The organism is Streptomyces krungchingensis (assembly GCF_054729265.1).
This window is the reverse complement of record NZ_JBPUKY010000001.1, coordinates 8455699-8513369: the sequence shown is the minus strand read 5'-3', so window position 1 is coordinate 8513369 and position 57671 is coordinate 8455699. Positions and strand designations below refer to the sequence as shown.

Here is a 57671-nt window from a genome sequence, read left to right as displayed (position 1 = left end):
GAAGTCGTTGTCGCGTCCCGCTTCCAGTGAGGCGGACGCGGCGAGCACCCGGAACTTGTCCGGGGCCTCGTCCAGGCCCAGGCGGTGGCGCAGGTTGCGCAGCATGTACGCCACCTCGGTGCCTGCGGTGCCGCGGTACATATGCAGCTCGTCGAGCACCAGGGTGAAGCGTGCCCCCGGCGTGCTGTGCAGCCAGCGGCGCGTCGACTCGAACATGGGGGCTTCCTGCGGGCGCAGGAGCATGATGTTGAGCATCGAGTAGTTGGTGACCAGGATGTCCGGCGCGGCCGCCTGCATGTCCCAGCGCGCATGCATCTCGGCCCCGCCGAGACGGGGGATGAAGTCGTGGATGTCGCTGCCCGCCCGCTGCTGGCGGCCGTCGAGTTCCTGCATGTACTCACGCAGCCGTGTCCTGGCCGGCATCGAACTGGAGTCCCCTGCGACGGGGGTGGCCCCTGTGTAGCGGCCGAAGTAGAACCGGTGGCCCTTGCGGTGCTGGTCCAGCCAGGCCCGTGCCGGGTTGCTGTCGAGGGCGCGTCGCAGGCGTACGAGCTGGTCGTCGGCGAGCGCGTTGGTCGGATACAGGATGAGCGCTCGCACGGCGGCCGGATGACCGTGTTCGTCCTTGCGGCTCGGCTCGAAGTCCGCACCCCGGCGCCACCAGGCCGGTTGTGGAGCACCGTTTCCGCTCCAGCCCACTGACTCCCCGACGAGATCGGCGATGACGGGCAGCATGAATGCCTCGGTCTTGCCAGAACCGGTTCCCGCAGTCACCACGAAGTCACGGCCTTCACCGCTGGCGGCGACGAGTGCCTCATGCTGATGCTGGTAAAGGCTGTCGACGCCTTGGGGCATCGCGAACTGGGCGAAGTCGGCTGCCTGCGGATGTGCTCCGGCCTCACGGAAGGACTCAGAGAGCGGCATACCGCTTGACACGTACTGCGGCCGGAGCTCCAGCAGGGGCTCGCGCCAGGCTCCGCCGTCCTTGTCCAGCAAGTCACGCCGCTCCTGCATGATGGAGCGGTCTTCGACCCCGAAGGGTGTGTCGTAGTAGCGCATCAGAGCTGTCCTGAGCGCCTTGAACGTGCTGGGAATGTCGGTGCCAGAGACGTTCGTTGCCCCGGCCGTGTTGTCCGCCATCAGTTCGCCTTCCCGGTGGCCGTGAGCGGGTGGTGGATTTCCAGCTCCTGCCGCAGGGAGCGGGTGAGACGTTCAGCGGCCGCGCGCGGAACGTTGTCATAGCGGACCGTCCGGGCAACGCTGCTGAAGCGGGGCTGGAGCCCGGTGCACAGCACCGCGGCCCGCGCGTGCAGCGGCGGAAGCGGTGCACCCCAGTCCACGAAGAGCGTGCCGACGCGTTCACGTCCGGCCCCCGTTTCCGGCTGCCACCGGACCGCGTTCACCCCCGTGCGCTCCAGCTCCAGGTACACGCCGACCTCGTGCTCGGTGCTGTGGAACTCGGCGCCGCGCCGGACCTGCACGAGTTTGGACCAGTCGGCCCCGCGCCACCGGTAGAGACCCTCTTCGTTGTAGGACTCCGCGGGTTCATAGGAACGCTTGACCGGGTCGTACTTCTCGACGGTCTGCGCGTTGCCCGGTGCGGGTGAGGCGGCAAGAGGCCCGGCATCGAGGTCCGGCAGCAGCGAAAAGGTCTGCAACGCCGCGCAAGGGGTGTAGGCGCAGCCGAGAGCCGCCGCCCTCTCGGGCAGCTCGTCCGGGGTGTCGTACTGGATGAGCAGTGACGTCGGCACGGGGATGTCCCCTTCTGCGGTCTCGTTAGCGACGCTCAGCACGACGGCCCACTCGTCGGCCGCAGCGGCGATCTCTCGCTCCAGCGCCGCGGTTCGCCGTCCCGCGATCAGTGCCAGCCCGTCCGAGAACGGCAGGCACGTCAGGACAGGCGGAGCTACCGACCACACCCCGCGCCTCCAGTCCACGTCGAGGTGGCCGAGCGCGGACATGTCCCGGATCCAGCGGCCTTCGGCACCCTGCCGGATGTCCAGTCCCCGACTGCGCGCGGTCCGCAGGACGCCCGCTCGCAGGTCTGCCACCTTGCCGCCGCCGAGCTCGCTGGCCCAGCGCATCAAGAGGTCCCCCATTGTCGTCACTTCCCAGCCTCCTCAGCGCGACGTACGAACGACTGCCACAGCGGATCCCTGCTGCCCTCAGCAGCGTCCAGCACCGCTGCCACCCACCCCCGGTGCTCCGGCCCCGGTATGAAGTCCGGCTCTTCCGGGTCCGCTGCTTCCGCGTGCCAGGCGCCGCGCCGGAACTGAAGGATCCAGCCTCCGCGACCCCGGAGCTCGATCTCGAAGTAGTAGTCGGAGGGGGCATCCGGCAGCCGGTCCCACCAGGCCGGCGTGACGGGTTCGGAGACCTCCCACGCCCGCCCGTCAGCCGCGACGAACACGGTCTTGTCCGCACCCCGGCGGCAGAACACGACGCGCGGCACGGCACCCTGCCCCGCGCCGTCCAGCTGAGCTCCGCGCACCAACCCCGCGTCCACGCGCCGAGCTACCGGGAAGGAGCCCGCTCGGTGGCCAGTCAGCGCGAACCCCGCGACGAGTTCAGGCTCTGCCGCCGCCGGCGCTTCCTCAGCCGTGAGGAAACTGATCTCGGTGTCTTCGACCTCTATCCGGTGCTTGCCAGGTGCAAGCCTTCTCTGCCACAGACTGACGGGCATTCCACGGGTCGGGAACGGCGGGTCAGGCAGCTCCCCATCGAGCAGGGCCTCGCCGATCGCACCGTCAGGGAGGACCAGCTCCGGCTCCGCGCCCGAGAGATACAAGTGCTTGTTGAACTTCGGGGCGAGGGGCAGGCCGCCCTGCAGATAAGCCTTGTACTGCGGTGACGGCTGCACCGCGAGCATGGCGCCCTTGACTTCGCGGATCGCCTGTCGCAACGTCACCGCGTCGTTGAAGATCACTCGGTGGTGCAGCGTCCAGCCTTGAGGCATCCACGGCAGTCGGCCAGGCTCCCGGCGGCGGCCGGGAGAGGCAGCCCGGGCCAGGACGGTCTCGACGTCACGCTCGGCCTCCTGGGCGGCTAGCAGCATGTGCTCTTCCCCGGGGACGAACCTGTCCACGCTGGTGAGGCAGTCCAGGTCGTTGTTCTGCCGCAGGAGCACCAGGGACGAGGCCGGTCGGCCAACAGCGATCCCCTGCCCTGACAGCTGGAGACCACCGCGCAGCGTGCGGTCATCGGGGAGTTTCAGGCCGTCGAGACTGTAGTACTCGGACTCGCCCAACCGTCTCATGCGGACACCGCCTGAGAGTTCGTACTCCTCCTCGCCCGACCGGGAAAGCCGGGCCAGCCAGCCCAGCTTGCGGTTCTCGTAGCGCACCAGCAGCTCTGCCCGCGGGACACCGTGCTGAACGAAGTGCGGTGAACCGTCCCAGATATTGGCGAAGTTCCCGAGGATCTTCTCGACGAGGGGACGGAAGTCCGCGTCCTCGGCCGCCCCCCTGAACCCCGGAGAGAAGTGGTAGACCTGACCCCACGTCTTCAGATAGTCCACCAGGACAGCTCCGGGCAGAGGCCAGGCCGAACCGTGGTGCCGCCGTACCGCTTCGAAGAACTTCGGAAGCTGCTGCCGGTCCGTCGCCCGAAGCATGGCCTGGGACAGCGCGTAACCGATGCGCGCCTGGTTGGGCGGAAGGTCTCCCGGCGAGGGGATGGTGCAGATTCCCCTGTAGGCGCCCCACTGGTGCTGCCAGGAGGCCAGCCGCTGCCACATGCCCGCCACAGCCCGGTACTTGGCCGAAGTGAGCGCACCGTCAGTTCCACCGAGCAGCTGGGCGAAGTGGCTGTGGTAGTTGGTAGCCCGCCTCACCCCGTCGTTGGCCATACGGGTGGCCGCGATCACCGAACACGCGAGGAGCGGGAGCACGGCGGGGGCATGGTCGTCGTGGCGCTTGGAGCTCTCGTACTTCTCAACCGCTTCATACGGCTTCGGGTCGTCGGGGCGTATGACGCGGCGCACCGCTTCCACGAGAGGCACTTCGAGACCGTTCTGGCCTTGTATGGCCGCGGCCTCGTCGTCATCTAGGTACATCACAACCGGATGACCGTCCCAAGCCGGGCTGAAGAATGCCTCTTCCAGCACCTTCTGCCACGACGCGTACGGATTGAAATCCACGTTCTGCCTCGGCTCCCCGTCCGATTCCTTCTGACATGACTGCACTCGCCACCACGGCGCACAGTCGCGAAGCGGAACCCCCCACCCACACAATCTGCACCCTATGGACCACCAGTGATAGCGCATGGTTGCGCTTATGTGGATGGCAGTTCCAACTAAAGATACGAACTCACCTGCCAGCAGCAGAAAAGAGAGCGCATATAGCTATATATCGACCCCAGGAACACGTCCAGAAGTGCTGCGTGCTGCCCTCCCGCCCCGGCGAGGACCCGTCAGGACACCCTTGGGTCAACCGACCTTCTTCCACTCCTGGCACCGGTTGGTCTTTAAGTACTCGCCGCTGTTGAGCGTCACGCGGCCGGGACCCTCCAGGTTGTTGTTCGCGATGATCGAGCCGAACTCTCCGCTGGCGTCCTTCGCTCGCTCCCAGTAGCAGCCGAACTCGTCCCCCGGACCAGCCGTCTTGTAGGTGCCGGCCTTGATGTCCTCGCCGACGAGGTACTCCCCCTCCCCGGAGAAGGTGGTCGCGAGGCCGGGCTCCTGCGTCTTCTTGGGCTTCGCGGCGACCGTCTTCGTGACGGTCGGCGCCGGCTCGGGGTCGGCCGCCGCGGCGGTCTCGGTGACGGTGACCGTCGGGCGAGGAGCAGACTTCGTCTCGGCCGTCCCCTTACCCGTCTCCGCCGAGCCGTTGCTCGTACCGATGCCGACTCCGATGAACAGGGACGCCAGGGCGACCGCTCCGTACTTCAGCCACGGTCTGCGGCGCTGCGCGGACTGTCCGGGACCGGCGGGCGTGCCGAGGCCGAAGGCGTTCTGGGGACCGTCGGACTGAGGGGTGGGTTGCTGGAAGGTCATGGCAGTGCTCCGTTTCTGTTGTAGGTGGCCGAGCGTTGGGCGGCCGTCCGATGTCGTTGGGTTCGGCGCGGGCGATGCCGCGTCGCTCCGCGTGGCGGGCGAGGCGTGGCTCAGAGGCCGCGGATCTTCCGCCCCGCCTCAGTGGCGGGGTAGATGATCGCGTCGGCGACACGGCCTCCGGAGCCCTTGACACCGCCGCTGAAGTTGAGGCGGCCGGAGGTGCCGGCCTTGGCGGCGACACCGTCCCAGTAGGTCGCCTCGCGCTCCCAACGGATGCCGTCGAGCAACCGGTCCAGTTCCTCGGCGCCGATGCGGGAGGCGGCTTCGCTCCACGGCATGGCGTGGTGGGCGGCGATGCCGACTCCCGCGAGTACGGCGGGCGCGGTGAGGGCGCTGCGGCCAGCGAAGGCGGGGAACCGCTCGGAGATCAGCCTCGCCAGCAGCGGCACGACGACGGCCTCGGCCTCCTCGGCCCTGGCACCGGCGGGCAGTTCGTCCTCGTGCACCGACTCGGCGGAGCGGGCGAGACCGCCATTGCCGTAGATGGCGGTGATGACGAGGGCGCGCAGCGCGGAGAGCGTGACGACCTCGCGGTCGCCAGCCGAGACCTGCCGCTTGCTGGAGTTGACCAGCCTGCCGAACGACACTCGCTGCCCGCCGACCTCGACCTTCACAGAGTCGGCGACGACATGTGCGAGCCGCGTGCCGAAGTCCCGCCGGTCCATGGACATGGCCAGATTTTTGGCGACGGCGACGCCCTGGACGTTGCGATCGTAGAAGATCTGCCGCGCGTCCGCAGGAGCGAGACCGACGTAAAGCTCGAACGGGAGGCGCACCCGGGCGAGTTCCGGGTACGTCAGGCCGTACGTCTCGGGGTCGTCGTACAGGTCGTGCCACGCGGCGGTCTGCGTCTCGCCGTCGATGGCGACGACCATCGTGCCTGGCGTGACGGTGAGCGTGCGCACGCCGCTGCCCGGTACGAGCTCGTCGCTGATCGCGGCGAGCGGTCCGGCGTGCCACAGGGTGATCGGCGGCGTGGACCAAGCAGCGCCCAGCTCGCCCTTCAGGCCGACGGCGATGTACTCGGCGTACGGCCCGACGTTCTTGCCCTTCTGCGAGGACTTCAGCGTCCGCTGCACGGTCGCCCGCAGCTCGGCGTGGCGGCGCACCAGGCCCGAGGCAGCCTTCAGCTTCCTCGGATCCTCCTCGGCTCGCGGCGACGGTACGAGCTGAACGAGCGTGGGCACGGACAGCGTTCCGACGACGGCGTCGTCGCGGAACGGCATCACGGTGAGCTGGGTTCCTTCGACGACGGCGGTCGGCATGGTGAGGCGCATGAGACTCCCCCGGCGTTCTCGGACAGACAGGCACGGACCGCGCCTGCGGTGGCTTCTCCCCGTGGTGCCGGATCGGCAGGACACGAGCCCGCGGCGTGAGGCCACGGCAGAGGACTGCCGAGCGACTCCCTCCACCGGAAGCATGACCAGGTAAGCATGGCAGTGAAAGCACTGTCAAATGCATTGACAGATTTGACGAGTGCTGTAGGTTGTTAACCGTGCGCTACCGAGAGGCCAGGACCCACGCCATGCCCCAGCCATCCGCCCAGGTGACCGCCGCCGAGATCTCCCGCATCGCGGGGGTCACGCGCGCCACCGTCAGCAACTGGCGCCGCCGGCACGACGACTTCCCGGCCCCGGCGGGCGGCACCGACAGCAGTCCGCTGTACGACCTGGAGGCCGTACGCACCTGGCTCGCCGCACGCGGCCACGTCTCGGCGGCGAGTCCATCGGAGGAACTCCGCACGACGCTGCGCCTGCACACGCAGAGCGGCAGTGGCGGTACGACGGACCTGCTGCCCCTGGTCCTCGCGGCGGCGGGTCACCCGACCGAGGAGCTGGCGGCCGCCGCCCAGCTCCCGGACGCGGAACTCACCGCTGCCGCCGAGCGCGACGCGGCGGCGGTCGCCGGCGCCGTGCCGGGCGCGGATGCCGTCCGCTTCACGACGGACGACGCCGCAGTGCTGCGCGCGTTGTACGCGTGTGTACGGGAGGAGGGCGGCCAGGCCGCGCTGGGTGTGCTCGCGGAGCGTGAACTGGAGGACAGTGCCGCGTCCGGGGCGTACCAGACACCCACGCCACTCGCGGATCTGGTCGCCCGCCTGATACCTGGCACCCCGGCCCGCGTCCTCGACCCGGCCTGCGGCAGCGGCACCCTGCTCGCGGCCGCGGCCCGCCGCGGCGCGCGCAAGCTGTACGGCCAGGACCTGCTTCCGGTGCAGGCCCAGCGCAGCTCGGTGAGCCTGATGCTTACGGCACCGGAGGCCTCGGTCACCGTGCGCGCCGGCGACAGTCTGCGAGCGGACGCGTTCCCCGACCTGGTCGCGGACGCGGTGCTGTGCAACCCGCCGTACGGCGACCGGGACTGGGGGCATGACGAGCTGGCGTACGACCCGCGCTGGGCGTACGGGGTACCGGCTCGCAGCGATTCGGAGCTGGCCTGGGTGCAGCACGCGCTGGCCCACCTGGCACCCGGCGGTTACGCGGCCCTGATCCTGCCGCCCGCCACGGCCGGCCGTGCCTCGGGGCGGCGCGTACGTGCGGAGCTTGTACGCAGCGGGGCGCTGCGCGCGGTGGTGGCGCTGCCGGTCGGCGCGTCCGTGCCGTTGCACATCGCGCTGCAGATCTGGGTTCTGCAGCGGCCTGAACCGGGCGGTGCGGAGCGCAAGTCGGTACTGTTCGTCGACACGGCGGAGGCGGCGACGGGGGCGGCCTCCGGACGCGGTGGAACATCGGGGCCCGGCGCCCGTACGCGAGGCGGGAGCCGGTCTGGCTCACTGGACTGGGCGAGGATCACGGCACAGGTCGTGGACGCATGGGAGGCGTTCACGAAGAACCCGGACGCGTTCGAGGGCGAACCCGGCGTAGCCAGTGCGGTAGGGGTTGTGGACCTCCTGGACGACCTGGTGGACCTAACACCGGCACGCCTCGTACGGACGTCACGGGCCGAGGTCGACCCCGCCGAGCTGTCGGCGGAGGTGGACGCGACGCGCCGGAACCTCGTACGGGCCGCCAGGTCCCTTGGGAGGGCGGCGGGCTACGACGACTGGAGCGCCGCGGGCGTCACGGCGCGCGAATGGCGAACGGCGACGGCCTCGGACCTCGCGCGCGGTGCTGCGCTGACACTGCTGCGGACCCTGCCGGAGGCCGCGCGGGGACGGGTGGAGAACGCCGGTGGCGAAGAGTACGCGGCCCGTCCGGTTCTCACCGGCGCGGACATCGCGAGTGGTTCGGGCCCGACCGGGGATCCGGCGGAGCTGCGGACCGATGCGACAACGCCCGTGATCGCTGCCGGGGATGTGCTGGTACGGGCGCTGGCGAGTGGGGGCGGACAGATGGCCCGGGTGGCGGGCGAGGAGGAAGCCGGCGCACTGCTCGGCCCTCACATCCACCTCTTCCGGCCGGACCCGGCCCGCCTTGACCCCTGGTTCCTCGCCGGGTTCCTGAGCACGGAGGAGAACATCGCGGGCGCGTCGACGGGTAGCACGGTCGTGACCGTGAGTCCGGGCCGGCTGCGGGTGCCGCTGCTGCCGCTGGAGGAGCAGCGGCGGTACGGAGAGGCGTTCCGGCGCGTACACGAACTCCGGGCGGAGGCGCAGCGGGCGACGCGGCTGGCGGAGGAGACTGCGCGGCTGCTGGCGGGCGGGCTGACCGGGGGGCAGTTGCTGCCGTCGCGGGAGACGGCTGAGGTGCGCGGCCGGGGTGGCGATTCGCCCCATTAGGCACGAGGGCCTTCACACATAGACCACAATTGTCGGACCGTCCCGGCCGACAGTCGGCCCGGACGGTGGGGTTGAGACATTTCGGAAGGAATCCGGGGATCCAGTTGAACAGCAGTAAGCACACGGAGTTGGCGAACCACGCGTGGTCCGTCGCCGACCTCCTGCGGGGGGACTACAAGCAGTCCGACTACGGCAAGGTCATCCTGCCGTTCACGGTGCTGCGGCGTCTGGAGTGCGTGCTGGAGCCGACGCGCGAGAAGGTCGCGGAGATCGCGGAGCAGCACAAGGACAGCGACATCGACCCGGACCGCTTCCTGCGCCGGGCCTCGGGCCACTCCTTCTACAACCGGTCGCGCCTGAACCTGAAGAAGATCGCGGCGGATCCGCAGAACGCGGCGCAGAACCTCACGGTGTACGTGGGTGCCTTCTCGGACAACGCGCGGGGCGTGCTGGAACGCTTCGAGTTCGCGCAGCAGATCAAGCGGCTGGACGACGCCGACCTGCTCTACAAGGTCATCGGCAAGTTCACGGACCTGGACCTGCACCCCGAGGTCGTGCCCAACCACAACATGGGCTACATCTTCGAGGAGCTGATCCGCCGCTTCTCCGAGCAGTCGAACGAAACGGCCGGTGAGCACTTCACCCCGCGTGAGGTCATCCAGCTGATGGTGCGGCTGCTCGTCGCCCCTGACGGCGACGCGCTCCAGCTCCCCGGCGCGGTCCGCACCGTCCTCGACCCGGCCTGCGGCACGGGCGGCATGCTCTCCGCGATGGACGACCTCATCACCGAGCTCAACCCGGACGCCACGGTGGAGGTGTACGGGCAGGAGCTCAACCCCGAGTCGTGGGCGATCTGCCGGTCCGACCTCATGATCAAGGGCCAGGACCCGGAAAACATCGCCTTCGGCAACTCCTTCTCCGACGACGGCCACGCCCGCAAGACCTTCGACTACATGCTGGCCAACCCGCCGTTCGGCGTGGAGTGGAAGAAGGTCAAGGAGGACGTCGAGGCCGAGAGCGAGAAGCTGGGCCACGCCGGCCGCTTCGGGGCGGGGCTGCCGCGCATCAACGACGGTTCGCTGCTCTTCATCCAGCACATGATCTCGAAGATGAAGCCGGTGGATGTAAACGGCGGGGGCGGCTCGCGTCTCGCGATCGTCTTCAACGGCTCACCCCTCTTCACGGGCGCGGCCGGCTCCGGTGAGTCCGAGATCCGCCGCTGGATCCTGGAGAACGACTGGCTGGAGGCGATCGTCGCCCTGCCGGACCAGCTCTTCTACAACACCGGTATCTCGACGTACTTCTGGATCCTCACCAACCGGAAGAACCCGGATCACAAGGGCAAGGTCGTACTGCTGGACGCGCGTGACCAGTGGCAGAAGATGCGCAAGTCGCTGGGCGACAAGCGCAAGGAGCTGGGCAAGGACCACATCGCGACGGTGGTCAAGCTGTACGGTGAGGCGCTGGCTGTCGCAGACGACCCGGAGCACTCGCTGCACGGCAAGGTGAAGGTCTTCCGCAACGAGGACTTCGGCTACCAGCGGATCACTGTCGAGCGTCCGCTGAAGCTGCGGTTCGAGGTGACGGAGGAGACGCTGACGGCGCTGGAGGCGTCCAAGGCCATCCAGAAGTTGCCGCAGGCCACGGTCATGTTCGACGCCTTCGAGTCGATGGAGGCCGCGAGCTGGGCCACCAAGCAGGAGGCCTGGCTCGCCCTCAAGGACGCGGTGGTCGCAGCCGGCTCGACATGGCCCACGGGCGCGCCCTTCAACAAGGCTCTGCGTGACGCGATCGGTGTTCGGGACCCGGAGGGCGAGGTTCAGCTCGTCAAGGGCCAACCCGAGCCGGACGCGGAGCTTCGGGACTACGAGAACGTGCCGTTGGGTGAGGATGTCGAGGAGTACCTGAAGCGGGAGGTTCACCCGCATGTGCCGGATGCGTGGATCGACCACGGCAAGACGAAGATCGGGTACGAGATTCCGTTCACGCGGCATTTCTACGTTTACGAGCCGCCTCGGCCGTTGACGGAGATCGACGCGGAGTTGAAGGCACTGGAGGCGGAGATTCAGGAGCTGCTGGGGGAGGTCACCGAATGACAGAGTCACGCCTGGCACCTTGGCTCTCTGCTTCACGATGGCCCACAGCACCAATTCGACTCGTGGCGCGTCTGGGGTCCGGACACACGCCCAGCCGCAGCAAGCCCGAGTACTGGGAGAACTGCACAGTTCCGTGGATCACGCTCGCCGACGTTTGGCAATTGCGTGACGGCCAGACCAATGTCATAGCAGAAACAAAGGAAATGGTCAGCCCTCTTGGGCTGGCGAACTCGGCGGCCGTCAAGCACCCAGCGGGAACCGTGATTCTCTCGCGTACCGCCTCAGTGGGATTCTCTGCGATCATGGGCCGAGACATGGCAACGAGTCAGGATTTCGCGACCTGGACCTGCGGGCCGAGGCTGGAACCTCGGTACCTTCTGCACGCGCTTCGAGGCATGGCCCCAGATCTCAAGCGGGTCGCCACGGGATCCACGCACAAGACCATTTACATGCCAGATATCGAGCAACTGCGAGTACCACTGCCTCCGCTGGAGGAGCAGCGCCGCATCGCCGACTTCCTCGATGACGAGACGGCGCGCATTGATGGACTGTTGCACTCTCGACGCACTCAAGTGGAATTGATCGGTGAGCGATTGGCCGCTCAAGCAGCACTGTCGACTGGACGAGTCCGACTCAGGGAACCAGGCGCAACCCATGACCCCGTCCCGTTGCGGCGTGCGCTTAAGTTCGTACAGACAGGCAGCACACCTGCCAACCTCACCCCGTCCAGCACCGATCGTACAGACCTGGATCGCCTTCCCTGGTACACCCCTGCCGCACTCGACGGCTGGTTCACTGTCGCCCCGGCCGAGAAAACCGCGAAGGTCGAATCCGGCGTGCCCATTTTCCCCGCAGACAGCATTCTGATCACCGGAATCGGGGAATCGCTCGGCAAAATTGGCCATCTGGATCATACGGCGACCGGAAATCAGCAACTGACTGCCCTAACCACTCACAGTAATGTAAATAGCAGATTCATTGCTTGGCAGCTCTGGTCAGCCGAACCAGAGGTCAGGGAATGGGCACAGTACTCCCGTATCCGCATCATCAACAACGACTCACTCAAGTCGTTCCCAATCCATCTCCCTCCCAGACGTGAGCAAAATGCGGCTGTTGCCGACCTCGATCTTCACCTGAGCGTGGTTCACAAGCTGAGGACTTCCATCCACAGCTTCGAGCTACGTGCTACAGAACGCCGCCAAGCCCTCATCACCGCCGCCGTAACCGGCCAGTTCGACGTATCCACCGCCAGCGGCCGCAACGTAACCGAAGGAGTAACCGTATGAGCCCCGTGCACGGCGAGTCCTCCTTCGGATCCGCCATCGTCGCCGCCCTCTGCGAGCGAGGCTGGCGGGAGGCGAGCCCCGAGGACTACCACCCCGACCTCGGCCTCGACACCAACGAGTTGCTCACCTTCATCGGCGCGACCCAGCCCGACGAGTGGGACAAACTCCTCACCGTCTACGGCGGAAACCCCAACGAGGCGCAGCGCGGTTTCGCCCAGCGCCTCGACCGGGCCATCGCCGATGACGGCCTCCTCCACGTCCTCCGCAACGGGGTCAAGGACCGCGGTGTCCGCCTCCGCGTCGCGTACTTCAAGCCCAACCTCATCTCCGCCGACTCCGTCCTCGACGGCTACCGGGCCAACCGCCTCACCGTCGTCCGGGAACTCCCCTACGCCACCAAGCAGGCCGACTGGGGCCACCGCCTCGACCTGACCCTGTTCCTCAACGGCATCCCGGTCGCCACGGCCGAGTTGAAGAACCCGCTGACCGGGCAGGGCGTGGAGCAGGCCAAGGAGCAGTACCGGACCGACCGGGACCCGACCGAGCTGATCTTCACGCGGCGCGTGATCGCGAACTTTGCCGTCGACCCGGACCTAGTCTTCGTCACCACGCAACTGCGCGGCAAGAGCACCCGCTTCCTGCCGTTCAACACCGGCTCGAACGGCCCCGGCCAGCCCGGCGGGGCCGGGAACCCGGAGCCCACAGCCCACGGCACGTACGCCAGCTCGTACCTCTGGGAACAAGTCTGGCAACGGGACAACTGGCTGGACCTCCTCCAGCGTTTCGTGCACCAGCAGAAGCACAAGACGCCCGGCGGCGGGACCACCAAGTCGACGATCTTCCCCCGCTTCCACCAGTGGGACGTGGTCCGCAAGCTCACCGCCCACGCGTCCGTCCACGGCGCCGGCCAGAACTACCTGGTCATGGCCTCCGCCGGCTCCGGCAAGTCGAACACCATCGGCTGGCTGGCCCACCGCCTCAGCGACCTGCACGCCCGGACCGATCCGCACGTTCTCAGGCCTGATGCCCTGGCCGACGGCCGCATCAAGCCCGGCGAGCCCGTCTTCGACAAGGTCATCGTCATCACCGACCGCCGCGCCCTGGACGCCCAGCTCTCGGCGACGGTCGGCAGCTTCTCGCAGACGGACGGCCTCGTCGTGAAGGTCGACGAGAAGCACGGCGCGAAGAGCGAGCAGCTCGCCCGCGCGCTCTCCCGGGACACCGGGAAGATCGTCACGGTCACCCTGCACTCGTTCCCGGCGCTGCTCGACTACATCAAGCGCAACCCCACCGAGATCAAGGGGACCCGCTTCGCGATCATTGTGGACGAGGCGCACTCCTCGCAGTCCGGCGATGCCGCCACCGCCGTGAAGTCCGCCCTGCGCGACCTCGGCCTGGACGCGGACTCGGACGACGAGGGCGCGTCCACGGTCACCGTGGACGACCAGCTGAAGGCGAAGGCCGTGGCGCGCTCCCGTGCCACGAACCTCTCCTACTTCGCCTTCACGGCCACGCCCAAGTCGAAGACGCTCGAACTCTTCGGCACGGATGGCGTGGACAACGGCAAGACCGTCTACCGCCCCTTCCACACCTACTCCATGCGGCAGGCCATCGAGGAAGGCTTCATCCTCGACCCGCTGCGCAACTACGTCACCTACAACACCTACTGGAAGCTCGCGAACCTCAACCGCGACGAGAAGGAGGTCGACCCCTCCAAGGCCAACAGCCTGCTCGCCCGGTTCGCGCTCATGCACGAGCACACGGTGTCGCAGCACGCCCAGGTGATCGTCGAGCACTTCGTCGCCCACAGCCGCGGCCGGCTCGGCGGACGCGCCAAGGCGATGGTGGTCACGGCCTCCCGGCACTCCGCCGTGCAGATGGCCCGCGCCATCCGCAGTTACATCGCCGACCGCGAGTACGACACCAAGTACCCGGACCTCGGTGTCCTGGTCGCCTTCTCCGGGTCCCTCACCATCGACGGCGAGGAGACCACCGAGAGCAAGGAGAACGGCGGCCTCTCGGAGAACGCGCTGCCGAAGGCCTTCGGCTACACCCGCGCAGACGACAAGGCCGCGAAGGCCGGCGGCAAGGGTCAGCAGGAGTACCGGATCCTCGTCGTCGCCGAGAAGTACCAGACCGGCTTCGACCAGCCGCTCCTGACGACGATGTACGTCAACAAGACGCTGACCGGCATCGCCGCCGTCCAGACCCTCTCCCGCCTCAACCGCACCGCCGAACGCAAGTCCCAGGCCGACCTCGCCGTCCTGGACTTCGTCAACGAGGCCGAGGACATCCAGGACGCCTTCCGCCCGTACTTCGAGGAGGCGCACACCCTCCCCTCCGACCCGAACCTCCTCTACACGGCCCAGAGCCGCGTCATGTCCGCCCCGGTCATCTCGGAGCAGGACATGGACGAGTTCGTCGCCGCGTACATCGAGGCGGAGCAGAAGGCGGGCGGTTCCCAGTCCAAGTGGGAGAAGCTGCACGCCGAGCTGTACCGGCTCCTGTCCCCCGCCGTCACCCGTTTCACCGCCCTCCTGGAGAGCAACGAGGAGGACGACGTCGAGACCGCCGAGGAGTTCCGCGCCAACCTCAACGACTACGTCCGCAAGTACGGCTTCCTCGCGCAGATCGTCCCCTACCAGGACGCCGAGCTGGAGCGGCTGTACCTCTACGGCCGCCACCTGCTTAACCGTCTCCCCCGCCTGGCCGACGGCGGAGTCGACATAGGTGAGGTGGACCTGAGTCACCTCCGCGTCGAGAAGACCGGCGAGCACGACGTGTCCCTCAACCCCGAGGGCGCGGCCGAACTCAAGGGTTTCGGCGACGGGGTCGGCGGCGGGCAAGATCCCGAGAAGTCACTGCTGTCGGAACTGATCGAGAAGTTCAACGCCAAGTTCGGCACGGACTTCACCAAGGAGGACGTCCTCCCGGCCTTCAACGCCACCAAGGAGGACCCGAAGGTCCGTGCCGCCGCGCTGGTCAACGACGAGGCCAACTTCGGCATCGTCTTCGACAAGAAGTTCGAGGAGAACATGATGGACCATGTCTCCACGATCGACACGCTCGGCAGGCGCTACTTCGGCGCGGACCGTGACTTCAAGTCCAACCTCGACCGTAGCGCCCGCAGGGCGGCGTGGCGGATGATCCGCCGGGAAGAGGGGCTGGACGACTTCTGACACGCTCGGGCCCGGTGCGGATGCGCGCACCGGGCCCAGACGTCGTACGTCCGCCTCTTCAGCGTCCGGCGGCCATCCTCACGAAGCCGGCCCATGCCTCCTCGCCGAAGGACAGCTTGGCCTCTTCGGGTCGCTTGGAATCACGCACCCATACGGCTCCACTCGTCTCGGCGACCTCGATGCACTCGCCGCCCTCCGCGCCGCTGTAGCTGCTCTTTCGCCACGACTCGCCCGTGTTCATAGCTCTCCCAGCACCTTCTCTACGAATCCCAGGGACTCTCGCGGAGTGAGAGCCTGACTTCGGATGATCCCATAGCGTGCCGAGATGGACCGTACCTCGTTCCGGTCGGTGACAAGGATGCTCCGCCCTTGTACTTCCAAATAGGCGATCTGGTCACCCCTCCGCGGGGTGATCAACGTGAACGGACCGTCTACACCAGCGTTGTCCTCACGGTCGTTCGGCATGACCTGGATCTCAACGTTCCGCTTGTGCCCGATCAACAGGATGTTTTCGAGAACCCCTTGCAGAACCTGCTTACCGCCGAACGGCTTGCGGAGTACCGCCTCCTCGATGACGAAGCTGACGAGCGGTGCCGGCCACCGGTTGAAGATCTCCTGACGCAACAACCTTGACGCCACGCGCTGTTCAATCGTGTCCTCATCCAGCAGCGGACGCCGCATGGCGAGCAGGGCACGCGTGTACTCCTCAGTCTGGAGAAGTCCCGGAACCGCCTGCACCGCGTACAGGAAGAGCTCGTGTGCGTCTGTCTCCAGACGAGCCGCGTCCCGGAAGAACGCCGGATACTGAGCCCGCCCCACCTCTTCCTTCAGCGCCGCCAGCACACCCCCGGCCCCCAACACCTCATCCGCCCGCTCGATGAACCGCGCCTGCGGAATCCTCCGCCCTTGTTCGATCGACGCCACCGTGTCCGCCGCGTACCCGACCCGGCTGCCGAACTCCGCGCGCTCCAGCCCGGCCCGCACCCGCAGCAACTTCAACTGCCGCCCGAACGCGGTCACGATGCCCGTCCCCGGATCGTCCTCCGGCTGCTGCTCCCGCTGTCCCGCTTCCTCGTCCCGCATGGTCACCGTCCCGCCGCCTCTCCCCCGCGTACCGCCACGTACAGGCCACGCGCCCGCCCCGTACGACGGATCGGCGTCAGCGCGTCACCCCTGGTCACGCTACGCCACGGAACGCCACCGTGAGTGCATGACCGCGACACAACCACCCCTCACGGCACACCGGTTCGCGATGCGCTTCAGCTCCACGCCGCGCGGCGCCCGCCTCGCGCGGCGGCTGTGCGGCACCCGGCTCGACGCCTGGGGCGTCCCGTACGGCAGCGACGCGCACGACGCCGTCACCCTCATCGCGGCGGAACTGTGCGCGAACGCCGTACGGCACGGGCACGTGGCCGGCCGGGACTTCCACGTCCTCCTCACCGCGGACCCGGCCACCGGCACCGTACGGCTCGAAGTGAGCGACACCCGAGGAGAGCGCCTCCCCCACGTCCACACCGCCGCACCGGACGAGGGCGGGCGCGGGCTGCTGCTCGTCAAGGCGCTGGCCGACCGCTGGGGCTGCGCCGCACGCGCCGGCGGCGGTCCGGGCAAGACCGTCTGGGCCGAGTGCACCGCCACCCGGCTTGGCCTGATGCCGTAGGCAGGAAGCAAGCCAACTGGACGCACGAAACCGCCACCCGCGACACTGATCCCTCACACATCGAAGACCACTTCGGACACTCGACGGGGGCGGGGCCAGGTGCCGGACGGACGGCGGATCGCGGGACGTTACGAGCTGCTGGAGCAGTTCAGCCACGGCGGCATGGGGGATGTCTGGCGGGGCTACGACGCCGTCCTGGACCGCCCGGTCGCCGTGAAGCTCATCCGGCCGCAGGCCGTGACGTCCCCGCACCTGGCGGAGGAGTTCGAGAAGCGGTTCAAGCGCGAGGCGCGGATTACCGCACGGATCCAGCACCCGGGTGTCCCGCAGGTGTACGACGCGGTGCTCGACGAGTCGTACGAGCAGCTGTTCCTGGTGATGGAGCTGGTCGACGGCGTGCCGCTCACCGCGTACGTGGACCCTACGCGGCCGCTGCCCGTCAGCTGGGCGGTGTCCGTGGCGGCGCAGGTCGCGACCGTGCTGTCGTACGCGCACGACGTACCCGTGGTGCACCGCGACCTCAAGCCGGGCAACATCCTCGTCGCACGGGACGGCACCGTGAAGGTGCTCGACTTCGGCATCGCGGCCATCCTCCAGACGGACGTCACCAGGCTGACCGCGACCGGCAGTCCCATCGGGACGCACCAGTACATGGCACCGGAACAGGTGCGCGGCGGGCGGGTCACACCGCGCACCGACCTGTACGCGCTGGGGTGCGTGCTGCACGAACTGCTCAGCGGGCGGCCGCTGTTCAGCGGGGACGGCGAGTTCCACCTGATGATGCAGCACGTCAACGCGACGCCCACCCCGCTGCGGCAGCTGCGCGCCGACGTACCGGCCGAGCTGGAGGAACTCGTCCTGCACCTGCTCCGCAAGGCGCCTGAGGCGCGCCCGGCGGACGTGCAGGAGGTGTACGAGCGGCTGCGGCCCTTCCTTCCGGCGCCCGGTGAGGACGCCGTACCGGAGGAGTCGGGACCCGCCGGCACCCCCGATCCGACGGGCATCTTCCGACGCCCTTACGCGCCCCGCGCGCGTGCCGGTGCCACGAACGCGCGGTCCGCCACGCCCGCCGCCGGGGCAGCCGCTGTGCCGCCCGCCGTTCCCGCAGCCGAACGGGAGGCGCTGCGCGAGCAGCTCCGCGAGGTCAACGCGCACTACCTCGCCCTGATGGAGGAGGAACGGTACGCGCAGGCCGCCGAGGTGGTGGGCGAAGTGATCGAGCCGGCCGCGCGGGCCCTCGGCCCGGAAAGCAAAGCGGTCCTCGGGCTGCGTCGGCGGCGGGCGTTCAGCTGGCAGCTGGCGGGCGACCACCGGGCCGCGCTTCCCGAGTTCGAGGCGCTCGCCGACGCATACGGGCGTGTCAGCGGCCCCAGCAGCGAGGACGCCCGGGACAGCCGGGCTCAAGCGGCCCGCTGCCGCGGTGAACTCGGCCAGGTGACCGAGGCGCTCGCCGGGCTGCACGGCGTCCTCGACGTCGTTCGCTCCGTGGACGGCGACGTGAGCGAAGAGGCCGTCGAACTGCGTCGCGACATCGGCATGCTGCTGCTCGCCCAGGGCCGTACTGCCGAGGCTCTGGAGGTCTTCCAACCGCTCAATGACGACCTGTGTGTGGTCTACGGCCCCGACGACGAGCTGACGGTCGAGGTCGCAGAGACCCTCGCCGTGATCCGCCTGGACCTCGACGGGCCCGCCTCCTGACCGAACGGGCCGTCGCGCGGCCGAATCCAAGCGTAAAACACAGGGCGTTCGCGACATCATGGAACGATCAAGTTGGCGGGCGCAGCGTTGCCGCACATACGTGCTGCATTTCGTCGGTGGGAGGGGACATAGGCATGAGCGTGAAGAAGACCGCGGAGTCCACGCCGAGTGTGACCACGCAGGTACGCCAGGTCAGTGGGGCGCTGAAGACGGTGTACGGCAGTCTGCTGGACGTCGGCGACCTGGAGGGCATGCCTGCCAAGGAGCAAGAGCCGCGTCTGCTCTCGCGGGCATTGACCGCACAGGCCGTACGGATCGTCACTGGCTTCAGTCCGCAGGAGGCGGCCCGCACCGTCATCGACGGGCACGCGGACCAGGGCATCGACGCTATTGCAGTGGTGGACGGCCCCAACCCGCATGTGTACCTGGTCCAGGGCAAGTGGAGCCCTGAGGGGAGGGCAGCAGCCGACCGAAAGGCGGTACTGGAACTCTTCGCCGGCCTGCGCCTCATCGACGACGAGGACTTCGCCCCGTTCAACCCGCGAGGGCGTCAGCTGGCCGAGTACGCCAAGACCGTCATGGACCGCGGGCCCGTGCCAGTGACCCAGGTCGTCGTCCTCATGCGCCCCGACGACCCCGGTATCGGCTTCCAGGATGCCCTGGCCAACGGCGAGAAGGAGTTCAACCGCTACGGCGAGATCCTCGACCACCGGATCATCCTGGCGCCTGAGGTGTGGGCCTCCGTCCGGGAAGACCTCACCCCGGACCCGGTTCAGCTCACCGCCACACTTTTCCCGTGGTTCGGGATCAGCTCCCCATACGAGTCCTACCAGGGCGTCGTCGTGGCCGAAGAGGTGGCCGAATGGGCCACAAGCGGCTCGGACCTGTTCAACCTGAACATCCGCAACCCACTGGGCCGGACCCCGATCAACAACGCTCTGATCGAAACGCTTACCCAAGAACCGTCCTACTTCTGGTACTTCAACAACGGCATCACCGTGCTGTGCGACTCGGTCGAGAAGGCCCAGCAGAACAGGCGTGCCCCGCAGCACCACCCGCTCACGCTCACGCTGCATAACGCCAGCGTGGTCAACGGCGCCCAGACCGTCCGTTCCGTGGCCGAAGCGCTGGCCTCCGACGAGGCCGCGGCGCAGGCGCAAATCGGCGTACGCATCATCGTGACGGGCGCGGTCGAGGACTTCGCCAGGGAGACGACAAAGGCCACGAACCGGCAGAACAGCGTGGGAGCACGCGACTTCATCGCCCTCGACCCGGTCCAGGCGGCGATTCTTGAGGAGATGCGAGCCGAGCTCGGGCTGGAGTACAGCGTGCGGCGCAGCGAGCTGGAACCGCCGGAGGAGACCGGCTGCTCAGTGGTCGAGGCAGCCTGCGCGCTCGCCTGCGCCCACAACGACAGCCAGTACGCGGCCCGTATGGGGGTCTCGCTCGATGTGCTGTGGGAGCGGGGCTCGCAGGGCATCTACGACGTCCTCTTCCGGCCGCAGCCAGGCGCGTACCTGCTGTGGAACGCGGTTCAGGTCCTGCGGGAGGTCCGCCGCACCCTCTACGGGCTGCGTAGCCGCTACGAAGGGCGTGGTGCGGCCCTGACCGAGCACGGCGTCTACTTGATCGCTCACCTTGTCTTCCGGCTGCTGGACACCGAGACCATCGACGAACCGGATCCCAAACTGGAGTGGTCCAAGGACGCCACGGGGAAGACCGGGAACCTCGTCAAGCAGTTGCTGCCCATCGTGGCCGCGTCGATTGACGAGCTGTTCAAGGAGCGTTCGCAGATCCGTGCCGTGTGCTCGGACATCGAGCGATGCCGCGAACTCTCCGAGCATGTCCTTGACATCGTCGTGAACGGTGGGAGCGGCAAGACTCCGGACAAATACCGGCGGGTGCAGGCGCAGCGCAAGCGCCGCCGCCCCAACGCGGTCTCCGTACTCATCGACAAGCAGGTGCTCGTCAACGGGGAGCCGCTGACGCTCAAGTCCGGGTACCCGTTGGAGGAGGACGCGCTGCGGGACTGGCTCGCCGAGGACGAACGGCGTGCGCGGGCAACCTGGGTCAACCACCGGGCCAAGCCGCTCCTCTGGGCAGCCGATGGCAAGCAGTACTCGCCATCCGGCCTGATCACCCGTATGTGGGAGCTCGCGGAGTGGGAGAAGCGGCCCGTGGCCAACCAAGGAACGGCCCGGTGGGCGACCGCCACGGGCGAGACCCTCGCGGATCTGGCGTGGCGCGCTCTTGATGAACTTGAGGAATCAGCCGAGGACGAACCCAGCCGCGATTGACAGGGGAGCGGCACAGGGCGTGCCACTCAGCAATAGGAACGTGTCGACTCCGGCTTAGGAAGAGAACAAAGTCATGCCACAACTCGCCTTCGACATAGGCTTCTTCGCCGAACTCCACAAGCTTCAGCCCACGGTCCGGAAGAGCGTCATCGACGCCTGGGAGAAGTTCAACCGGCTGACTCTGGACCAGCTGTTCAAGGATCAGGGGCTGAAGCTGGAGAGCCTGACGAAGGCGAAGGACCAGCAGATCCGGACCATCCGCATCGACCAGTTCTGGCGCGGCGTCGTCCTCGCTCCGTCCTCCGGTGAAACGTTCGTCCTCCTGAGGGTCATGCAGCACGACAAGGCGATCGCTTGGGCGATGAAGCAGAAGTCCAGTATCAACGCTGTGACACGAGCCGTCGAGATCCGGGACGCGGCGACGCTCGACGAGATCACACCGGCGTACGAGCGGGTGGCGGAGGCCTCGCCGAAGGAGCGGCTGTTCGCGAAGTTCTCCGACGGGGATCTGACCGCCCTCGGTATCGACGCCGATACGCTGCGGCAGGCCAGGTCGCTGATGGACAAGGAGCAACTGGAGGTCTTCGCACCGCTGCTGCCGCAGGACCAGGGCGAGGTGCTGCAGTATCTCGCTGAGGGCTGCACGGTCGAGGAGGTGTGGCAGGACATCGTGGCTCCCGCTCTCCAGGCGGCAACGCAGCCGGTCGACACGGCGGACTACGAGACGGCGATCCAGCACACGCGTACGCGCTTCGCTCTGGTCACGGCGTCCGAGGAGCTGCGGGAGATCCTGGACAAGCCGTTCGCCGCCTGGCGGGTCTTTCTGCACCCGTCCCAGCACAAGGTGGCCTACCGGGCGTCCTTCTCGGGACCCGCCCAGGTGTCGGGCGGACCTGGTACGGGCAAGACGGTCGTGGCACTGCACAGGGTCAGGCATCTGCTGGGACATCTGCGCGACGGGGACCGGATCCTGCTCACGACATACACCAACGCCTTGGTGAACGCGCTGCGTTCGGGCCTGGAGTCCCTGGTCGACGACCCTCGGCTGCGGGAGCGGGTGGACGTCTCAACGGTGGATGCCTTCGCAAGCCGCGTCGTCGCGGAGGCGCCGGGCGCGGTGGCTCGTCGGCCGCTGATGTCCAACGAGGAGGAGAGCCGCTGGGCGAAGGCGGCCAAGGCCACGGGTTTCACCGGCACGGCGCCGTTTCTGGCACAGGAGTACCGGCACGTCGTCCTGGCGCAGGACATCAGGAGCCTCGCCGAGTACGAGGTGGCGGACCGGCGTGGCCGCGGCAGTCGGCTGACCGCAGCGGAGCGTCCTCTGGTGTGGGAGACGGTGGAGCGGTTCACGTCTGACCTGGCCGAGGACGGCGCGCGCACCTGGCTGCAGACGTGCGCGGAGGCGGCCCGGCTGCTGGAGAAGAGGGGCCCGCTGTATCGGCACGTCGTGGTGGACGAGGCACAGGACCTGCACCCGGCACAGTGGCGGTTGCTGCGGGCGGCGGTCCCGGCCCGACCGGACGACCTGTTCATCGCCGGTGACCCGCATCAGCGCATCTACGACTCGAAGGTGTCGCTGAAGTCGCTCGGCATCAAGGTGGCAGGGCGGTCTACGAAGCTGCGCAAGAACTACCGCAGCACGCAGGAGATCCTCCGCTGGTCCACGGCCTTGCTCGTCGGCCGCCCGATCGCCCAGCTGGAGGACGAGGGCCGCGGCGAGACGCTGCTCGGATACCGCTCGGCCCTCCACGGCAACGGGCCCGCAGTACACGCGGCGAAGACGGAGGATGCGGAACTGGACGCGCTCGTCGCCCAGGTGCGGTCCTGGATGGAGGCCGGCGTCGGCGCCGGGGAGATCGGCGTGAGCACCCGCTTCAACAAGACATGCGCGAAGGCGGTGGCACGTCTCAAGAACGCGGGGATCTCGGCCGCACCGCTGCGGGCCGCCGACGCAGGCTCGGACGCAGCGGAAACCGTACAGGTCGGAACGATGCACTCGTTCAAGGGCCTCGAGTTCCGCTGTGTCGCCGTGATCGGTGTCAACGACGGCGCGGTGCCGTTCGCGCGGGCAGTCACCCCAGCGGATGTGGACAGCATCCAACACGAGACGGACATGATGTCTGAGCGCTGTTTGCTGTTCGTGGCCTGCACGAGAGCGAGGGATAGCCTCTACGTCTCCTGGTCGGGAGAACCCAGTTTGTTTCTCACCGAGGCCGACATCCCGGGGTGAGTCAGCGGCGCGGCGTTCCCGTCTGTCGTACGGCCAGCAAGCGCCGAGATCCCTGCCACCGTGTGGGGTTGGCTTCCGGTTACTGCAGGATGATGACACTGCGTAGCGGACGCGATCACATATACGTCGCGCAACAGCAAGAGCAGAACGCAGATGGTGCCGACCGTATTCGGTCGGCACCATCTGTGCGGGTGGGACGTTCACGAGATCCGCTGACCAGCAACGACACAGCCAGTTGCTAATGCACTTCCCTGCGACATCAAGATCACTCCCCAGATAGTTGCGGACGCATGTAATCACGATGGGAGAACTCGGGGGAAAGCGTGCGAGGTCACCGCAAGCACTGGCAGAGATGCTGCCTGACCTCTCGACGCCTGGCACTGCGCCACATGTCCACCCGCCCAGATATAAGAATGTCGGCGGCCATGCATCTGTCGTCCCGTCGGCAGAGTTGGCTTTCTACGGCTTGGCTCCTGACCCAAGCCTTCCGGGAATCCTGACACCTGGTTGATGGAATCGCATGCTGGCCGTTATCCAGGCTGGGCAGACCCGGGCCGAGGCATCCGCCGTGGCCAGTGGACCCGGCGCCCACCGTCCTCGCACCGCTCGACCCGTACGCCGGGCACCCCGTCGAGGTCGAGCAGCAACGTCGTATCGTTGACGAAGCTCGTCATGGTGTTCCTGCAGGGGCTCCAGATCACCCCGGCGCTCGCCGTGAAGATCTACACCGCGTACGCCGACACCGACGACGACCCGATGCGCATCGTCCGCCGCGCCCCCTACCGGTTGTGCCGGGACGTACACGGCGTGGGCTTCCACAGCGCCGACAAGTTCGCCCTCACCATCGGCATCCCCAAACACAGTGACGCTCGGCTCCAGCCCGCCCTGCTGCACGAAATCGACCAGGCAGGAGCAAGCGGCTACTACCACCTGCCGGTGCGCGTACTGATCGCCCACACTCGTCAGCTGCTGAGCGATGACGACGCGGCGAGTGCGGAGATCCTCGACGACGCGGTGTTGCGCCACGCTCTGGAGGCTTTGCGTGGTCAGGGCAAGGTGGTTACCGAGACGCTGCCGATGCCCGTGCGGGACGGCACCGACACGGTCGCGGGCATGGAGATCGCCATGCTTCCGCATCGGCACCGTGACGAGTCTCAACTCGCCTGCCACGTACGGCGGCTGCTCTCATCCAGATCCCCGCTGGCCGGCCTCGCCCCGTGGACGGAGCACGTGGCCGCGCTGACCGGCCAGGAGACCGCCGGGCTGACCGACGAGCAGCACCAGGCGATCCTCACCACCCTGCCCCGCCCCCTGTCCGTTCTGACCGGCGGCCCCGGCTGCGGCAAGACCCATACCCTGCGCACCCTGGTGGAGATCGCCGACGAGGCCGGAGCGGTCGTCGCCCTGGCCGCCCCGACCGGGAAAGCTGCGGCGGCCTTCTTCGCGGCGCCACCCCGCCGGTGCACCGACCTCGTCGACACCCCGGGATCCCCGGAGGGTGAAGACACCGTCCGGCGCGGACTGCGAACGCGTCGTTGCCCGGCTCGTCCATGTCGCGGTGAACGGCGTGATGGTGCGCAGCAATAACGAGGTCATCCTCGCCGCCTCCTTGAACAAGTCGCCCCTGGATCCTGGGCCTACGAGCAGCCGTTCAAGGGAAGTGACGGCCGCACAGTCCTCCCGGACTTCACGATCAAGCCCCTGTCCGGGCCTGCCATCTACTGGGAACACCTCGGCATGTTCGACAACGCCGAGTACGCCACCAGATGGCAGCGTCGCCTGAAGTGGTACGCCGAACAGGATGTGCTGCCTCCTGCGGACGGCGGCGGCCGTAACGGCGTGTTGGTCTGGACGAGCGACGAGCACGGCGTGAACGAACCAGAGTGGCGAGCCCTCGCGCAGCTGATCCTCAGAGCAACGGCCATCCGTCGACCACGCCCCGTCCCCACGAAACAGACCGCCGCCACCCGTCCTCGTCCTCCCGAAAACTCTTGATCAGCCGGGCCGACTGGACTTCCGCGTCTCGGCCGACCGACCCACCGTCACACACCGCCCCGTGGAATAGATCACGCCACTTCGCGCCCTACTGCGTTGCGCCTGCAACGCGGGATGCGAGAATATGTTCGACACACTGTGAGGCCTGTGTGGCGCACGGACGCGCCAGGGCGGCCGAACAGCCGTGGTAAACAGCACACTTACGGGGGTGGGTGGATGAAGTTCGACATGGGGTCGTCGACCCTGGCGGATCTCGGCAAGAGCACGGTCGGTTCGACTGAGGACCTGGGCACGCTGATCCGGTGGCTGGTCCAGGCGGCGGAGCCGCTGGAGGGGAAGTTCAACGGGTCGGGCAAGGCCGCGTTCGACTCGTTCAAGGCGCACACGGACGAGATCACGAACGCGCTCAACGGGTCGCTGGGCGCGATCCTGGGCGGCCAGTCCGGCATGGACACCGCGTTCGGCTCCGGTGACCTGGAGCAGGAGGACAACGCCCACCAGAACATGGGCCAGTCCAACTTCGACGCCGCCCGCTTCGGCGCCCGATAAGCAAACACAGGGGGAGCTTGACCATGGGGCAGAACCAAGACCGCCGCTCGTACGACACCGGCGCCTCCACCGAGGTGCAGGGCAGCCTGCAGGGCATCATCGGCCAGTTGGAGCGCGTGCTCGGAGATCGCGATCGCGCGGTACAGGCCGCGATGGCCGACTTCACGGCCGACGGCGTCGCCGATGAGTACCACGGCAAGGAAAAGCGCTGGAACCACGCAGCGAACGAGGTGCGCGACATCATCCGCCTCGTGCGTACCACGCTGGAGCAGAACGACGGCACGGCCCAGACGACCATGGCCAAGGCTCGCGCCGCCGTCGACAACATCGGCTGACCAGCGCCGTATCAAGCAGGAACGTTTCAACGGGGGTTCGGCATGTCGGGGTGGGACATCTCGTCGTCCGGCGTCGAGTTCGTGACCTCGCTGGTCGCGGACGCGATGGACGACGTGGCCAAGGACGTCAAGGCGTACGGAACGGACGTGGAGAGCGCGGCCACTTCGGCCGGCACCATCAGCGCGCCGTACTGCGGGGCTCCATCGACCGGTGCGATCGGGGCGGCGCTGGCCATCTTCGTCGAGAAGACCGCGGGTGACGTGCTGTTCCTCGGTGCGCGGGCGGCGAAGTCGGTGAACGGGGCACGGGAGGCGACCGCGTACTACATGGTCGGGGATCTGGAGATGGCCGCCCGGGCCGAGCACAAGGCGCTGGGTGCGCCCAAGGTCGATCTGCCGGGCCAGGGTGGCAAGGGCAAGGAGGGCGGCACCAAGTGATCGAGCCGTCGGCCATACCGGTGTTCACCGGCGACTTCGACCAGCTGGAAAAGGACACCTCTGGGCTGCGCGGTGACGCCATCGGGATCCGCAACGGCGGCATGGACGTGCATTCGCGTTTCCAGATGCTGGAGGCCTTCTACACCGCGCCGGAGGCGGACGACCTGTTCGCCACCACGCAGCCGGTGATGGACAAGGCGGACTCCTTCGCCACCAGGCTGGAGACGGTCGCGGACGCTCTGGACACCTTCTCGATCGAGGCCCGTCCGCTCGCCAAGAATCTTGCCCAGCTCAAGATGGACGCCTTCGCCTTCGTCGACAGCGTCGAGGGCGACGACGACTGGACGTACGACGGGGACAAGATCAACCGTCACCAGGAACTCATGGACGGCGTCGCCGCCGCCGAGAGCGCCTTCCGGGAGGCCGAACGCCGGGCAGCCACCAAGATTTCGGCGCTCGTGGGCGGCCCGGAGTTCGTGGTGGACGACGGCCACCACACTGTCAACAAGAAGACGGTGATGTACGGCTACGAACTCGACGTCCTCAAGCACGCGAAGAAGACGCCCTGGGGAACCCCGGAGAGCGAGTCCCACCACGCGTGGGAGGTCGGCTACTGGGCCAAGAGCTTCTTCTGGGACGGCCTGGTCATCGACAACATCTGGGGTGGCATCAAAGGGCTGGGTACTCTGGTCGGCTGGAACGGCTCTGATGCGGCCGGAGACGCCTGGGGTCATCTCGGGGATGTCGTCAGCGGGATCGGCCAGTACACCGCCAAGCCGTACGACGCGCTCATGGACTGGGCGATCGGCGCGGACAAGGAGAGCGCCACCGAGGTCCGGCAGAAGAAGGCTGCCAAGGACTTCGTCAAGTCCATGGTCGCCTGGGACATGTGGGGCGAGAACCCCGCCCGCGCCGCGGCGACGGTCGTCTTCAACGGCCTCACCCTCGGCGCCGGTCCCCTGGCCATCGCGGCCAAGGGCGGTGAAGCCGGCGCGGTTGCCAAGGGCGCGGGCATCGCCGCCAAGGTCGGCGAGTACATCGACCCGGTCGCCGTCAGCCTCAAGGCGACCGGCAAAGCCGTCAGCGCACTGCCCAAGCTCTCTGACCTCACCGCCGGAATCCGCACCGGCATCGGCGCCACGGCGGATTCCCAGCGCCTGCACAGCGTCATCGAACTCGACGACGGCTCCAAAGTCGTCATCGAGGACGGCAGGTTCATCCCCGTTGACAAGCACGGCAACGTCGTCGGGGACACGCCACGCAAGGAAGCAGCCGCGGAGGCACCGGCCACGCCTGGGGAGACACCCGCGCGGCAGCGGGAGCCCGTTGGAGTCGGCGCTGCCTCACGCACCCCCGGTGCCACTGCTCATGTTGGGGAAGCATCCGGCAGGGTCGGAGCCTCGCACCCCGTCGGCCCTGAGACCCCGAGGTCGGGTGCCGGGCCGGTCGGCGATGGCCATGTCGGGACGAGGTCCGGCGGCCACGGCGGCGGCGGGCTGGACGACCTCGGCCGGGCAGGCGACGACGCCGTGGGCGACGCGGGCCACGCCGGCGACGAGGCCGTCCCGCCTGCTCACCATGCGGACGAGGGCACCGGGAACGGCGGCCACGGCGGAGAGCGGGAGCTGACCGCCGCAGAGCGGAAGGCGATCCAGGACGCGCACGTCCGGAAGGCCAACGAGCCCGACCAGACGTGGTTCAAGGAGCACTACGACATATTGGGTCGCCGTAGGCACCTGTTGAATGCGGACGGCACCACAAAGTTGGTGGACGGCGTCGAGCTCCCCCAGCTGGCCAAGAACGCACAAGGCAAGTGGGTCGCTGCACACGACCTGCCGAGCGGGCCGTCCGAGATCAGGCACGGCCGGACGCCACTCGGCCCGGACTCGGTCGATCCCGCACGTCGCTCGGATCTCGACGAGGCGACGAAGAACCGCAAGGTGTCCATGGACCTCACCAAGGCGGAAAGGGAATTCGAGGACAGTCCGTCTGCTGCAGCGAAGAAGGCCCTCGAAGACGCCCAGAACGCCTATCAACAGCAGCTCGGCGACCTGCCGAACAACAGCAAGATATCCGAGCAACTCGGCGAGAAGGCTGCCGAACTACATGTCACCCCTCACGAGTTCCCGAACGCCGAGTGGGTCGAACTCCCGAAGACGCCGAACGGCGCCAACATGTTCGACCAGGTGTACAAGCTCGGCAATAACGGTGATTACCTCATAGTCGAGGCGAAGGCGCCAAAGGGGGATCTCGACTGGCGCAACGGGGCGGGCGATGCAGCCAGAGGCATGCGCGTCAAGCAAGGCACCAAGCTGTACGTGGAAACGATCCTCGATGAGATGTGGAAACGAGGCCCAGAGGACGTCAGGATCGCGGACGACCTGTCCGAGGCCCTGGAGAAGGGCAAGCTGCAGTATGTCCTGGTGAAGGCGAACGACCACGCGGGCATCTCGTACGCTGGTGCCGTGCTGGAGCATTTCAAGATTTACTAGAGGAGAGATCCAGTGGCCACGAGCGTTTCCCGTCACGACTTCCCCGCAGAGAGCGTTGCGGTGGAGGGCAATGTCGCGCGCATCGCGAGCCTCGGTCGAATGCTCAATCGGCTCGAGGAATCGGAGATGTCCCGTTCCCGAGCCCTGGGCAGCTCCCTGACGGTGGCCAAGGCGTACTGCTTGACGGATCCGCATGCGGGTAAGTTCGAAACGTGGGAGGCGTGGGTCACGGCCATGCAGGTCGGCTCCGCCTTGTTCGACTCGGCCACGGCAGCCGAAGGCCCCGTGCCCTGCCGTATCGGGAGCACCGGACAGGTGAAGAACCTCCCTGCGACCGGCCCGACGTCCTATACGCACGCGGGGGCCTGGATCACCTCGGTCTACCTGGCGACGATCTGCCGTGAGAATGAGCGCCTCGACCGGCTGATGCAAGTACCTGTGTCGTTCCTTCGTGCCTCCGGTGCTCTGTTCGACGAGTACCTCTACGACTGGGTGGAGGCTCTACAGAGTTACTGGCACGGCCAGGCTACAAACACGTGGGACAAACTGGTCGCTGCGATCAACGGCACAGACCCTGACGTGGCCCAGGTCGCCGACAGGGACACCATGCTGATGCTCCTGTATCCACCACTCGAGCTCTTCCAGCTCTACAACCGTCAAGAGACCGATCAGTTCAATAGGTCACTGACCCAAGCCCTCACCTGGCACAAGCAGTACTGGACCGGCGACGAAGCACGATCCCTGAGCAGCGACGGCCTGGTCGCCCTCGGCCCACTCGCCATCGCCTGCATGGCCTATGACAACGACATCCCCATCGAGGTCGAGTCCGAGTACCTGCCGAAGGCACTTCTGCAGCGCAACTGGGTCGGCGAGTACGCCACCTGAGAACCGATAAGTAACCCTGAGAACTGAAACGGACAACAAATATCGATGGCAGCCCAGGATTACGACAGCCAATTGCTGGAGTCGGTTTCGGTTCGGCGCCGGCGGCTGAGGGATGCCGTCTTGTTCGGGACGCAGCGGCAGCGGCGGTCGGTGGACGAGCGGCTCGGCAAGGTGTTCGCCGGGATCGTGGTCGCGGCGGTGTTGTGCGCCGGATGCGTGGGCTGGTCGTTCGTTTCGCACCGGGTCATAGGGAAGAGCCCGTACGGCACCTCTGTGCCCTCTTCCTCGTCTTCCGCGGCGCCTTCGGCGTCTTCCACCCGATGACTCGATGATAGGTTCGAACGCGTGATATCTGCGGGGTCCGTGAGCCGTACGACGCCGAACCGGACTGCTTTGAGCCGGGTCACTCTGATCGGCGAGCTGCGGCGTGTCGATCTCGTCCTGCCCTCCCGGGAACCAGTCGGGCTGCTCTTGCCCGAAGTGATGCGACTGCTGGACGATCGGGTATCGGCCCGGCCCGAGTTGCGGCATCTCGTCACCGCGGATGGTTCGGCGCTCGCGCATGACAGCACGCTGGAATCGGCCGGGGTTCCGGACGGTGCCGTCCTGCGGCTCGTGCGGCTGGAAGACGCCCCGGCGACACCCGTGGTGCACGACGTCACCGATGAGGTCGCTGACGACCTGAATGTACGTGCGTGGCGATGGAGCCCCGCATCCCGGCGCATCGTCGCGGGAATCGCCACGGTCGGCTGGGCCGTCGCGGCTGGCACCCTGGCCCGCAGCGAGTTCGCGCTGTCGACCGTAGGCAGCGCCCTGGTGACCGTCGCCGCTGTGACCGCACTCGCGGGGGCTCTCTTCGGGCGGGCCGGGCAACGCGGCCTGGCCACCACGCTCCTCTTCACCGGGGGATCCCTCGGTGCGCTCGGGGTATGGACGCTGGCCGATGCCCATGCCTGGTCCGGCGCGGCGCGGCTGGCCGGAGTGGGGGGCGCCCTCGTTGTGTCGCTGCTCCTGCTGGGCTGGTTCACGGCGCTGGGCCGGGGTGGGCTCGTCGGTGCCGCCGCAGTGGTCGGCTGTGTCGTCTGCTGGCAGGTGGCGGTGGCGGTCCAATCGGGTGCGGGTACGTCAGTGGAGCAGGCCCGTGTGGGCGCGTTGCTGAGCGTCGTCTCGGTTGTCGCCCTCGGCGTGCTACCGCGGCTCGCGCTCATGGCATCCGGTCTGTCAGGGCTGGACGACCGGCGCTCCAGTGGTACGTCCGTCAGCCGCTATCAGGTGAGCACCGCCCTGGCCGCCACTCATCGTGGTCTGGCTCTCGCGACGATCGTCCTGGCCGCCTCGGCCATGGCGGCGGGGCTTCTCGTACTGCGGGCGCCTTCGGCGTGGACCGTGTTGCTCGCCGTGGTGGTCGCGGTCGTTCTGACACTGCGGGCCCGTGCCTTCCCGCTCGTCACCGAGGTCGTGGCGCTGTTCGGGGCCGGTGCCGTGGTCGCCGTCCGGCTCGTCGGGGTGTGGCAGGAGCACTCTGGTGCCGTGGGGTCGTTGGCCGTGCTCGTCACGCTGGCTGTCCTGCCCCTGATGGTCCTGGCGGTGCAGCCCGCCGAGCATGTGCGAGTGCGGCTGCGGCGCTTCGGCGACGTGGTCGAGTCGGTGGGGGTCATCGTCCTGTTCCCGCTCGTCATCGGGGCGTTCGGTGTGTACGGGCGTCTGCTCGACACCTTCGCGTAGGGGTGACTTCATGACTCAGGGAGGGGACTGGCAGCAGGACGTGCTGAGGCAGTTGGGGCAGCACGATGCGGCACACGAATCGGCCAAGCCGGCCGCAGGGGCCACCGAGCCCACAGCGCGGCCTCGACCGATACACTCGGCCCCGAAGCCGCCCGCCGGTGCAGGTCCCGCTGCCTCCCCGGGTTTCCCTCAGCTCCCCGCCCCGGTGCCGCGGTCGGAACCCGCCGCCCGGGCGCCTCGTGATCCCCGCCTTCCCCTGCACACCCCGGAGTCCGTGCCGACCGTCGACCCTCGCCTGGCGCACGCCCTGGGTCGCCCCCAGCACGGCGATTCCGTGACCCGCCGGACCGGACGCACACTTCGCAAACTCACCGCGTCAGCCTCGCAGGACGTTGCCGAAGAGACACGCCTCGCAGGGGAGTTGCAGCAGCCGGTCACCACCGGCCGAGTCATCGCGGTGACGTCCATCCGGGGCGGGGTGGGCAAGTCGACCGTCTCCGCCCTGCTGGGCCGAACCTTCAACCACTACCGGCACGATCCGGTACTCACCCTGGAAGCCGATGCCGCACTCGGCACCCTGCCGGTGCGGATGGGCGCGGAATCGGTGCGATGGTCATGTGCCGACCTGACCCAGATCCTCACCCCTGCGATGCAACTCACCGACATTACGGGCTACTTGGTACCAGTGACCGACGGCGGCTGGCTGCTTCCCGCGAGCCAGGGGCGCGTCGGCGCCCCGATGGACGTCCGCACCTACCGCACCGTGACGCTGGCACTGCGGCGCTACTTCGCGGTGACGGTGGTGGACTGCGAGACCCTGCCCGGCGAGGTCGCCCGTACGGCGATGGACACCGCGCACGCCCGGGTGGTGGTCGCCCCGATGACCGCTGAGGGCGTCAACGGCACTCGCCAGGTCCTGGACTGGCTGGCCCAGCTGCCGCACTCCGCCCTGGCCAGCACCGTGGTGGCACTCTCCGCGAGCTCCCCCGACACCACGCTCGACGAGAAGACTGCCGCCGCGCACCTCCGAGAGACGGGCGTGTCCGTCCTCCCGCTTCCCTACGACCGGCATCTGGCCCAGGGAGGCCCCATCCACACCGCCATGCTGGGCCAGGCCACTCGGGACGCCGCCGTCCGCCTCGCGGCGGAGGCGATGCACCGGGCCGTGAGGGTGCGATGAGCACGAGCCAGGCTTCAGGACCCGTTCAAGAAAAGGCCCGTCCGTGACCCAGCATCTCGTCCACCGGCCCGCGCGCTTCACCCGCCCCCTCACCCCGCCGCAGCCGTGCACCGTCGAACCGCCGCCCAACCTGCCCGAGGGAAAGATCGGCAACGCGGCGACCGCACTGCTGCCGATGGCCGGCGTCATCGGCTCGGTCGTGATGATGACCGTCATCCGCAACAGCCAGTTCGCCGCGCTCGGCGCGATCGTCCTGGTCTTCGCCCTGCTCGGCGCGGTGGCGCTGTTCCTGTCCCAGCGGGGCAAGGCACAGCGCACCCGGCGCACCCAGCGCGAGCGGTATCTCGAATACCTGGAGGAGCTGCGGGACGAGCTCGGCACCGGCGAGCGGGAGCGGCGCCGACAGTCCCAGCTGCTCAATCCGCCGCCCGAGGCTTTGTACGACCTGGTACGCGATCCGGCCCGGTTGTGGGAGCGGCGCCGCCAGGACGCGGACTTCCTGAGGGTGCGGGCGGGCACCGGGGGCGTACCGGTGCAGGAGCTGGCGGTCGGGCAGAACAACGCGGGCGGGGTGCTGACTCCGCCGGACCCGTTCATGCTCAACGAGGCCCGCGCCCTGCAGAACAGGTTCGCCACGGCGACGGACTTCCCTCTCACCGTGCCCTTGGACCGGGCGGGCAACGTCAGCATCGTCGGGGACCGCGAGGGGGTACTGCGGGTCGCCCGCGCGCTGCTGATCCAGACCGCGGTCACGCACGCGCCGGACGACGTGGCCGTCGCGCTCGGCATACCCGGCGAGAAGCTGGCCGCCTGGGAGTGGGCCAAGTGGCTGCCCCACGTGCTCGATCCGGACGAGCACGACGGTCCGGTCGCCGCCCGCCGGATCGCGCCGAGCCTGGCCCAGCTGGCCACGCTGTGCCGCGATGATCTGCGCCAGCGCGCCTCGTACGCGGCGGAGGTGCGGCGCGGACTGTCGAACCGCAACGCGCTGCGGCTGACCGGGCGGCTGCTGGTCGTGAGCGACGAGTACGGCGAGACGGCCGCTGAACTGCCCCGTCCTGACACGGCGGTGGATCTGCCGGACATGGGCGTGACCGTGCTGCACCTGCTGGAGCAGCAGGTACACGAGCCGGATCAGGTGACGGTCCGCGTCACCGTCGACGGCGACCGGATCACCGTGGAGGACCTGCGCGAGACGTCGACAGTGGCACAGGGCTCATCGGATGCCGTGAGCGTTGCGGGCGCGGAGGGGCTGGCTCGGATGCTGGCCCCGCTCAGGTTGTCGGCGGAGTCCGCGGCCGAGGGAACCCCCGTCTCCGGGCCGGTGGACTTCCCCGGCCTGCTGGGCATCGACGACCCTGCAGCACTCGACATCGAAAGACTCTGGGCGCCGCGCAGCGAGCGAGCCTTCCTGCGCGTACCCGTCGGCCTGACAGACCGTCACGAGCCGGTGTTGCTGGATCTGAAGGAGTCCTCCGAGCTCGGCATGGGCCCGCACGGTCTGTGTGTGGGGGCGACCGGCTCCGGCAAGAGCGAATTGCTGCGCACCCTCGTCCTCGCGCTCACCGCCACCCACTCCCCCGAGGACCTGGCCCTCGTCCTGGTCGACTACAAGGGCGGCGCCACCTTCGCCCCGTTCACCGAACTCCCGCACGTGGCCGGCGTGATCACGAACCTGGAGAACCAAGCCGGACTCGTCGAACGCGTCCACAGCAGCCTCGCCGGCGAGGTCAAGCGCCGCCAGCAGGTACTCAAGGACGCCGGCAACGTCGCCGACATCGGCCACTACGCCGTTCTGCGCGCCACCCAGCGCCCGGACCTCGAACCCCTGCCGCACCTGTTCGTCGTCATCGACGAGTTCGGCGAACTCCTCACCGCCAAACCGGACTTCATCGACCTGTTCCTGTCCATCGGCCGCATCGGCCGCTCCATCGGCGTCCACCTGCTGCTGTCCAGCCAGCGCATCGAGGGCGGCAAGCTCAAGGGTCTGGACACGTATCTGTCGTACCGCCTGGGCCTGCGCACCTTCTCCGCTGACGAGTCGCGCACCGTACTGGACACCACTGACGCCTTCCACCTGCCGCCGCTGCCGGGCTTCGGCTATCTGAAGGTCGACACCTCCACGTACGAGCGCTTCAAGGCCGGGTACGTCTCCGGCGCCCACCGCGGCCCGGCCCTGACCGACCAGCAGGACGACGAGCCGCTTGCCTCGCCGTATCCGACGTACAACGCGCTCGGCGCACCCCATGCGGATGCCGCGAAGGAACTCGCCGCCACCAAGCGGGAGACCGGACCGACCGTGATGTCGGTCATGGTCGGCCAACTCGCCACCGCCGGTACGCCGGTACGCCGAATCTGGCTGCCGCCACTGCCGGACGCCGTCACCCTCGATACGGCAGCCGGTCCCCTCGAAGCCGACCCGGAGGGCCTCCGGCTCGTGCACCGCAACGGTGCGATGCGCGTCCCGCTGGGCACTCTGGACGACCCAGCCAAGCAGTGGCAGCAGCCCTGGCTACTGGACCTGACCGTCGCCGGCGGCCACACGGCCGTCATCGGTGGCCCGCAGTCGGGCAAGACCACCCTGCTGCGCACCCTCGCTGTGTCCCTGGCCCTCACCCACACGCCGTACGACGTGGCCGTCTACGGCCTGGACCTGGTCGGCGGCGGCCTGTCGGCCCTTTCCGGGTTGCCGCACGTCGGCGGCATCGCCGGGCGCGCCGACCACGAGCGGGCCGCGCGTACCGTCGCCGAGGTCCGCACCATGCTCGCCGAGCGTGAAGAAGTCTTCCGCGCGTACGGCATCGACTCCGTCGACCAGCTACGCCACCTGCGCGCCCAGGGCAAGCTGCCGCAGCTCGGCTCGACCGACATCGTGCTGCTCGTCGACGGATTCGGCGCGCTGCGCGACGAGTTCGCCGAACTCGACGACGCCGTCGCCGACCTCCTCAAGCGCGGCGGCGGATACGGCATCCACATCGTCGCCGGAATGCTGCGCTGGAACGACGTCCGCATCGCCACCCAGTCGATGTTCGGCACGCGCGTCGAGCTGAGGCTCAACGACCCGGCCGACTCGTCCATCGACCGCAAGCTGTCCGAGACGCTGTCACCCGATGTGCCGGGCCGGGTGCTGACCGACGGGAAACTGTTCGCGCAGGTCGCACTGCCCCGCATCGACGGCCGCCCCCACACGGACAACCTCGCGGCCACCCTGGAGCGGACCGCCCGCACGATCCGGGCCGGCTGGCACGGCGACGTCGCCGCCCCCGTCCGGGTGCTTCCGACGCGGCTTCCCGCGGCGAAACTCCCCTCACCGGCCACCGCGCCCGGGACGATTCCCATCGGCGTGGACCAGGACGCACTCGCCCCGGTTCTCCTGGACCTGTTCGGAAGCGATCAGCACCTGCTGATTCTTGGCGACAACGGGTGCGGCAAGACGAGCCTGCTGAAGCTGATAACCCGTCAACTCATCGACCAGTACGGAGATGAGGAGCTGGTGTTCGGCGTCTTCGACCCACGGCGCGGCCTGCGCGGCGTCGTCCCGGAGCCCTACCGCGGCGGCTACGCCCACAACGCGAAGCTGGCCGCTGCGCTGGCCACCGGCATCGCCACCGAACTGGAGAAGCGCCTGCCGGAGACCGCCGACCCCGACGCGATCGGTGCGGAGCCCTCGTTCCATGGTCCGCGCATCGTGATCCTGATCGACGACTACGACATCCTCACCACCGCCGGCCAGCAGCCCCTGGCCCCCTTCCTGCCGTACATCTCCTCAGCCCAGGACATCGGCCTGCACTTCGTCATCGCCCGCCGCACCGCCGGGGCCTCCCGCGCCCTGTACGAACCCCTGCTGACCACCCTGCGCGAGACCGGCACCACCGCCCTCCTCATGACCGGCGACCGCACCGAGGGCCAGCTCTTCCCCGGCCTGTACGCCTCCGCACAACCGCCCGGCCGCGGCACCCTCGTCCGCCGAGGCCGCCACCACCAGCTCATCCAGACCGCCCTCACCGACGAAGCAGACGAAGAGCCGGGATCCGCTCCGTGACCAAGGACGTCATCGCCCTCACCCCCAAGATGCCGGACCTGCGCACCCTCCTCGCGGGCCTCTACGCCGGCGGCCCCGACCTCGGCGTGAACATCCTGGCCGACGGCGCCGTCATCCAACTCTGCGCCCCCGACGGCCGCCCCCTGGTCTCCGTCGAAGCCCCCATCCTCATCCAGGTCCCCGGCGAAACCACCCGCCTCCTCGGCACCGGTCCGGCTCTCCCGGACAGCCCGGTGTGGTGGACCGAGGCTCGCGCCTCCACCGCCGTCGCGGAAGGCGGCCGACTGGCGGGCTCCTTCGCTGGACGCCTCGCCACCGTCCTGAACGGCACCGTCTGGCCCCCGGAAGCCGCCTCGACCGACATCGTCCCGCTTGCCACAGACGTCTCGGCTGTACCCGTCCCCGCCACGTCGGCCCCGGCAGTGGACGTCATCACCGCCAAAACCGCCGTGGTCATCCAGGACCGCCCCCTCGTCACCATGACGAGCTGGCTCTCCGACGCCCTGCGCGGCGCGACCGCCGACGACCGCGCCCTGCAGATCGTCACCCCATCCACCACCCGCCTGACCCTGCCCACCCGCACCGCCCTGCTCGGCCATCCCAACCGCTGGGTCATCCAAGACCCGGCTCACGGTTTCTACGACGGCCTGTCCGGCGCCGTACTCCACTGGAAAGGCGGCACCTTCACCCCCATCCTCGACGAGAACGGCACAGCCTCCGTCGCCGAAGCCTTCAAGGCCACCCCCGGCGCCGGCGAACGCCAGCTCATCGCCTCCCTGCGCACCCGGCACCCCGCCGACGAAGGCCTTATCCTCGGCGGCGCCCTGGAGACCGCCTGGCACACCCTCACCGGCACCCCACCCGCCGGATGGAGCACCGCCGAGCCCGTCAACCTCCCCTGGTCCACTCGCCAGTTGACCGACCTCGCCCGCGCCCGCGCACCCCAGTCGACCTGGCTGATCGCCGTCGGCCACCCCGACCGCCCGGCCCTCGCCACGGTCCGCATCACCCGCACCCCTGCCGGCATCGAGGAGGACATCACCCTCACCCTCGGCTACGGCAAGAACGAAACCCCACCCCTCTACGTCATCGAGCCCCTCGCGGAAACCCTCGCCACGACGCACGGCCTCACCAGCATGCTCACCTCACTCCGGACCGCCCGCCGCGACCTGACTACTCCCCCACACTTCGAGGCCCCGCCCATCCCCGTCTCATTCACACTGGGCTCCGAAGCGGTCCGGAACATCAGCCTCACCCAGGCCCTCCGCCCACCTCGCAACCTCACCCCCACCCAACTAGGCCCACCAACCGCACCCGCCGTCCACTACCCACTCGGCGAGGGAACCGAGCCCCACACTTGGAACACGCTTCAGCAACTCACCCAGCACCTGAAGCAGGTCTCCTCAGCGGCCCAGAAGCCATAGACGCAACCATCCTCTGGGGACTCGAGCGACCAGTCCACCAGTGCGACGGGGTGGTATTTCCCGCCCCTGATAAGGAGCGAGGCACGCACCGTCAACCTGCGCGAAGACATCGTGTGCCGGGCCCTGGACCAGTGGATCGCCCGCGCCTTCGCCCCGATCGGCTCACCGCAACCATCACAGCACTCACCCACGCCAGCGCCGCGGCAAACGCTGCAGAGACGCAAACACCAGAGGCAGGCCCAAGCCCGCCAGGCGATCAAGGACTGCGAACGCCGACTCGCCCTCTACCTGGCCGCCCACGAAGCCGGAGCCGACCCCACCGTCGTCACCCAATGGATCAACCACGCGCAGAGAGACAAGGAAGCGGCACGGAAGATACTCGACACGCTCCCCGCCGGCACCCGGAAGAAGGAACCCTCGCTCGGCACCCCGCAGATCCGCGACGTCACTGAGGGCCCTGGAGACATCGCACAGCGCATGCGCACAGCCGACACCGAGAAGAAAGCCCCTCTCTACGAAGCACTCGGCATCACTGTCAGTTACGAAAACGCAACGAGGACCGCGACCGTAAGGTCGAGGCCCTTGTCTGCGTATCGTCAGTGGTTGTGTCCGAGGGGCGATTCGATCACTGACGACGCAGTCGTGGTGGCGCAGGCCAAGCTCTACCGGTGAGACTGCTGACGCTTCGCGCGTCGGTCAGTCGCAGGTGCGGATACTCCTCCTCGTCGAGTCGTCGGCATGCTCGGTCTCGGCGATGGCGCTGAGCACTTCGGATGCGGCGAGCCCGTCACGTGCGGCGAGCCTGTCGAAGCCGTTCAGGGCCGGGTAGGTGTAGCGGGTCCTAGAGATCCGTGACCCCTCCCCCGCGGCCGGGCTCTGGGAGGGCGCGCTGCGGGGCCGACGCCTCGCCCTCCTGAAGCACGCGGCGGCGTACAAGCTGCGCACCGTCATGACCTTCCACCAGAAGGTCGAGAAGGCCGCCCCGATGCCACCACCTTCGCGGAGAACCTGCCGGAGACGGCCGCGGAGCTGTACGTCACCGACGCCGCCGACGACGACCTGGCCAAAGCGGGCCGGCTGCCGCGACCCTCGATCGACGCGGAGCTCTACGAAGGCGCTGAGCTCTACGAACCGGAGGCCGACCACCACGTCACCCGGCCCTGATGTGGTCGGCATTGCTCTGGAGCGACCACCTCGCGGCCGAACGGCTCCGGCGGCGGGAGCGGATCGACTGCGCGCCATCCGTCAGTCGAGCAGGGCCTCGGCAACGCGCTCGACAACGCGTGGGATCCACCACAGTTTGCCCATTTAAGACTGATAACCCCATATAAAGAACTTTGTAGACAGCTGCACTCCCTCGGCATTCAGCTCCAGGGATTCAACGACCAGTGACACGGGAGAAGCGTTTGATCACGGCACGTAAAGGACGCACCCGGCTGGTGGCTGCGGCGGGTGTGCTCGGCGGCATACTCTCGCTCACGGCCCTCGGTGGTACCAGCAACGCTGATACCGGCGGTAACGACGCCGGGAATCGCCCGAAACCGCAGGCGTCGGCGGATCAGGCGGCCCCCCAGGAGGCTTCCGACGCCCGAATAGCGATCACGCCCAAGCAAGGTGTCTACGGCGTCGGGATCAATGATTCCGTCAAGGTCACCGTCAGCAACGGCAAGCTCACCAAGGTGACCATGACCGCCGTCGCGACCGGTGCCGAGGTTCCGGGCACCCTTTCCGCCGACGGCACGTCCTGGAAGCCGGACAGCCGCCTGCAGCGGGCCACCCAGTATCAGGTCACCGCGGAGGCCGAGGACGCCAAGGGCCGCTCCGTCACCGGGAACGCCACGATCACCACGGTCTCCCCGGCGAACAACTTCATCGGACACCTCTCCCCCCAGGACGGCTCGACCGTCGGTGTGGGCATGCCGGTGACGGTCAACTTCGACAAGGCGATCATCGACAAGGCCGCCGTGGAGTCGCAGATCCAGGTCAGCTCCAGCAGCGGCCAGCAGGTCGTCGGTCACTGGTTCAACGACAACCGCCTGGACTTCCGCCCCCAGAACTACTGGAAGTCCGGCTCCACTGTCACCGTCGAGCTCAACGTCAACGGCATCCAGAAGACGGTCACGTTCAAGATCGGCCGGAGCCAGATCAGCACCGTCGACGCCAAGACGAAGCAGATGACCGTCGTACGGGACGGCAAGACGATCAGGACCATCCCGATCTCGTCCGGCAGCCCCGAGCACCCGACGTACAACGGCCGGATGGTCATCTCCGAGAAGTTCAGGCAGGTCCATATGAACGGTGCGACCGTCGGCCTCACGGAGAAGGACGGCAAGCCCTCGTACGACCTCAAGGCCGTACCGCACGCCATGCGCCTGACCGACTCGGGCACGTTCATCCACGGCAACTACTGGGGTGCCGACTCGGTCTTCGGCAAGGTCAACACCAGCCACGGCTGCGTGGGTCTGAAGGACGTCAGGGGCGGCGGCGACGGCACGAAGCCCGCCGCGTGGTTCTTCGACCACTCGATGATCGGTGACGTCGTGATCGTCAAGAACTCCGACGACAAGACCACGTTGGCCCCCGACAACGGCCTCAGCGACTGGAACATGCCGTGGGGCGAGTGGGTCGCGGGCAGCGCGACCGGCTGACGCCACGTCGCTCCCCAGGCATCCGAACCTGAATCCCTTCCGCCGGGCGGCGGGCGACACCGCGTCGCCCGCCGCCTGCGGCGTCAGGACGCTCGACGAGCCGCCCTCGCCACGTGTGGGACCGCGGTTGTTGCGCCACGTCGCCCAACAGACGACCGATGACGGCGCACCGGTGGGCAGTTCGACACCGCAGCTCGTGGTGGGGAGGGAGCAGGCGAGGATGCTCTTTGACCGTCAGGGCCCACCCTACGAAGCCCTGGGCATCACCATCAGCTACGAACATGCAACGAGGGCCACGACGCTAACGTCGAGGCCCTCATCTGTGCATCGTCAATGATGGTGTCCGAGGGGGGACTTGAACCCCCACGCCCGATAAAGGGCACTAGCACCTCAAGCTAGCGCGTCTGCCATTCCGCCACCCGGACAAGGTGTCTGCCGCCTGGCCGGGGGTGTTCCCCGCGGCGACATGGACAACAATACCAAGCTTTCGGAGTGCCTTTCACCTGCGTTTCCGCGCTGCCGGAGGCGTTACGAGGGAGCGCGGAGGGGGCATCCCGGCCCCTCGCCACGGGTAACGGGACGATTGCGGAGCGTGCGCGAGGTCACTGTCCTTCGACCTCCGCCGGCCTCCGGCCGACCGGCCGCGTGCGCGCCACGTGCCCGGTGCTCCGGCGCCGGAGCGGACGGTGCCCTCGCTCCGGCGCCGGAGATCATCGGGACCGCGGGTGAGCGGCGCCCCGGCACGGGCGCCGCTCACCCCTCCCGGCACGTCGAGGCCTCGCCCCATGAGGAGAGGCCTCGCACGAGCGGGCGGCACGGTCACGGCAGGAGACGGCGGGCCGTCACGGCATGAGGTGGTAGTCCGGGAAGTTGCCGGGCAGCCGCTCCCCCGCCGGACCCTGCGTGACCGCGCGCACCAGCAGTTCGCCGCCCACGAACGCGCCGCGCCATGACGCCCCGAATCCGCCGAACAGCTCGTCCCGGTCACCGCGCGAGCGCGGCTTGCTCTGCCCGACCTTGAAGGCCCGGACCTGCGGCGCGAGCCGTTCGTACGTCGCCTCGTCGTCCGTCGACAGGGTGGCGACGAGCGCGCCGTTGGAGGCGTTCATGGCGGCGAGGAGTTCGGCCTCGGTGTCCACGAGGACGATGGTGTCGACCGGTCCGAAGGGCTCCGCGTGGTGCAGCGGCGAGGACGGCGGCGGGTTGAGGAGCGTGACCGGCTGGACGTACGCCGAGGTGTCCTGGCCGGGCAGGAAGCGGGCGTCGGACAGGCTGCCGCGGTGCAGCGGGACGGCTCCCCGGTCGATGGCCTCGGCGACCTGGTCGTCGAGCTCCTTGGCCTTCGCCGCGTTGATGACGGGGCCGAAGTCCAGGGTGGGGTACGGGTCGTCGCGCTGCGCGACGGCGAGCGGGTGACCGACCCGCAGGGTACGGACGGCCGGCAGGTACGCGGCGAGGAACTCGTCGAACAGGGCGCGCTGGACGACGAAGCGCGGGTAGGCGGTGCAGCGCTGCTTGCCGTAGTCGAAGAGTTTGGGGACCACGGCCGCCAGCGCGTCCCAGTCGGTGTAGTTCCAGATTCCCCAGGTGTTGAGTCCTTCCTGTTCGAGCACGTGCCGCTTGCCGAGGTCGGCGACGGCGGTGGCCACGGCGGCGCCGGTGTCCCGGCCGCCGACGAAGGAGACGCAGCCGATCTCGGGCGCCCGCACCAGCGCCTCGGACAGCTCGCCTCCGCTGCCGCTGACGAGGGTGACGGGGATCCCCTCCCGTGCGGCGAGCGCGCAGGCCAGGGTGAGGCAGGCGACACCGCCGTCGGTCGGGGTCTTGGCGATGACCGCGTTGCCCGCCAGGGCCTGGACCAGCATGGCGTGGACGAGCACGCTCATCGGGTAGTTCCAGCTGGCGATGTTGGAGACGGGGCCTTCGAGCGGGGCGCGGCCGGCCACCATGGGCTCGATGCCGTCGACGTACCAGCGCACGCCGTCGATCGCCCGGACCACGTCCGCCTGGGCGAGCCGCCAGGGCTTGCCGATCTCCCAGACGAGCAGGAGGGCGAGCAGTTCCCGGTGTTCGGTGAGCGCGTCGAGGGTCGCCGCGACGCGGGCGCTCCGCTCGGCGAGCGGCACATGGCGCCAGGCGCGGTGCTGGTCGAGGGCGACGCGCACCGCTCGCTGAGCGGTGGCGCCGTCCAGTCGCGGCGGGCCCGCGATGGGGCTCTGGTCCACGGGGCTGGAGGCGGGCAGCGCGCGGCCGTCCGCCTGCCATGCCGCGTTCCAGAGGTTGAGCACCCGGTCGTCGCGGAACGCCTCGGGGGCGACGGCGAGGCATCGCTGCCACGCGTCGGTCCAGGAGGTGCCGGACTTGAGGGTGAGGGTCTGGGGCGGGGAGGTGTCGTGGTGGATTGCCATGGGGTGTCTCCGCTCTCGGTGCACAGTCGGGGGCGGGGGGCGTGGCCGGCCCGGCGGGGCCGAAGAGGGTGGCTCGGCCCGTGGGTCGTGCCGGTCGGCGTACCGGACGGGCGCGCGTGGCTGTCGGTTCCGACAGTCGGGTGGTCGCGCGGGCCGGTGCCGTACGGGCCATCGGCCACGCTCGTTGTTGTCGCGCGGGCGGGTGGTGACGCTCGTCGATGCCATACGGGCGGGTGATGACGCTCGTCGATGTCTTACGGACGTGTGGTCGTGGTCTTACGGACGTGTGGTCGTGTACGTCGGCGCCGGACGGTTGTCGCCGTCGTGCGGGCCGGCGCCGGACGGTCGTCGCCGTCGCGCCGTCGCGCGGTCGCGCGGGCCGGCGTCCTGCGGGCCTGCGGGCCTGCGGGCCTGCGGGCCTGCGGCAGCGCACGGCGACGACGTGCCCGGCGGGTTGTCGCACGGGGCGACGACGTACCTGGAGGTCGGTCACGCACGTCGCGCCGTACCGACGGTGGTCGGGTGGGCCGCGCCGTGCGGGACGGTGGTCGGGTGCGCCGAGCCGTACGGGACGGTGGTCCCGTGCTCCGGCTCCGTGCGGGACGGTGGTCGCGTGGCTGTTCGGGAAGGAGTGGTCGCGTACTCCTTCAGGACGGTAGTGACGCCGCCCCGTTTCCGGCAGTCACCTCGCGTCGACTATGAGTGACGTCACGCGCTCCTCCAGGCGGGCCAGCACCAGGCGGGCGGTCTCGGTGGGCGTGCCCCCGACGCGCACCCCGGCCGACTCCAGCGCCTCCTTCTTCGCCTGCGCGGTGCCCGACGAGCCGGACACGATCGCTCCCGCGTGGCCCATCGTCTTGCCCTCGGGAGCGGTGAATCCGGCGATGTAGCCGATGACGGGCTTGGTCACGTGGTCGCGGATGTACGCGGCGGCCCGTTCCTCGGCGTCGCCGCCGATCTCGCCGATGAGGACGACGAGTTCGGTGTCGGGGTCGTCCTGGAAGGCGGCGAGGCAGTCGATGTGGGTGGTGCCGACGACGGGATCGCCGCCGATGCCGACGCAGGTCGAGAACCCGATGTCGCGGAGCTCGTACATGAGCTGGTAGGTGAGGGTGCCCGACTTGGAGACCAGGCCGATCCGTCCTGGCTTGGTGATGTCGGAGGGGATGATGCCCGCGTTGGCCTGCCCCGGGGTGATCAGGCCGGGGCAGTTGGGGCCGACGACGCGGGTGCCGCGTGCGGTGGCGTAGGCGTGGAAGGCGACGGAGTCGTGGACCGGGATGCCCTCGGTGATCACGACGGCGAGTCCGATGCCCGCGTCGGCCGCCTCCATGACGGCGGCCTTGGCGAAGGCGGGGGGCACGAAGACGACGCTGAGGTCGGCGCCGGTCGCCTCGATGCCCTCGGACACCGAGCCGAAGACCGGTACGGCACGGCCGTCGAAGTCGACGGTCCGGCCCGCCTTGCGGGGGTTGACGCCGCCGACCACGTCCGTGCCGGCCGCGAGCATCCGCCGGGTGTGCTTCATGCCCTCGCCGCCGGTCATGCCCTGGACGAGGACCTTGGACTCCTTGGTGAGAAAGATGGCCATGTCCGGCTCCTTCAGCTGGCGACGGCGAGTTGGGCGGCGCGGCGCGCGGCGCCGTCCATGGTGGTGGCCTGTTCGACCAGGGGGTGTGCGCGTTCGTCGAGGACGGCCCTGCCGCGTGCGGCGTTGTTGCCGTCGAGCCGCACCACGAGCGGTTTGGTCAACCGCACGCTCTCCAGGGCCTGCACGATGCCGTCGGCGACGGCGTCGCAGGCGGTGATGCCGCCGAAGACGTTGACGAAGACGGATTTCACCGAGGGGTCGGAGAGGACGACGGACAGGCCGTCCGCCATGACCCGGGCGGAGGCTCCGCCGCCGATGTCGAGGAAGTTGGCGGGACGGGCTCCGCAGCCGGCGACGACGTCCAGCGTCGACATGACCAGTCCCGCGCCGTTGCCGATGATGCCGACCTCGCCGTCCAGTTTCACGTAGTTGAGGCCCTTGGCGGCGGCGGCCGCCTCCAGCGGGTCGTCGTGCGCGGTGTCCTGCTCGCCCCAACGCGATTGGCGGAATCGGGCGTTGTCGTCCAGCGTGACCTTGCCGTCCAGGGCGAGGATCTGTCCCTGGGCGGTCCGCACCAGCGGGTTGACCTCCACGAGGACGGCGTCCTCACGGGTCAGTACCTCCCAGAGCCGCACGAGGACGTCCACCGTCTGCGGCGGCAGGCCGGCCGCCTGTGCGATGTGGGCCGCCTTGGCCGAGGTGACGCCCTCGGCGGGATCGATCGCGACGCGGGCCACGGCCTCGGGCCTGGCGGCGGCGACCTCCTCGATCTCCATGCCGCCCTCGGCGGAGGCGATCGCGAGGAAGCGCCCTGCGGCGCGGTCGAGGACGTAACCGACGTAGAACTCGGTCTCGATGTCGACGGGTTGGGCCAGCATCACCTTGCCGACGGTGTGCCCCTTGATGTCCATGCCGAGGATCTGGCGCGCCGTCAGTTCGGCGGCCGCGGGGTCCGCGGCGAGTTTCACGCCGCCCGCCTTGCCGCGCCCTCCAGCCTTCACCTGAGCCTTGACGACCACGCGGCCGCCGAGCCTGCGGGCGATCTCGCGGGCTTCCTTGGGCGAGTCTGTGACCTCGGCCCTCGGCACCAAGATGCCGTATTCCTCGAAGAGTTCCCTTGCCTGGTGCTCGTACAGGTCCATTCCCGGCTCCTGTCTGCTGAGTCATCTGGGGAGCGACCCCCAGGCGTTCGAAAAGTGCCGCACGCCCCCTGGACACCACCCACCGGATGCGGGATAACAAGCTTCATACAGTATTCGTCGACTGTATGCAATGTACCGCGAGAGCGTTCCAACCCCCTACGAAGGGACAGGACTTCGCCATGCCCGACGGCAGCAGCGACACCAACACGACGTTCATCTCCGGTGGGCACCTGGTCGCCAAGGCACTCAAAGCCGAGGGTGTGGAGGTCATCTACACCCTGTGCGGCGGCCACATCATCGACATCTACGACGGCTGCGTCGACGAGGGCATCGAGGTCGTCGACGTACGCCACGAGCAGGTCGCCGCCCACGCCGCCGACGGTTACGCACGCATCACCGGCAAGCCGGGATGCGCCGTGGTCACGGCGGGTCCCGGGACCACCGACGCGGTGACCGGCGTGGCCAACGCCTTCCGCGCCGAGTCCCCGATGCTCCTGATCGGCGGCCAGGGAGCGCACACCCAGCACAAGATGGGGTCCCTCCAGGACCTGCCACACGTCGACATGATGACGCCGATCACCAAGTTCGCGGCGACGGTGCCGGACACCGCGCGCGCCGCCGACATGGTGTCCATGGCGTTCCGCGAGTGCTACCACGGGGCGCCCGGCCCCTCCTTCCTGGAGATCCCACGGGACGTCCTGGACGCGAAGGTGCCCCTGGAGAAGGCCCGCATCCCCGCGGCCGGCCGCTACCGCGCCTCGACCCGCTCGGCCGGCGAGCCCGAGGCGATCGAGAAGCTCGCCGACCTGCTCGTGCACGCCGAGAAGCCGGCGATCCTGCTGGGCTCCCAGGTCTGGACGACCCGCGGGACCGAGTCCGCGATCGACCTCGTGCGCACCCTGAACATCCCTGCCTACATGAACGGCGCCGGCCGCGGCACGCTGCCGCCCGGCGACCCGCACCACTTCCAGCTCTCCCGCCGCTACGCGTTCTCCAACGCCGACGTCATCGTCATCGTCGGCACGCCCTTCGACTTCCGCATGGGCTACGGCAAGCGGCTGTCGCCGGACGCGACCGTCGTGCAGATCGACCTCGACTACCGGACCGTCGGCAAGAACCGCGACGTCGACCTGGGCATCGTCGGCGACGCCGGACTGATCCTGAAGTCGGTGACCGAGGCGGCCTCCGGACGCATCAACGGCGGGGCGTCCAAGCGCAAGGAGTGGCTGGACGAACTGCGGGCCGCCGAGCAGACCGCCATCGAGAAGCGGCTGCCCAGCCTGAAGTCCGACGCCTCACCCATCCACCCGTACCGGCTGGTGAGCGAGATCAACGACTTCCTCACCGAGGACTCGATCTACATCGGTGACGGAGGTGACATCGTCACCTTCTCCGGGCAGGTCGTACAGCCCAAGTCGCCGGGCCGCTGGATGGACCCGGGACCGCTCGGCACGCTCGGCGTCGGCATCCCCTTCGTGCTCGCGGCCAAGAAGGCCCGGCCCGACAAGGAGGTCGTCGCCCTGTTCGGCGACGGCGCCTTCTCCCTGACCGGCTGGGACTTCGAGACCCTCGTCCGCTACGACCTCCCCTTCGTCGGCATCGTCGGCAACAACTCCTCGATGAACCAGATCCGCTACGGCCAGGCCCAGAAGTACGGCCTGGAGCGCGAACGGGTCGGCAACACCCTCGGCGACGTCCACTACGACAAGTTCGCCCAGATGCTGGGCGGTTACGGCGAGGAGGTCCGCGACCCCGCCGACATCGGCCCCGCCCTGCGGCGCGCCCGCGAGTCGGGCAAGCCGTCGCTGATCAACGTCTGGGTCGACCCGGACGCGTACGCCCCCGGAACCATGAACCAGACGATGTACAAGTGAGGTGACCCGGCCATGACCAAGGCTCTCGAAGGCATCCGAGTCCTCGACATGACGCACGTCCAGTCCGGGCCCTCCGCGACCCAGCTGCTGGCCTGGCTGGGCGCGGACGTCGTCAAGCTGGAGGCGCCGACCGGCGACATCACGCGCAAACAGCTGCGCGACCTCCCCGACGTCGACTCCCTCTACTTCACGATGCTCAACTGCAACAAGCGGAGCATCACCCTGAACACCAAGACCGAGCGCGGCAAGGAGATCCTCACCGAACTGATCCGGCGCTCCGACGTCATGGTCGAGAACTTCGGCCCCGGCGCGGTCGACCGCATGGGCTTCACCTGGGACCGTATCCAGGAGATCAATCCCCGTATCGTCTATGCCTCCATCAAGGGGTTCGGGGACGGTCCGTACACCAACTTCAAGGCGTACGAGGTCGTCGCGCAGGCCATGGGCGGGTCGATGTCGACCACCGGCTTCGAGGACGGACCGCCGCTGGCGACGGGGGCCCAGATCGGTGACTCGGGCACGGGCGTCCACGCCGTGGCGGGGATTCTCGCGGCGCTGTTCCAGCGGGAGAACACCGGGCGTGGCCAGCGGGTCAACGTCGCCATGCAGCATGCCGTGCTCAACCTCTGCCGGGTGAAGCTGCGCGATCAGCAGCGCCTGACGCACGGCCCGCTCGCCGAATATCCCAACGAGGACTTCGGCGACGAGGTTCCCCGGTCCGGGAACGCGTCGGGCGGCGGGCAGCCGGGCTGGGCCGTCAAGTGCGCGCCGGGCGGCCCCAACGACTACGTGTACGTCATCGTGCAGCCCGTCGGCTGGAAGCCGATCAGCGAGCTCATCGGACGCCCCGAGCTGGCGGACGACCCCGAGTGGGCCACTCCGGAGGCCCGGCTGCCGCAGCTCAACAAGATGTTCCAGCTCATCGAGGAGTGGTCGTCCACCCTCCCCAAGTGGGAGGTGCTGGAGAAGCTGAACGCCCACAACATCCCCTGCGGTCCGATCCTGTCGACCAGGGAGATCATCGAGGACGAGTCACTGGTCGCCAACGAGATGGTCGTGACGGTGCCGCACCCGCAGCGCGGCGAGTTCACCACGGTGGGCAGCCCGCTGAAGCTCTCCGACTCCCCCGTGGACGTGACCAGTTCGCCGCTGCTCGGCGAGCACAACGAAGAGGTCTACATCGGCGAGCTCGGCCTCGGCGACGAGGAACTGCGTCTGCTCAAGTCGAACGGAGTGATCTGATTGATGGCCGAAGACCGGGTGCTGAGGGTGCGTACGCTCCTCGACGCCGTGCGGGCCGAGGGCCGGACCGCGCTCACCGCGCCCGAGGGAAAGGTGATCGCCGACGCGTACGCGATCGCCGTCCCCGGCGAGGAGCTCGCGACGGACGTCGACGAGGCGGTGGCCTGCGCGGCGCGCTTCGGCGGACCCGTCGTGATGAAGATCGTCTCCCCCGACATCCTGCACAAGACCGACGCCGGCGGAGTGATCGTCGGCGTGCAGGGCGCGACGGACGTACGGGCGGCCTTCCACAAGATCGTCGAGAACGCGCGGGCGTACGACCCCCGGGCCCGTATCGACGGCGTCCAGGTGCAGGAGCTGCTCCCGAAGGGCCAGGAGGTCATCGTCGGCGCGGTCACCGACCCGACGTTCGGGAAGGTGGTCGCCTTCGGGCTGGGCGGAGTGCTGGTCGAGGTCCTCAAGGACGTCACCTTCCGCCTCGCCCCCGTGGACGCCGACGAGGCGCTGTCGATGCTCGACTCCATCCGCTCGGCGGAGATCCTGCGCGGAGTGCGCGGCGCCCCTGCGGTGGACCGGTGGGCGGTGGCGGAGCAGATCCGCCGGGTCTCCGAACTCGTCGCGGACTTCCCGGAGATAGCCGAGGTGGACCTCAACCCGGTGATCGCCACCCCGGAGGGTGCCGTCGCCGCGGACATCCGCGTGATCCTCGCGGACGGGGCCCCCAAGGAGCGCCGCAAGTACGGCCGCGAGGAGATCCTCACCTCGATGCGCCGGCTGATGCAGCCGTCGTCCGTCGCCGTGATCGGCGCCTCCAACGAACAAGGCAAGATCGGCAATTCGGTCATGCGCAACCTCGTGGACGGCGGCTTCTCCGGGGAGATCCATCCGGTGAACCCCAAGGCCGATGACATTCTGGGCCGCAAGGCGTACAAGAGTGTCACGGACGTTCCCGGTGAGGTGGATGTGGCGGTCTTCGCGATCCCCGCCAAGTTCGTGGCCTCGGCCCTGGAGGAGGTGGGACGCAAGGGGATCCCCAACGCCGTACTGATCCCCTCGGGCTTCGCGGAGACCGGCGAGCAGGAGCTCCAGGACGAGATCGTGGCCATCGCCGAACGGCACGGCATCCGGCTCCTCGGCCCCAACATCTACGGCTACTACTCGACGTGGCAGGACCTGTGCGCCACGTTCTGCACCCCGTACGACGTCAAGGGCGGCGTCGCGCTCACCTCGCAGTCCGGCGGCATCGGCATGGCGATCCTCGGCTTCGCCCGCACGACGAAGACCGGCGTCTCCGCGATCGTCGGGCTCGGCAACAAGTCGGACCTGGACGAGGACGACCTGCTCACCTGGTTCGGCGAGGATCCGCACACCGAGTGCATCGCGATGCACCTGGAGGACCTCAAGGACGGACGTGCCTTCGTGGAGGCGGCCCGCGCGACGATCCCGAAGAAGCCGGTCGTGGTGCTCAAGGCGGGCCGTACGGCGGCCGGGGCGAAGGCGGCGGGCTCGCACACCGGGGCACTCGCCGGCGACGACGCCGTGTACGACGACATCCTGCGGCAGGCCGGCGTCATCCGGGCGCCCGGCCTGAACGACATGCTGGAGTACGCGCGCGCGTTGCCGGTGCTCCCCGCCCCCAAGGGCGACAACGTCGTGATCATCACGGGCGCGGGCGGCAGCGGTGTGCTGCTCTCGGACGCCGTCACCGACAACGGCCTGTCCCTGATGGACATCCCGCCGGACCTCGACGCGGCGTTCCGGAAGTTCATCCCGCCGTTCGGCGCCGCGGGCAACCCCGTCGACATCACGGGCGGCGAGCCGCCGTCGACGTACGAGGCGACGATCCGCCTGGGCCTGGAGGACCCGCGCATCCACGCGCTCGTCCTCGGCTACTGGCACACCATCGTGACCCCGCCCATGGTGTTCGCCGAACTCACCGCGCGCGTGGTGGCCGAATTCCGCGAGCGGGGCATCGAGAAGCCCGTCGTGGCGTCGCTCGCGGGCGACGTCGAGGTGGAGGAGGCCTGCCAGTACCTCTACGAGCGCGGGGTGGTGGCCTACCCGTACACGACCGAGAGGCCGGTGGCCGTCCTCGGCGCGAAGTACCGCTGGGCGCGCTCGGCGGGGCTGTTGGGGGGCGGTTCATGAGGTGACCGAGCGCGGGGGCGGTCGACGGTGCGCGTCGGCCGCCCCCTGGACCCGTGCGCACACGAAAGGCATTTGGACAGGGGGCGCTGGCCAGATCTTTCGACGCAAGGGGTGCTGATCCGACATGACTACCGCCGACCTTTCTACATCCGTCCCCTACAGGGAGGTGACGGATCGCAACGGCCGCCTTTACCGCATCGGTGAGACCGACCGCGACATCATGGGGCGACCACGCTGGACCATGGTGCTCTTCCCCTGGATGGGGATGCTGGGCATCAGTTCCTCGGAGTACGCGTTCACCTCCGCCGAGGACACCCTGCACGACGCCCATCTGTGGAGCAGTGGGCACATCTTCTGGCTGATGGGCGTCTGGGTCTTCTTCCAGGCGGCCGTCGCCTTCCCCGCCGGGCAACTGCGCGAGAGCGGGCGGCTGCCCGCTCGGTACGCCATGTTCCTCGGCGCGCTCGGCACGATTCTGGGATATCTCTCGCTCGCGTTCGCACCGCATGTCACCGTCGCGTACATCGGCTTCGGCATGTTCAGCGGCATCGGCGCCGGCTTCGTCTACGCGACCTGCGTGAACATGGTCGGCAAGTGGTACCCGGAGCGCAAGGGCGGCAAGACCGGCCTGGTCAACGGCGGTTTCGCCTACGGCTCGGTGCCGTTCGTCTTCCTGTTCACCTCCTACATGGACCTCAGCAACTACCAGGGCGTCCTCGTCTCGGTCGGCGTGATCTGCTGCGCCGTGGTCGCCTTCGCGGGCTGGTTCTTCAAGGACCCGCCCAAGGGGTGGTGGCCGCCGCACGTGGACCCGCTCAAGGTGTCCGACGACCCGAAGATCCGGCGGGCACTGGAGAAGAACCCGCCGGCCGTCAAGCAGTACACCCCGAGGGAGGCCGCCCGTACCCCCGTTCTGTGGATGATGTGGTTCTGTCTGCTGTGCACCGCGGGGATCAACATCTTCGGCATCGCCTTCCAGGTGCCGTTCGGCAAGGACATGGGTTTCGCCGGAGGGATCGTCGCCACGGCGATGTCCTTGAAGGCCATCGTCAACGGAACCGGCCGCGGCGTGATCGGCTGGATCTCCGACCGCTTCGGGCGCCGCAACACACTGATCATCGTGTGTCTGGTCCTCGGCTCCGCGCAGTTCGGTGTGCTCGTCTCCGGCCAGATGGGCAGCATGCCGTTCTTCCTGTTCTGCTCCATGGTCTCCGGCTTCGGCGGCGGGGCGATCTTCCCGCTGTTCGCGGCCATGACGGCGGACTACTTCGGCGAGAACAACAACGCCTCCAACTACGGCATGGTCTACAGCTCGAAGCTGATCTCGGGCCTCGTCGGCTCGGGCATGGGGGCGGTCGTCGTGGGCGCCTGGGACTACCACGGCGCGTTCGTGCTCGCGGGCTCCATCGGCCTGGCCTCCGCCGTGCTGGCGCTCTTCCTGAAGTCCCCGGGCCGGCCCAAGGCCCGCGGCATCGTCCCCAACCCGCAACCGCTCGGCGAGGAGATGGCGTGACATGACGACGGAACGCATCGCCGCACAGGGCTCACCGGCCGGCGCCGGCGCCTCGAACCGCTCGTACCGTGAAGTCACCGACGCCCGGGGCCGCATCTACCGGATCGGCGAGACCGACCGGGACATCCTCGGACACTCCCGCAAGTTCATGGTGTACCTCCCGTGGGTCGCCATGATGGCCATCAGCGTCTTCGAGTACGCGTACGGCTCCGCCGAGGACACCCTGTCCCACGCGCACGGCTGGACGCAGAGCAACACCTTCTGGATCCTCAGCGTCTGGGTCTTCTTCCAGGCGGGCGTGGCCTTCCCCGCGGGCTGGATGCGGGAGAAGGGCATCCTCACCGCCCGCAAGGCGATGTACCTCGGCGCGGGCATGTGCGTGATCGGCTTCCTCGCCCTCTCGCACCTGAGCAACGTCCTCCTGGCGATCCTCGGCTTCGGTGTCGTCGGCGGCATCGGCTCCGGCCTCGTCTACGCGACCTGCATCAACATGGTCGGCAAGTGGTTCCCGGAGCGCCGGGGCGCCAGGACGGGGTTCGTCAACGGCGGATTCGCCTACGGCTCCCTGCCGTTCATCTTCATCTTCAACTACGCGTTCGACACCGGGAACTACCACCGCGTCCTGGACCTCATCGGCTGCTACGTGATGATCGTCGTGCTGTCCTGCGCGTTCTTCTTCAAGGACCCACCGAAGAACTGGTGGCCCGCCGACATCGACCCGCTGACCCACGGCGGCGACGCCAAGTCGGCCGCCAGCCTGGCCAAGAACCCTCCCGCGGTGAAGCAGTACACACCCAAGGAGGCCATCAGGTCGGGGGTGCTCCCCTTGATGTGGATCACCCTGGTCATGACCGCGGGCGTGTCGATCTTCGGGATCTCCTTCCAGGTCGACTTCGCCAAGGAGGTCGGCTTCGGCCCGCTGGTCGCGGCGTCCTCCATGGGCATCATGGCCGTCATCAACGGCATCGGACGGGCGGTCGTGGGCTGGCTGTCCGACACCTGGGGCCGCAAGATGACCCTGGTGTTCGTCATCGTGGTCCTGGGGCTCGCGCAGTTCGGAGTGATCTGGGCGGGCGACATGAAGAGCGAGTGGCTGTTCCTGTTCTTCGCCTTCCTCTCCGGTTTCGGCGGCGGCGCCTTCTACCCGATGTTCGCGGCGCTGACCCCGGACTACTTCGGCGAGAACTACAACGCCACGAATTACGGGCTGGTGTACAGCGGCAAGCTGATCAGCGGCCTGTTCGGCGGCGGGCTCGGCTCGATGGTGGTCGCCGCCTGGGGCTACAACGGCGCGTACGCGCTGGCCGGCGGTATCTCGATGGTGGCGGCGGCGATCGCGTTGCTGCTGCGACAGCCCGGACGCGACAGCGACGTCCTGACGCCGACGCCGCAGCCCGCGGGTTGACGGACCGTCTCCCGGCCGGCCTCGCCGGCGGGCGGGAGACGAGCACGGTACCGAGCACGGATCAGGCGGCCCTCCCCACGTGGTGCGTTGTGGGGAGGGCCGCCTGATGCGCTGCTCCTGGCTCAGGGGCGCCCGTCGCCGGGACGCCGGTGCGTCAGCGGCACTTGCGCAGGGCCGCGATGTTGTCGTACCCGATCTTCGCGTGGTTCAGCGACTGGGCCGGGTCGGTGCCGCTCGGGGCGTTGTCCTGCTCGACCATCGGGTTGTGGTAGTTGCGGGCCCCGACGCGCGAGAAGAACGTGGTGTAGTCGATGACGCCGGTGCCGAAGGGCACCATGTCGTAGCCCATGCCGTTCGTGGTGTTGACCGTGCCGTCCTTCGCGTGGAAGAGCGGGTAGCGCTTGTTGTTGCGCACGACGAGTCCCGCCGGGTCGAAGACCTTCTCCCGGGTGGAGCCGTCGTGGGCGGTGTAGGTGTGGAACTTGTACTGGGCCACGTGTGCCCAGAAGATGTCCATCTCCAGCCAGACCACCTTCGGGTCGGTGACCTTCAGGAAGTACTCCAGCTTGCGGATGCCGGAACTGCGGGTCGGGCGGCCCTGGGCGTCCAGCGGGCCCCCGTCGAGCAGGAAGCCGTAGGCCGCGTCGTGGTTGTGGGTGTACAGCTTGAGGCCGGCGCGGCGGGCGATCTCGCCGAGCGCGTTCCACTTGTCCGCGGCCACGTCCCAGTCGGCGCGGTAGGCGCTGCCGGTGGGGTCGCCGCCGGTGCCCATGTGGTCCATGCCGAGGATGTTGGCGATCTCCAGATGCTTCTTGAAGGTGTCCAGGTCGGGCGTGGTGAAGGGCCAGGACGAGGGTATGAAGCCGTGGTTGCCCTGGGCCCGCAGTCCGTACTCGTCGAGCCAGGAACGCAGCAGCTTGGCGCCCTCCACGGACTCCAGGTTGGCTCCGCCGGGGGCGTTGGCGTGCTGGCCGTATCCGGCGAACTCCACCTGCCGGTAGCCGAAGCGCGAGAGCTGCGCGAAGACCTCGCGGAAGCCCGAGGGCAGGTCGGTGGAGAGCGGGTCACGGCCCGTCGCGTCACGGACGGTGTAGAGGATGATGCCCCGCTTGTTCGCGGGCACGAGGACGTCGCCGCCCTGGTCCCCGCCTCTGCCCCGCTCCTGGGCGAGGGCGGGCGAGGCGCCGATGACGGGGGCGGCGATCGCCGCGGTCGCGGCGGCGGTGCAGGTGCTGAGGAACCGGCGGCGGCTGACGCCGAGGGTGCGGCGCAGGGCCTCGCCGGTTCCGGATTCGTCGTTGAACGCGGTCACGGTGTCTCTCTTTCGGGTCGGTGTTCAGCTGGGTCGGGTGCCGGAGGTCTGCTGCTCGTGCGCGTGATCGCCGCGTTCCGTGGGCAGGGCGTCCCTGACGCACGGCGGTCGTGCGTCAGGGGTGCGCGGGACGCGTTGTCAGTGGCGCGTGGTTCACTTTCTGTAGTTGCTCGTCACGGCTCGTGAGGCCCCGTCAGGTGAGGCCGGCCAGGTCGAGCAGCAGGGATTTCACTTCGGTGGCCGCGACGCGGCCGGTGACTGCGCGGGGGGTGGAGCAGAGGATGAGCGGACCTTCGTCGTCGCTCAGGGGGAGGCGGCCGTGGCTGCCGCGAATAGGTGAGGGGTCCAGCGGCACGACCGCCATGCGGTAGCGCATGCCCAGCTTCTTGCGTGCCAGCGCCGTGGCCGCCTTCACCTTGACGTAGGGGTCGAGGGGATCCATGAAGAGCTCGACCGGGTCGTAACCGGGTTTGCGGTGGATCTCGACGAGCTGCGCGAAGTCGGGCGCGCGGGCGTCGTCGAGCCAGTAGTAGTACGTGAACCAGGCGTCCGGCTCCGCGACGGCGACGAGTTCCCCGGAGCGCGGATGGTCGAGGTGGTGGGCCTTCTTGCCCTCGTCGTCGAGGAGCCGCTCGATGCCGGGCAGACCGTCCAGCGCCGCCTTCGTGGCCTCCATGTCCTCGGGGCGCCGCACATAGACATGGGCGATCTGGTGGTCGGCGACCGCGAAGGCACGGGACGCCATCGGGTCGAGGTACTCCATGCCGTCCTGGGTGTGCACTTCGAGGAGCCCTGCCCGGCGCAGGGCTCGGTTGATGTCGACGGGGCGGTCCGCGCGCGTGATCCCGTACTCGGAGAGCGCGACGACGGTGCGGCCCTCGGCCCTCGCGTCGTCGAGCAGGGGTGCCATCGCCGCGTCGAGGTCGGCGGCGGCCTTCAGGGAGCGCGGGTCGTCGGGTCCGAAGCGTTGCAGGTCGTAGTCGAGATGAGGGAGGTAGCACAGGGTCAGGTCCGGCCGCCGGGTGCGGTTGACGTGGCGGGTCGCGTCGATGATCCAGCGACTGGAGACGAGGCCGGCGCCGGGCCCCCAGAAGTGGAAGAGGGGGAATGTGCCCAGTCGCTCGGTGAGTTCGTCGTGCAGGGCGGGCGGCCGGGTGTAGCAGTCGGGTTCCTTGCGGCCGTCGGCGTAATAGACGGGACGGGGGGTGACGGTGATGTCGGTGTCGGCGCCCATGGCGTACCACCAGCAGATGTTGGCGACGGTGTAGCCGGGGTGTGCGCGCCGGGCGGCGTCCCACAGCTTGTCCCCGGACACCAGGCCGTTGTGCTGGCGCCACAGGAGTACGTCGCCGAGCTCGCGGAAGTACCAGCCGTTGCCGACGATGCCGTGCTCGCTGGGGTGGGCGCCGGTGAGGAAGGTGGACTGGGCCGCGCAGGTCACGGCGGGCAGCACGGTGCCCAGGTGGGCGCGGGAGCCCGACTGGCCGAGGGCCTTGAGGTGCGGCATGTGGTCGAGGAGACGGGGGGTGAGGCCCACGACGTCGAGGACGAGCAGCGGGGTGGGACGGGGCTGCTCGGCCACGCGCTCGGGCTGCGGTGTCGGTACCGACGGCTGGGTCACGGCAGCTCCTTGAGGCCGAGGTCCGTCAACAGGTCGCGGGCGAGGGTGAGTTCGGCGGCGATGCCATCGGCGAGCTGAGCGCGGGCACGGGGCCGCAGCTCGGGCGGGAGGGCCTGCCAGGTGTAGGTCTCGACCTCCAGGTGGTGGGTGAGCGGGTGCGGGCCGCCGACGAGGCGGGTCAGCGCGGCCTGGAGCACGGGGAGGGTGGAGGTGAGGGGTGCGGCTGGGGCCGCGTGCAGCGGGACGTGGAAGTGGGCGCGCCAGGGGGCGGCGTCGGGCAGGGCCTCGCCCGTCAGGGCTTCGCCGAGGTCGTCGGTGCCGCGCAGGCCGGCCGCGGTCCGGGTGCGGGTCTGGTGCAGGAAGCGGGGTTCGTCGAAGGCGGCGAGGGCCTTGCGGACGTCGGGGAGGTGGGGGTGTTCGGCGTGCAGGGCGGCCGAGAGCTGGGACTTGACGACGCGGACGCCGGACCGGGCGAGCGTGTCCAG

General features: G+C 68.7%; 41 protein-coding genes and 1 tRNA gene (2 of these 42 only partly in view). 27 read left to right on the top strand and 15 right to left on the bottom strand.

From position 1 onward, the window contains the following. The 5 genes from ACSYGO_RS36965 to ACSYGO_RS36945 form a co-directional block, all read right to left on the bottom strand. A protein-coding gene (locus ACSYGO_RS36965; RefSeq protein WP_460389265.1) for a DEAD/DEAH box helicase crosses the window boundary here: on the bottom strand, window positions 1-1140 show its 5' portion. Its footprint begins 4296 nt before the window's first position; only the first 1140 of its 5436 coding nucleotides appear in the window; its start codon is at window positions 1138-1140; its stop codon lies off the left edge, out of view. Next, complete coding sequence (locus ACSYGO_RS36960; protein WP_460389264.1) at window positions 1140-2108, bottom strand: hypothetical protein; 969 nt, start codon at window positions 2106-2108, stop codon at window positions 1140-1142. Before ACSYGO_RS36960 ends, ACSYGO_RS36965 begins: the two co-directional genes overlap by 1 nt. After that, window positions 2105-4138, bottom strand: coding sequence for a hypothetical protein (locus ACSYGO_RS36955; RefSeq protein WP_460389262.1), 2034 nt, complete (start codon window positions 4136-4138; stop codon window positions 2105-2107). Before ACSYGO_RS36955 ends, ACSYGO_RS36960 begins: the two co-directional genes overlap by 4 nt. Before the next feature lie 288 nt (window positions 4139-4426). Further along, window positions 4427-4993 carry a hypothetical protein gene (locus tag ACSYGO_RS36950; protein WP_460389260.1) on the bottom strand — a complete coding sequence of 189 codons (567 nt, stop codon included), beginning with the start codon at window positions 4991-4993 and terminating at the stop codon, window positions 4427-4429. Window positions 4994-5103: 110 nt separating this feature from the next. Beyond that, the gene (locus tag ACSYGO_RS36945) at window positions 5104-6330 is read right to left on the bottom strand and encodes a ParB N-terminal domain-containing protein (protein WP_460389258.1); all 1227 of its coding nucleotides are present in this window, start codon (window positions 6328-6330) and stop codon (window positions 5104-5106) included. Window positions 6331-6578: 248 nt separating this feature from the next. Here ACSYGO_RS36945 and ACSYGO_RS36940 point away from each other — a divergent pair, with 248 nt between their 5' ends. The 4 genes from ACSYGO_RS36940 to ACSYGO_RS36925 all read left to right on the top strand — a co-directional run bounded on the left by ACSYGO_RS36940 (window position 6579) and on the right by ACSYGO_RS36925 (window position 15332). Beyond that, complete coding sequence (locus ACSYGO_RS36940; protein ID WP_460389256.1) at window positions 6579-8771, top strand: N-6 DNA methylase; 2193 nt, start codon at window positions 6579-6581, stop codon at window positions 8769-8771. 104 nt (window positions 8772-8875) lie between these two features. After that, window positions 8876-10867 (top strand): type I restriction-modification system subunit M, encoded by a 1992-nt coding sequence (locus ACSYGO_RS36935; RefSeq protein WP_460389254.1) that lies wholly within the window; start codon window positions 8876-8878, stop codon window positions 10865-10867. Between the two features lie 62 nt (window positions 10868-10929). Next, complete coding sequence (locus ACSYGO_RS36930) at window positions 10930-12153, top strand: restriction endonuclease subunit S (RefSeq protein ID WP_460389253.1); 1224 nt, start codon at window positions 10930-10932, stop codon at window positions 12151-12153. Continuing rightward, window positions 12150-15332, top strand: coding sequence for a type I restriction endonuclease subunit R (locus ACSYGO_RS36925; protein WP_460389251.1), 3183 nt, complete (start codon window positions 12150-12152; stop codon window positions 15330-15332). Before ACSYGO_RS36930 ends, ACSYGO_RS36925 begins: the two co-directional genes overlap by 4 nt. 58 nt (window positions 15333-15390) lie before the next feature. Here the strand turns inward: ACSYGO_RS36925 and ACSYGO_RS36920 are convergent, their stop codons facing one another. Together ACSYGO_RS36920 and ACSYGO_RS36915 are read right to left on the bottom strand one after the other, a co-directional pair. Then, window positions 15391-15573, bottom strand: a complete 183-nt coding sequence (locus tag ACSYGO_RS36920) for a DUF397 domain-containing protein (protein ID WP_460389249.1) — start codon at window positions 15571-15573, stop codon at window positions 15391-15393. Further along, complete coding sequence (locus ACSYGO_RS36915) at window positions 15570-16415, bottom strand: helix-turn-helix domain-containing protein (RefSeq protein WP_460389247.1); 846 nt, start codon at window positions 16413-16415, stop codon at window positions 15570-15572. The genes ACSYGO_RS36920 and ACSYGO_RS36915 overlap by 4 nt, the downstream gene beginning before the upstream one ends. A gap of 127 nt (window positions 16416-16542) precedes the next feature. On the opposite strand from ACSYGO_RS36915, the gene ACSYGO_RS36910 reads away from it, so the two are divergent. The 17 genes from ACSYGO_RS36910 to ACSYGO_RS36830 all read left to right on the top strand — a co-directional run bounded on the left by ACSYGO_RS36910 (window position 16543) and on the right by ACSYGO_RS36830 (window position 38954). After that, window positions 16543-16992, top strand: a complete 450-nt coding sequence (locus tag ACSYGO_RS36910) for an ATP-binding protein (RefSeq protein WP_460389245.1) — start codon at window positions 16543-16545, stop codon at window positions 16990-16992. A 162-nt stretch (window positions 16993-17154) separates the two neighbouring features. Next, window positions 17155-18690 carry a serine/threonine-protein kinase gene (locus ACSYGO_RS36905; RefSeq protein WP_460389808.1) on the top strand — a complete coding sequence of 512 codons (1536 nt, stop codon included), beginning with the start codon at window positions 17155-17157 and terminating at the stop codon, window positions 18688-18690. A 134-nt stretch (window positions 18691-18824) separates the two neighbouring features. Continuing rightward, window positions 18825-20987: an AIPR family protein gene (locus ACSYGO_RS36900; RefSeq protein ID WP_460389243.1), complete on the top strand. Its 2163-nt coding sequence runs from the start codon at window positions 18825-18827 to the stop codon at window positions 20985-20987. Between the two features lie 73 nt (window positions 20988-21060). Continuing rightward, window positions 21061-23217, top strand: a complete 2157-nt coding sequence (locus tag ACSYGO_RS36895; RefSeq protein WP_460389241.1) for a UvrD-helicase domain-containing protein — start codon at window positions 21061-21063, stop codon at window positions 23215-23217. 657 nt (window positions 23218-23874) lie between these two features. Beyond that, the gene (locus tag ACSYGO_RS36890; protein WP_460389239.1) at window positions 23875-24804 is read left to right on the top strand and encodes a helix-hairpin-helix domain-containing protein; all 930 of its coding nucleotides are present in this window, start codon (window positions 23875-23877) and stop codon (window positions 24802-24804) included. Window positions 24805-24954: 150 nt separating this feature from the next. Next, entirely contained in the window at window positions 24955-25212 is a 258-nt protein-coding gene (locus ACSYGO_RS36885) for a hypothetical protein (RefSeq protein WP_460389237.1), read from the top strand. Between the two features lie 216 nt (window positions 25213-25428). Continuing rightward, window positions 25429-25761, top strand: a complete 333-nt coding sequence (locus ACSYGO_RS36880; protein WP_432174106.1) for a hypothetical protein — start codon at window positions 25429-25431, stop codon at window positions 25759-25761. Between the two features lie 23 nt (window positions 25762-25784). After that, the gene (locus ACSYGO_RS36875) at window positions 25785-26096 is read left to right on the top strand and encodes a pore-forming ESAT-6 family protein (RefSeq protein WP_432174107.1); all 312 of its coding nucleotides are present in this window, start codon (window positions 25785-25787) and stop codon (window positions 26094-26096) included. A 42-nt stretch (window positions 26097-26138) separates the two neighbouring features. Continuing rightward, window positions 26139-26534 (top strand): DUF6507 family protein, encoded by a 396-nt coding sequence (locus tag ACSYGO_RS36870; RefSeq protein WP_460389234.1) that lies wholly within the window; start codon window positions 26139-26141, stop codon window positions 26532-26534. After that, window positions 26531-29026, top strand: a complete 2496-nt coding sequence (locus tag ACSYGO_RS36865; RefSeq protein WP_460389232.1) for a hypothetical protein — start codon at window positions 26531-26533, stop codon at window positions 29024-29026. Before ACSYGO_RS36870 ends, ACSYGO_RS36865 begins: the two co-directional genes overlap by 4 nt. Window positions 29027-29038: 12 nt before the next feature. Further along, window positions 29039-29911, top strand: coding sequence for an immunity 49 family protein (locus ACSYGO_RS36860; RefSeq protein ID WP_432174110.1), 873 nt, complete (start codon window positions 29039-29041; stop codon window positions 29909-29911). A 45-nt stretch (window positions 29912-29956) separates the two neighbouring features. Then, window positions 29957-30235, top strand: a complete 279-nt coding sequence (locus tag ACSYGO_RS36855) for a hypothetical protein (protein WP_432174111.1) — start codon at window positions 29957-29959, stop codon at window positions 30233-30235. A gap of 69 nt (window positions 30236-30304) precedes the next feature. Then, a complete protein-coding gene (gene eccD, locus ACSYGO_RS36850) occupies window positions 30305-31636 on the top strand; it encodes a type VII secretion integral membrane protein EccD (protein WP_432174112.1) in 1332 nt (443 codons plus the stop codon). Between the two features lie 10 nt (window positions 31637-31646). Next, window positions 31647-32816, top strand: coding sequence for a hypothetical protein (locus tag ACSYGO_RS36845; RefSeq protein WP_432174113.1), 1170 nt, complete (start codon window positions 31647-31649; stop codon window positions 32814-32816). 43 nt (window positions 32817-32859) lie between these two features. Next, on the top strand, window positions 32860-36858 hold the full coding sequence (gene eccCa / locus ACSYGO_RS36840) for a type VII secretion protein EccCa (RefSeq protein ID WP_460389229.1): 3999 nt from the start codon (window positions 32860-32862) through the stop codon (window positions 36856-36858). Beyond that, entirely contained in the window at window positions 36855-38282 is a 1428-nt protein-coding gene (locus tag ACSYGO_RS36835) for a DUF6177 family protein (RefSeq protein ID WP_432174115.1), read from the top strand. Before eccCa ends, ACSYGO_RS36835 begins: the two co-directional genes overlap by 4 nt. Window positions 38283-38393: 111 nt before the next feature. Further along, entirely contained in the window at window positions 38394-38954 is a 561-nt protein-coding gene (locus ACSYGO_RS36830) for a hypothetical protein (protein WP_432174116.1), read from the top strand. Between the two features lie 24 nt (window positions 38955-38978). Here ACSYGO_RS36830 and ACSYGO_RS36825 read toward each other — a convergent pair whose 3' ends face one another. Further along, window positions 38979-39458: a hypothetical protein gene (locus ACSYGO_RS36825; protein ID WP_432174117.1), complete on the bottom strand. Its 480-nt coding sequence runs from the start codon at window positions 39456-39458 to the stop codon at window positions 38979-38981. Window positions 39459-39691: 233 nt separating this feature from the next. On the opposite strand from ACSYGO_RS36825, the gene ACSYGO_RS36820 reads away from it, so the two are divergent. Continuing rightward, window positions 39692-40930 (top strand): L,D-transpeptidase, encoded by a 1239-nt coding sequence (locus ACSYGO_RS36820; RefSeq protein WP_426681642.1) that lies wholly within the window; start codon window positions 39692-39694, stop codon window positions 40928-40930. Between the two features lie 337 nt (window positions 40931-41267). On the opposite strand, the gene ACSYGO_RS36815 is transcribed toward ACSYGO_RS36820, so the two are convergent. The 4 genes from ACSYGO_RS36815 to sucC form a co-directional block, all read right to left on the bottom strand. Next, window positions 41268-41355, bottom strand: a tRNA-Leu gene (locus ACSYGO_RS36815). Between the two features lie 417 nt (window positions 41356-41772). Continuing rightward, window positions 41773-43338 (bottom strand): aldehyde dehydrogenase family protein, encoded by a 1566-nt coding sequence (locus ACSYGO_RS36810; protein WP_460389226.1) that lies wholly within the window; start codon window positions 43336-43338, stop codon window positions 41773-41775. 682 nt (window positions 43339-44020) lie between these two features. Beyond that, entirely contained in the window at window positions 44021-44929 is a 909-nt protein-coding gene (gene sucD / locus ACSYGO_RS36805; RefSeq protein ID WP_432174119.1) for a succinate--CoA ligase subunit alpha, read from the bottom strand. Window positions 44930-44940: 11 nt separating this feature from the next. Continuing rightward, window positions 44941-46071 carry an ADP-forming succinate--CoA ligase subunit beta gene (sucC, locus tag ACSYGO_RS36800; RefSeq protein ID WP_432174120.1) on the bottom strand — a complete coding sequence of 377 codons (1131 nt, stop codon included), beginning with the start codon at window positions 46069-46071 and terminating at the stop codon, window positions 44941-44943. Window positions 46072-46250: 179 nt separating this feature from the next. Here sucC and ACSYGO_RS36795 point away from each other — a divergent pair, with 179 nt between their 5' ends. From ACSYGO_RS36795 to ACSYGO_RS36775, 5 genes are all read left to right on the top strand, one after another. After that, window positions 46251-47945 (top strand): thiamine pyrophosphate-binding protein, encoded by a 1695-nt coding sequence (locus ACSYGO_RS36795; protein ID WP_426681607.1) that lies wholly within the window; start codon window positions 46251-46253, stop codon window positions 47943-47945. Between the two features lie 12 nt (window positions 47946-47957). Next, window positions 47958-49187, top strand: a complete 1230-nt coding sequence (frc, locus tag ACSYGO_RS36790) for a formyl-CoA transferase (RefSeq protein ID WP_345648900.1) — start codon at window positions 47958-47960, stop codon at window positions 49185-49187. A 3-nt stretch (window positions 49188-49190) separates the two neighbouring features. Continuing rightward, complete coding sequence (locus ACSYGO_RS36785; protein WP_432174121.1) at window positions 49191-51335, top strand: acetate--CoA ligase family protein; 2145 nt, start codon at window positions 49191-49193, stop codon at window positions 51333-51335. A 124-nt stretch (window positions 51336-51459) separates the two neighbouring features. Continuing rightward, window positions 51460-52848, top strand: a complete 1389-nt coding sequence (locus tag ACSYGO_RS36780; RefSeq protein ID WP_426681609.1) for an OFA family MFS transporter — start codon at window positions 51460-51462, stop codon at window positions 52846-52848. Window position 52849: 1 nt separating this feature from the next. Continuing rightward, the gene (locus ACSYGO_RS36775) at window positions 52850-54253 is read left to right on the top strand and encodes an OFA family MFS transporter (protein WP_432174122.1); all 1404 of its coding nucleotides are present in this window, start codon (window positions 52850-52852) and stop codon (window positions 54251-54253) included. 154 nt (window positions 54254-54407) lie between these two features. On the opposite strand, the gene ACSYGO_RS36770 is transcribed toward ACSYGO_RS36775, so the two are convergent. The 3 genes from ACSYGO_RS36770 to eboE form a co-directional block, all read right to left on the bottom strand. After that, window positions 54408-55565: a sugar phosphate isomerase/epimerase family protein gene (locus tag ACSYGO_RS36770; RefSeq protein ID WP_426681611.1), complete on the bottom strand. Its 1158-nt coding sequence runs from the start codon at window positions 55563-55565 to the stop codon at window positions 54408-54410. 193 nt (window positions 55566-55758) lie between these two features. Further along, entirely contained in the window at window positions 55759-57186 is a 1428-nt protein-coding gene (locus tag ACSYGO_RS36765) for an alkaline phosphatase family protein (protein ID WP_460389223.1), read from the bottom strand. Then, window positions 57183-57671, bottom strand: partial view of a metabolite traffic protein EboE gene (eboE, locus tag ACSYGO_RS36760; RefSeq protein WP_426681613.1) — the 3' portion only. It continues 681 nt past the right edge of the window; the window shows 489 of its 1170 coding nt (coding positions 682-1170); the start codon falls outside the window, past its right edge — the gene reads right to left on this strand; it ends in the stop codon at window positions 57183-57185. Before eboE ends, ACSYGO_RS36765 begins: the two co-directional genes overlap by 4 nt.

Coding starts and splice junctions, on each gene's coding strand:
- ACSYGO_RS36825 (WP_432174117.1), bottom strand. CDS start 39,458: ATGCCGACCACATCAGGGCCGGGTGACGTGGTGGTCGGCCTCCGGTTC.
- ACSYGO_RS36910 (WP_460389245.1), top strand. CDS start 16,543: ATGACCGCGACACAACCACCCCTCACGGCACACCGGTTCGCGATGCGC.
- ACSYGO_RS36920 (WP_460389249.1), bottom strand. CDS start 15,573: ATGAACACGGGCGAGTCGTGGCGAAAGAGCAGCTACAGCGGCGCGGAG.
- ACSYGO_RS36880 (WP_432174106.1), top strand. CDS start 25,429: ATGAAGTTCGACATGGGGTCGTCGACCCTGGCGGATCTCGGCAAGAGC.
- frc (WP_345648900.1), top strand. CDS start 47,958: ATGACCAAGGCTCTCGAAGGCATCCGAGTCCTCGACATGACGCACGTC.
- ACSYGO_RS36885 (WP_460389237.1), top strand. CDS start 24,955: ATGTTCGACAACGCCGAGTACGCCACCAGATGGCAGCGTCGCCTGAAG.
- ACSYGO_RS36780 (WP_426681609.1), top strand. CDS start 51,460: ATGACTACCGCCGACCTTTCTACATCCGTCCCCTACAGGGAGGTGACG.
- ACSYGO_RS36845 (WP_432174113.1), top strand. CDS start 31,647: ATGACTCAGGGAGGGGACTGGCAGCAGGACGTGCTGAGGCAGTTGGGG.
- ACSYGO_RS36855 (WP_432174111.1), top strand. CDS start 29,957: ATGGCAGCCCAGGATTACGACAGCCAATTGCTGGAGTCGGTTTCGGTT.
- ACSYGO_RS36810 (WP_460389226.1), bottom strand. CDS start 43,338: ATGGCAATCCACCACGACACCTCCCCGCCCCAGACCCTCACCCTCAAG.
- ACSYGO_RS36895 (WP_460389241.1), top strand. CDS start 21,061: ATGCCACAACTCGCCTTCGACATAGGCTTCTTCGCCGAACTCCACAAG.
- ACSYGO_RS36915 (WP_460389247.1), bottom strand. CDS start 16,415: ATGCGGGACGAGGAAGCGGGACAGCGGGAGCAGCAGCCGGAGGACGAT.
- ACSYGO_RS36785 (WP_432174121.1), top strand. CDS start 49,191: ATGGCCGAAGACCGGGTGCTGAGGGTGCGTACGCTCCTCGACGCCGTG.
- ACSYGO_RS36875 (WP_432174107.1), top strand. CDS start 25,785: ATGGGGCAGAACCAAGACCGCCGCTCGTACGACACCGGCGCCTCCACC.
- ACSYGO_RS36795 (WP_426681607.1), top strand. CDS start 46,251: ATGCCCGACGGCAGCAGCGACACCAACACGACGTTCATCTCCGGTGGG.
- ACSYGO_RS36870 (WP_460389234.1), top strand. CDS start 26,139: ATGTCGGGGTGGGACATCTCGTCGTCCGGCGTCGAGTTCGTGACCTCG.
- ACSYGO_RS36945 (WP_460389258.1), bottom strand. CDS start 6,330: ATGCGCCTCACCATGCCGACCGCCGTCGTCGAAGGAACCCAGCTCACC.
- ACSYGO_RS36900 (WP_460389243.1), top strand. CDS start 18,825: ATGAGCGTGAAGAAGACCGCGGAGTCCACGCCGAGTGTGACCACGCAG.
- sucD (WP_432174119.1), bottom strand. CDS start 44,929: ATGGCCATCTTTCTCACCAAGGAGTCCAAGGTCCTCGTCCAGGGCATG.
- sucC (WP_432174120.1), bottom strand. CDS start 46,071: ATGGACCTGTACGAGCACCAGGCAAGGGAACTCTTCGAGGAATACGGC.
- ACSYGO_RS36905 (WP_460389808.1), top strand. CDS start 17,155: ATGGGGGATGTCTGGCGGGGCTACGACGCCGTCCTGGACCGCCCGGTC.
- ACSYGO_RS36950 (WP_460389260.1), bottom strand. CDS start 4,993: ATGACCTTCCAGCAACCCACCCCTCAGTCCGACGGTCCCCAGAACGCC.
- ACSYGO_RS36925 (WP_460389251.1), top strand. CDS start 12,150: ATGAGCCCCGTGCACGGCGAGTCCTCCTTCGGATCCGCCATCGTCGCC.
- ACSYGO_RS36940 (WP_460389256.1), top strand. CDS start 6,579: ATGCCCCAGCCATCCGCCCAGGTGACCGCCGCCGAGATCTCCCGCATC.
- ACSYGO_RS36775 (WP_432174122.1), top strand. CDS start 52,850: ATGACGACGGAACGCATCGCCGCACAGGGCTCACCGGCCGGCGCCGGC.